Annotated in this window: 51 protein-coding genes, 2 tRNA genes and 3 rRNA genes (2 of these 56 cut by a window edge); 34 read left to right on the top strand and 22 right to left on the bottom strand. The window is 47.4% G+C overall.

Annotation, left to right across the window (positions count from 1 at the left end; translation table 11 throughout):
- The 4 genes from EKN56_RS21405 to glmS all read left to right on the top strand — a co-directional run.
- On the top strand, positions 1–395 hold the 3' portion of the coding sequence (locus EKN56_RS21405) for a hypothetical protein (RefSeq protein ID WP_246019904.1). It extends 271 nt beyond the left edge of the window; only the last 395 of its 666 coding nucleotides appear in the window; the start codon falls outside the window, past its left edge; the stop codon is at positions 393–395.
- Between the two features lies 1 nt (position 396).
- A complete protein-coding gene (locus EKN56_RS20320; RefSeq protein WP_130593458.1) occupies positions 397–1,662 on the top strand; it encodes a lipase/acyltransferase domain-containing protein in 1,266 nt (421 codons plus the stop codon).
- Positions 1,663–2,276: 614 nt separating this feature from the next.
- Positions 2,277–3,647, top strand: coding sequence for a bifunctional UDP-N-acetylglucosamine diphosphorylase/glucosamine-1-phosphate N-acetyltransferase GlmU (gene glmU, locus EKN56_RS20315; RefSeq protein ID WP_130593457.1), 1,371 nt, complete (start codon positions 2,277–2,279; stop codon positions 3,645–3,647).
- A gap of 210 nt (positions 3,648–3,857) precedes the next feature.
- Positions 3,858–5,693 (top strand): glutamine--fructose-6-phosphate transaminase (isomerizing), encoded by a 1,836-nt coding sequence (gene glmS / locus EKN56_RS20310; RefSeq protein WP_130593456.1) that lies wholly within the window; start codon positions 3,858–3,860, stop codon positions 5,691–5,693.
- A gap of 165 nt (positions 5,694–5,858) precedes the next feature.
- On the opposite strand, the gene EKN56_RS20305 is transcribed toward glmS, so the two are convergent.
- Positions 5,859–7,877 carry an alpha-amylase gene (locus EKN56_RS20305; RefSeq protein WP_130593455.1) on the bottom strand — a complete coding sequence of 673 codons (2,019 nt, stop codon included), beginning with the start codon at positions 7,875–7,877 and terminating at the stop codon, positions 5,859–5,861.
- A gap of 332 nt (positions 7,878–8,209) precedes the next feature.
- On the opposite strand from EKN56_RS20305, the gene pstS reads away from it, so the two are divergent.
- From pstS to phoU, 5 genes are all read left to right on the top strand, one after another.
- On the top strand, positions 8,210–9,250 hold the full coding sequence (pstS, locus tag EKN56_RS20300) for a phosphate ABC transporter substrate-binding protein PstS (RefSeq protein WP_130593794.1): 1,041 nt from the start codon (positions 8,210–8,212) through the stop codon (positions 9,248–9,250).
- 62 nt (positions 9,251–9,312) lie between these two features.
- Entirely contained in the window at positions 9,313–10,269 is a 957-nt protein-coding gene (gene pstC / locus EKN56_RS20295) for a phosphate ABC transporter permease PstC (protein WP_130593454.1), read from the top strand.
- A 1-nt stretch (position 10,270) separates the two neighbouring features.
- Complete coding sequence (pstA, locus tag EKN56_RS20290) at positions 10,271–11,158, top strand: phosphate ABC transporter permease PstA (protein WP_130593453.1); 888 nt, start codon at positions 10,271–10,273, stop codon at positions 11,156–11,158.
- A 12-nt stretch (positions 11,159–11,170) separates the two neighbouring features.
- The gene (gene pstB, locus EKN56_RS20285) at positions 11,171–11,953 is read left to right on the top strand and encodes a phosphate ABC transporter ATP-binding protein PstB (RefSeq protein WP_130593452.1); all 783 of its coding nucleotides are present in this window, start codon (positions 11,171–11,173) and stop codon (positions 11,951–11,953) included.
- Between the two features lie 15 nt (positions 11,954–11,968).
- Positions 11,969–12,682 (top strand): phosphate signaling complex protein PhoU, encoded by a 714-nt coding sequence (gene phoU, locus EKN56_RS20280; RefSeq protein ID WP_130593451.1) that lies wholly within the window; start codon positions 11,969–11,971, stop codon positions 12,680–12,682.
- Positions 12,683–12,734: 52 nt separating this feature from the next.
- Here the strand turns inward: phoU and EKN56_RS20275 are convergent, their stop codons facing one another.
- The 6 genes from EKN56_RS20275 to hemP form a co-directional block, all read right to left on the bottom strand.
- A complete protein-coding gene (locus tag EKN56_RS20275; RefSeq protein WP_407656502.1) occupies positions 12,735–13,559 on the bottom strand; it encodes a heme ABC transporter ATP-binding protein in 825 nt (274 codons plus the stop codon).
- Complete coding sequence (locus EKN56_RS20270) at positions 13,504–14,508, bottom strand: FecCD family ABC transporter permease (RefSeq protein ID WP_130593449.1); 1,005 nt, start codon at positions 14,506–14,508, stop codon at positions 13,504–13,506. Before EKN56_RS20270 ends, EKN56_RS20275 begins: the two co-directional genes overlap by 56 nt.
- On the bottom strand, positions 14,505–15,335 hold the full coding sequence (locus EKN56_RS20265) for a heme/hemin ABC transporter substrate-binding protein (protein WP_130593448.1): 831 nt from the start codon (positions 15,333–15,335) through the stop codon (positions 14,505–14,507). Before EKN56_RS20265 ends, EKN56_RS20270 begins: the two co-directional genes overlap by 4 nt.
- Entirely contained in the window at positions 15,332–16,369 is a 1,038-nt protein-coding gene (locus EKN56_RS20260; protein ID WP_130593447.1) for a hemin-degrading factor, read from the bottom strand. Before EKN56_RS20260 ends, EKN56_RS20265 begins: the two co-directional genes overlap by 4 nt.
- Positions 16,370–16,417: 48 nt before the next feature.
- A complete protein-coding gene (locus EKN56_RS20255; RefSeq protein ID WP_130593446.1) occupies positions 16,418–18,430 on the bottom strand; it encodes a TonB-dependent hemoglobin/transferrin/lactoferrin family receptor in 2,013 nt (670 codons plus the stop codon).
- Positions 18,431–18,525: 95 nt separating this feature from the next.
- Complete coding sequence (gene hemP, locus EKN56_RS20250; protein ID WP_130593445.1) at positions 18,526–18,708, bottom strand: hemin uptake protein HemP; 183 nt, start codon at positions 18,706–18,708, stop codon at positions 18,526–18,528.
- Between the two features lie 532 nt (positions 18,709–19,240).
- Here hemP and EKN56_RS20245 point away from each other — a divergent pair.
- The 8 genes from EKN56_RS20245 (at position 19,241) to rrf (ending at position 27,390) form a co-directional block, all read left to right on the top strand.
- Complete coding sequence (locus EKN56_RS20245; RefSeq protein ID WP_130593444.1) at positions 19,241–20,092, top strand: ABC transporter substrate-binding protein; 852 nt, start codon at positions 19,241–19,243, stop codon at positions 20,090–20,092.
- A 181-nt stretch (positions 20,093–20,273) separates the two neighbouring features.
- Positions 20,274–21,014 (top strand): amino acid ABC transporter permease, encoded by a 741-nt coding sequence (locus tag EKN56_RS20240; RefSeq protein WP_130593443.1) that lies wholly within the window; start codon positions 20,274–20,276, stop codon positions 21,012–21,014.
- A gap of 1 nt (position 21,015) precedes the next feature.
- Positions 21,016–21,762: an amino acid ABC transporter permease gene (locus tag EKN56_RS20235; RefSeq protein ID WP_130593442.1), complete on the top strand. Its 747-nt coding sequence runs from the start codon at positions 21,016–21,018 to the stop codon at positions 21,760–21,762.
- Positions 21,763–22,136: 374 nt separating this feature from the next.
- Positions 22,137–23,679: ribosomal RNA gene (locus EKN56_RS20230) — 16S ribosomal RNA — on the top strand.
- A gap of 75 nt (positions 23,680–23,754) precedes the next feature.
- A tRNA-Ile gene (locus EKN56_RS20225) sits at positions 23,755–23,831 on the top strand.
- A gap of 130 nt (positions 23,832–23,961) precedes the next feature.
- Positions 23,962–24,037 (top strand) — tRNA-Ala (locus EKN56_RS20220).
- A 201-nt stretch (positions 24,038–24,238) separates the two neighbouring features.
- A 23S ribosomal RNA gene (locus tag EKN56_RS20215) occupies positions 24,239–27,144 on the top strand.
- Between the two features lie 130 nt (positions 27,145–27,274).
- Positions 27,275–27,390 (top strand): 5S ribosomal RNA (gene rrf / locus EKN56_RS20210).
- The 16S, 23S and 5S rRNA genes sit together here with 2 tRNA genes alongside, the layout of an rRNA operon.
- 575 nt (positions 27,391–27,965) lie before the next feature.
- Here the strand turns inward: rrf and mobB are convergent.
- Both mobB and mobA read right to left on the bottom strand, forming a co-directional pair.
- Positions 27,966–28,490 carry a molybdopterin-guanine dinucleotide biosynthesis protein MobB gene (gene mobB / locus EKN56_RS20205; RefSeq protein WP_130593441.1) on the bottom strand — a complete coding sequence of 175 codons (525 nt, stop codon included), beginning with the start codon at positions 28,488–28,490 and terminating at the stop codon, positions 27,966–27,968.
- Between the two features lie 3 nt (positions 28,491–28,493).
- Positions 28,494–29,069 carry a molybdenum cofactor guanylyltransferase MobA gene (gene mobA, locus EKN56_RS20200; protein WP_130593440.1) on the bottom strand — a complete coding sequence of 192 codons (576 nt, stop codon included), beginning with the start codon at positions 29,067–29,069 and terminating at the stop codon, positions 28,494–28,496.
- A 486-nt stretch (positions 29,070–29,555) separates the two neighbouring features.
- Here mobA and nrfA point away from each other — a divergent pair, with 486 nt between their 5' ends.
- From nrfA to EKN56_RS20135, 13 genes are all read left to right on the top strand, one after another.
- Positions 29,556–30,992 carry an ammonia-forming nitrite reductase cytochrome c552 subunit gene (gene nrfA, locus EKN56_RS20195; protein ID WP_130593439.1) on the top strand — a complete coding sequence of 479 codons (1,437 nt, stop codon included), beginning with the start codon at positions 29,556–29,558 and terminating at the stop codon, positions 30,990–30,992.
- A gap of 46 nt (positions 30,993–31,038) precedes the next feature.
- Positions 31,039–31,599: a cytochrome c nitrite reductase pentaheme subunit gene (gene nrfB, locus EKN56_RS20190; RefSeq protein WP_130593438.1), complete on the top strand. Its 561-nt coding sequence runs from the start codon at positions 31,039–31,041 to the stop codon at positions 31,597–31,599.
- The gene (nrfC, locus tag EKN56_RS20185; RefSeq protein ID WP_130593437.1) at positions 31,596–32,267 is read left to right on the top strand and encodes a cytochrome c nitrite reductase Fe-S protein; all 672 of its coding nucleotides are present in this window, start codon (positions 31,596–31,598) and stop codon (positions 32,265–32,267) included. Before nrfB ends, nrfC begins: the two co-directional genes overlap by 4 nt.
- Positions 32,264–33,220: a cytochrome c nitrite reductase subunit NrfD gene (gene nrfD / locus EKN56_RS20180; RefSeq protein WP_130593436.1), complete on the top strand. Its 957-nt coding sequence runs from the start codon at positions 32,264–32,266 to the stop codon at positions 33,218–33,220. Before nrfC ends, nrfD begins: the two co-directional genes overlap by 4 nt.
- A gap of 23 nt (positions 33,221–33,243) precedes the next feature.
- On the top strand, positions 33,244–35,163 hold the full coding sequence (locus EKN56_RS20175) for a heme lyase CcmF/NrfE family subunit (protein WP_130593435.1): 1,920 nt from the start codon (positions 33,244–33,246) through the stop codon (positions 35,161–35,163).
- A complete protein-coding gene (locus tag EKN56_RS20170) occupies positions 35,160–35,711 on the top strand; it encodes a DsbE family thiol:disulfide interchange protein (RefSeq protein WP_130593434.1) in 552 nt (183 codons plus the stop codon). Before EKN56_RS20175 ends, EKN56_RS20170 begins: the two co-directional genes overlap by 4 nt.
- A complete protein-coding gene (gene nrfF, locus EKN56_RS20165) occupies positions 35,711–36,169 on the top strand; it encodes a heme lyase NrfEFG subunit NrfF (protein WP_130593793.1) in 459 nt (152 codons plus the stop codon). Before EKN56_RS20170 ends, nrfF begins: the two co-directional genes overlap by 1 nt.
- Entirely contained in the window at positions 36,166–37,020 is an 855-nt protein-coding gene (gene ccmI, locus EKN56_RS20160; protein WP_168189691.1) for a c-type cytochrome biogenesis protein CcmI, read from the top strand. Before nrfF ends, ccmI begins: the two co-directional genes overlap by 4 nt.
- A 65-nt stretch (positions 37,021–37,085) precedes the next feature.
- Positions 37,086–37,355: a YihD family protein gene (locus EKN56_RS20155; protein ID WP_130593432.1), complete on the top strand. Its 270-nt coding sequence runs from the start codon at positions 37,086–37,088 to the stop codon at positions 37,353–37,355.
- Positions 37,356–37,414: 59 nt separating this feature from the next.
- The gene (locus EKN56_RS20150) at positions 37,415–38,401 is read left to right on the top strand and encodes a serine/threonine protein kinase (protein ID WP_130593431.1); all 987 of its coding nucleotides are present in this window, start codon (positions 37,415–37,417) and stop codon (positions 38,399–38,401) included.
- Positions 38,402–38,424: 23 nt separating this feature from the next.
- Complete coding sequence (dsbA, locus tag EKN56_RS20145) at positions 38,425–39,123, top strand: thiol:disulfide interchange protein DsbA (protein WP_246019902.1); 699 nt, start codon at positions 38,425–38,427, stop codon at positions 39,121–39,123.
- A 406-nt stretch (positions 39,124–39,529) separates the two neighbouring features.
- On the top strand, positions 39,530–40,246 hold the full coding sequence (locus tag EKN56_RS20140; protein WP_130593430.1) for a DUF3053 family protein: 717 nt from the start codon (positions 39,530–39,532) through the stop codon (positions 40,244–40,246).
- Positions 40,247–40,442: 196 nt separating this feature from the next.
- The gene (locus EKN56_RS20135; protein WP_130593429.1) at positions 40,443–40,802 is read left to right on the top strand and encodes a YibL family ribosome-associated protein; all 360 of its coding nucleotides are present in this window, start codon (positions 40,443–40,445) and stop codon (positions 40,800–40,802) included.
- 528 nt (positions 40,803–41,330) lie between these two features.
- Here the strand turns inward: EKN56_RS20135 and EKN56_RS20130 are convergent.
- From EKN56_RS20130 to EKN56_RS20075, 12 genes are all read right to left on the bottom strand, one after another.
- A complete protein-coding gene (locus tag EKN56_RS20130; protein ID WP_130593428.1) occupies positions 41,331–42,233 on the bottom strand; it encodes a dihydrodipicolinate synthase family protein in 903 nt (300 codons plus the stop codon).
- Positions 42,233–43,942 carry a dihydroxy-acid dehydratase gene (ilvD, locus tag EKN56_RS20125; protein ID WP_130593427.1) on the bottom strand — a complete coding sequence of 570 codons (1,710 nt, stop codon included), beginning with the start codon at positions 43,940–43,942 and terminating at the stop codon, positions 42,233–42,235. The genes EKN56_RS20130 and ilvD overlap by 1 nt, the downstream gene beginning before the upstream one ends.
- A gap of 68 nt (positions 43,943–44,010) precedes the next feature.
- The gene (locus EKN56_RS20120; protein ID WP_130593426.1) at positions 44,011–45,354 is read right to left on the bottom strand and encodes an MFS transporter; all 1,344 of its coding nucleotides are present in this window, start codon (positions 45,352–45,354) and stop codon (positions 44,011–44,013) included.
- A gap of 205 nt (positions 45,355–45,559) precedes the next feature.
- Positions 45,560–46,222, bottom strand: coding sequence for a 2-dehydro-3-deoxy-6-phosphogalactonate aldolase (locus EKN56_RS20115; protein ID WP_130593425.1), 663 nt, complete (start codon positions 46,220–46,222; stop codon positions 45,560–45,562).
- Positions 46,219–47,115 carry a 2-dehydro-3-deoxygalactonokinase gene (locus tag EKN56_RS20110; RefSeq protein WP_130593424.1) on the bottom strand — a complete coding sequence of 299 codons (897 nt, stop codon included), beginning with the start codon at positions 47,113–47,115 and terminating at the stop codon, positions 46,219–46,221. The genes EKN56_RS20115 and EKN56_RS20110 overlap by 4 nt, the downstream gene beginning before the upstream one ends.
- Positions 47,116–47,212: 97 nt before the next feature.
- Positions 47,213–47,947, bottom strand: a complete 735-nt coding sequence (locus EKN56_RS20105; RefSeq protein WP_130593423.1) for a FadR/GntR family transcriptional regulator — start codon at positions 47,945–47,947, stop codon at positions 47,213–47,215.
- 96 nt (positions 47,948–48,043) lie between these two features.
- Complete coding sequence (gene yiiM / locus EKN56_RS20100; protein WP_130593422.1) at positions 48,044–48,724, bottom strand: 6-hydroxyaminopurine reductase; 681 nt, start codon at positions 48,722–48,724, stop codon at positions 48,044–48,046.
- Between the two features lie 160 nt (positions 48,725–48,884).
- On the bottom strand, positions 48,885–49,223 hold the full coding sequence (locus tag EKN56_RS20095; RefSeq protein ID WP_130593421.1) for a zinc ribbon domain-containing protein YjdM: 339 nt from the start codon (positions 49,221–49,223) through the stop codon (positions 48,885–48,887).
- Positions 49,224–49,527: 304 nt separating this feature from the next.
- Positions 49,528–50,151, bottom strand: coding sequence for a superoxide dismutase [Mn] (sodA, locus tag EKN56_RS20090; RefSeq protein WP_130593420.1), 624 nt, complete (start codon positions 50,149–50,151; stop codon positions 49,528–49,530).
- A 471-nt stretch (positions 50,152–50,622) separates the two neighbouring features.
- On the bottom strand, positions 50,623–51,018 hold the full coding sequence (gene cdd / locus EKN56_RS20085) for a cytidine deaminase (RefSeq protein ID WP_130593419.1): 396 nt from the start codon (positions 51,016–51,018) through the stop codon (positions 50,623–50,625).
- Between the two features lie 42 nt (positions 51,019–51,060).
- Positions 51,061–52,362, bottom strand: coding sequence for a pyrimidine-nucleoside phosphorylase (locus EKN56_RS20080; protein WP_130593418.1), 1,302 nt, complete (start codon positions 52,360–52,362; stop codon positions 51,061–51,063).
- Between the two features lie 92 nt (positions 52,363–52,454).
- Positions 52,455–53,744, bottom strand: a complete 1,290-nt coding sequence (locus tag EKN56_RS20075; RefSeq protein WP_130593417.1) for a NupC/NupG family nucleoside CNT transporter — start codon at positions 53,742–53,744, stop codon at positions 52,455–52,457.
- A gap of 277 nt (positions 53,745–54,021) precedes the next feature.
- Between EKN56_RS20075 and deoC the strand changes: the two genes are divergently transcribed.
- From deoC to deoD, 4 genes are all read left to right on the top strand, one after another.
- On the top strand, positions 54,022–54,699 hold the full coding sequence (gene deoC / locus EKN56_RS20070) for a deoxyribose-phosphate aldolase (protein WP_130593415.1): 678 nt from the start codon (positions 54,022–54,024) through the stop codon (positions 54,697–54,699).
- 11 nt (positions 54,700–54,710) lie between these two features.
- A complete protein-coding gene (gene deoR / locus EKN56_RS20065; RefSeq protein WP_130593413.1) occupies positions 54,711–55,475 on the top strand; it encodes a DNA-binding transcriptional repressor DeoR in 765 nt (254 codons plus the stop codon).
- Positions 55,476–55,544: 69 nt separating this feature from the next.
- Complete coding sequence (gene deoB, locus EKN56_RS20060) at positions 55,545–56,768, top strand: phosphopentomutase (protein WP_130593412.1); 1,224 nt, start codon at positions 55,545–55,547, stop codon at positions 56,766–56,768.
- A gap of 40 nt (positions 56,769–56,808) precedes the next feature.
- Positions 56,809–57,522 (top strand): purine-nucleoside phosphorylase, encoded by a 714-nt coding sequence (deoD, locus tag EKN56_RS20055; RefSeq protein WP_130593411.1) that lies wholly within the window; start codon positions 56,809–56,811, stop codon positions 57,520–57,522.
- 66 nt (positions 57,523–57,588) lie between these two features.
- Here the strand turns inward: deoD and EKN56_RS20050 are convergent, their stop codons facing one another.
- Positions 57,589–57,671, bottom strand: partial view of an MFS transporter gene (locus EKN56_RS20050; protein ID WP_130593410.1) — the final stretch only. Its footprint extends 1,363 nt past the window's final position; only the last 83 of its 1,446 coding nucleotides appear in the window; the start codon falls outside the window, past its right edge; its stop codon occupies positions 57,589–57,591.

Here is a 57,671-nt window from a genome sequence, read left to right as displayed (position 1 = left end):
GAAAAACTTCACCGATCCAGCTTCCATGGAAAGATTCAGTGTCTGAATCGGTTACTCATCAAATTCCGGAAAACTTTGTTAGCACTACTCATATGTTCCGTGGGCCAATACAGGCTTGTCATGTAGAACAGCAGCAAGAGTCGACACTGTTTTATCAGTTTATTTCAGCATCGGGCCAACCGGTGGGAGAAATTGGTACTAACGGCTGTATTCGCTTTATGTTGTCTAAAAGCGATGAAAGGGCGGAAGGCATTCGTCTTTATCATCCGACAGAAAACAAATTACAGGTATTTGAAGTGTACGATAGAGCGCACTTCCCGGTTACCGGCGCTGAACAAACTCACCTTGCCAGCGAAGATGTCCCATTAAACTTTTTGCCAATTCGGGGGCGCTGATATGCCGCTCAATTGGGGATACTCTTATGCCCGGTCGCAGTCTATTGCTTATCAGCTACGTAAGGCCGGGCTTGGTGGCGAAGGAAAAAACCTACCGGTGATTTATCTGTCCGGCATTTTAGGTTCAAAGCTGTATGATCGTCAGGAACAGGCACAGATTTGGGGTGATTATCGTGGAGTCTTTTTCCATAAACCACATTATGCCGGTTATGAATATGAGGACAGTGAAGCCCATCGCACCAGAGTATTTGCTAATGAACATCTGCATGAGTTCACCATTGTTCCAGGGTTGGTGCATACTCTGGTTACCGCAGAGCTAAAGCAGGTGTTGCAGGCAGGATTGGGCTATAAAGAGGGGCAGGATCTGTTCTTTATGGCTCATGACTGGCGAGCTGACCTTTGTTCACTGGCCGGGCGGCTGGATGCGGAGTTTGCACGGTTAAGAGCCCGATTTGGTGACGATCAGAAAATTATCCTGATGGGACAATCGATAGCCAATCTGGCTATTCGTTACTGGCTGCGAACAACCACCAGTGAAAATCGCGAGATGATAGCTAAATGGTATGCTTTTGGTCCACCATGGCAGGGGACTTTTCATGCGCTATCAATGATGGAGACCGGTTATTATCCGGGAACCCGCCTGTTCCACGGCTTTTCTGCCGATGATGTGACCAGTTACCCCAGTGCCTATCAGTTGTTGCCTTCCCGGCCAACGGTTGTGGATATTCAGGGTAAGCCTTTAACCGATTTTGATATTTATAGCACCGAATGCTGGCAGGAATACCGCATGGGGCCTTATCGGGCATCAGGGGTTGATATATCCCCGGTTTGTCAGCGTGCCAGAGAACATCTTGGCCTAAACTTGAAAAAAGCCCGCGAACTGGCGGTCAGCATTGAAGGCGTTTCAACGCTGGAGCAAGCGATTCCTCAGGTGTGGTTTTTAAGCGATAACAATACGGCAGTAAAAGCCGCCGTCTATGATGGACATCGTTGGTACTTTGAAACCAAAACTATTCAGCGTGACGTCCCACAGCTGGCTTCACAAGTGCTGGAACAGGGGGACGATCACCTGCCACTAAGCGGTTTATTGTCTCAACGCTGCGGACCTGTTATTCGTGATGCTTATCATCAACCCTGGGGTGAGAGTTTTGTCTATATCAGCAAAGCCAGAACCCATCGGGCATTAATCAACCATACGCCAAACTTACGGTCTTTGGCTTTTGATTTAGCGGTAGAAAGAGAAAAGTATCAAAAAGGCGGATATTGATGATAAGACCAAATAATTCAGTTCGATACCTTAAAATATGCTAATCGTTGGGAGGGACGGGTGTTGGGGTCGACTTGGCGTAAGCCAACGACAAACAGGCAAAGCCTGTTTGAACAGCGCTCGCGCTGGCCCGCAGGGTGAAACACCGCAAGGTGTTTCATAACTGCCCTTAACCTGGCCTGGCTCAATGTGCTCCATAGCTGGGAACAGATGGTTTATCGACCGTTCTCAGTGCAGATACAAGCACCATATTTTTACGGCCGGAATATTCACAAGGGCTGACTTATTGGATTTACCTGATACCTCCACCACTCATACACCCCTGTTACTTTACCTATAATCGACTAATTCATCTTTTTTTTACTTTTTAACTATCTTGATACGCGTTGAAAAAAAAGTGGTTTATCGCGGGGAGTAACGCGTTATTATTCACCCATAGCAGCCGAAAATCTGTCTCCGAATGCCGACAGTTTTTCAGCTATTTTCTGGTAAAGCTGTATTTTTCATCAACCCTTGTGCCACAAGGTTTGTTGGCATTTTTTGATGAAAAATAAGTAGCATTTTTGTTACTAAACAGGTTTACTTTCGCCAATCAATTTTTTAGCAGGTTGTTTATGTCAATGTCTCAACTTAGCGTAGCGATTCTTGCCGCTGGCAAGGGTACGCGTATGTATTCAGATCTTCCAAAGGTACTGCATCTTTTAGCCGGTAAGCCAATGGTACAGCATGTCATTGATACCGCATCTAAACTGGGTGCCCAACAGGTTCATTTGGTTTACGGACACGGTGGAGACCTGCTAAAGAAAACGCTTTCCGATCAGCCAATTAACTGGGTATTACAGGCAGAGCAGTTGGGTACAGGTCATGCTATGCAGCAGGCTGCGCCTTATTTTGCTGATGATGAAAATATCCTGATGCTGTATGGCGATGTGCCACTCATTTCAGAAGATACTCTGCGTCGTTTAGTGGCTGCCAAGCCGGTTGGCGGCATTGGTCTGCTGACCGTTAAGCTGGATGACCCTACCGGATATGGTCGTATAGTCCGTAAAGATGGTCAGGTCGTGAGTATTGTTGAACACAAAGATGCCAGCGAAGAGCAGCATAAAATCAATGAGATAAACACCGGTATTCTGGTTGCTAGCGGTAAAGATTTAAAGCGCTGGTTAGGCAAACTGAATAATAACAATGCACAGGGTGAATATTACATCACCGATGTAATTGCACTGGCATATGAAGAAGGCAACCGTATTGAAGCGGTACATCCATCCCGCCTGAGTGAAGTTGAAGGGGTAAACAACCGCCTGCAACTGTCTCGTCTGGAGCGCGTCTATCAGGCAGAACAGGCAGACCGCTTACTACTGGCGGGTGTGATGCTAAACGACCCTTCCCGTTTTGATTTACGCGGTGAACTGATTCATGGTCGTGATGTGGTGATTGATACTAACGTCATTATTGAAGGCCGCGTAGTGCTTGGGGATCGTGTTCGCATTGAAAGCGGCTGTGTGCTGAAAAACTGCGTTATTGGTAATGACAGCGTGATAAGCCCTTATAGTGTTATTGAAGATTCCGAGATGGGCGTTGGCTGTACTGTGGGTCCATTCTCTCGCTTACGCCCCGGAGCGCAGCTTGAAGATGAAGCCCACGTGGGTAACTTCGTAGAGATGAAGAAAGCGCGTTTGGGTAAAGGTTCTAAAGCTGGTCATCTCTCTTATCTTGGGGATGCGGATATTGGCGATCGAGTTAATATCGGTGCCGGTACTATTACCTGTAACTACGATGGTGCGAATAAGTTTAAAACCATCATTGGTGATGATGTGTTTGTTGGCTCTGATACCCAACTGGTTGCACCGGTTACCGTTGCTAAAGGTGCCACCATTGGTGCTGGTACCACGGTCACTCAGGACGTAGGTGAAAATGAGCTGGTGATTAGCCGGGTCAGACAGCGTCAGATTTCAGGTTGGAAAAGACCAGAGAAAAAGAAATAACTCAATAAGTCATGGAGCGGTGTTTAACACCGCTCCATAGCCATTAACTGTTTTGCTATGGTTTTTTGATGCAGCAACCAGAGAGACGATAGCAAAACATAATAATCCCCAACTCTACAGGCTCGGGGAGGCCGGAAAAACCGGCAAAAAAAAGTCAAGGGCATCGCAGAACCCGGATATCCTCCGGTTCTTAAATCAGGAATATAAACGATGTGTGGAATTGTTGGTGCAGTAGCACAACGAGATGTAGCAGAAATATTGTTAGAAGGTTTACGTCGTCTGGAATACCGCGGGTATGATTCTGCGGGCCTGGCGGTTATTGATGAAGCCCACAACTTACAGCGCGTTCGCCGTTTGGGTAAAGTGAAAATGCTGAGTGACGCCGTGGATGAATATCCACTGTCTGGCGGTACTGGTATTGCACATACCCGTTGGGCTACTCATGGTGAGCCTTCAGAAACTAACGCCCACCCTCACGAATCCGGTTTTATTGCCGTAGTACATAACGGCATTATTGAAAACTATGAGCCTCTGCGCGATGAGCTGAGAGCTAAAGGTTATGTCTTTACGTCTGAGACAGATACCGAAGTTATTGCCCATTTGGTGCATGAAGAGCTGAAAAACAACAGTGAACTCAGCCTGCTGGAAGCAGTACAGCGCGTACTAAAAGTACTGCGTGGTGCTTATGGCACGGTGATTATCGATCGTCGTAATCCGGATGTTCTGGTTGCCGCCCGTTCAGGCAGCCCAATGGTGATTGGCTTAGGTTTGGGGGAAAACTTCATTGCCTCTGACCAGTTAGCGCTGCTGCCGGTTACCCGTCGCTTTATCTATATGGAAGAGGGCGATGTTGCAGAAGTTACCCGTCGTTCCGTAACCATCTTTGATAAAGCGGGAACGCTGGTGGAGCGTCCATCCATTGAATCAACCAGTCAATATGATGCCGGTGATAAAGGTATTTACCGTCATTACATGCAAAAAGAGATTTATGAACAGCCGCTGGCCATAAAAAACACCCTTGAAGGGCGTATCAGCCACGGTCTGGTCAATCTGGAAGAGCTTGGCCCATCAGCGACTGCGCTGTTAGAGAAGGTTGAGCATATTCAAATCGTCGCCTGTGGTACTTCTTACCATTCAGGAATGGTTGCCCGCTACTGGTTTGAAGCCATTGCCGGCGTACCTTGTGATATCGAAATCGCTTCAGAATTCCGCTATCGCAAACCGGCTGTGCGTAAAGGCAGCCTGCTACTGACGTTGTCCCAGTCCGGTGAAACCGCCGATTCTCTGGCTGCGTTACGCTTGTCAAAAGAGCTGGGCTATCTGGGTTCTCTGGCTATCTGTAACGTTAGCGGTTCATCACTGGTTCGTGAATCAGATATTGCACTGATGACCCGTGCTGGTGCTGAAATTGGCGTAGCTTCAACCAAGGCCTTCACCACTCAGTTAACCGTATTATTGATGCTGGTTGCCCGTTTAGGTCGTTTACACGGTATGTCAGAAACAGCGGAGCGCGATATCGTTCATGCTCTTCAGGCGCTGCCTAACCGTATCGATCAGCTTCTGTCTCTGGATAAAGCCATTGAAACGCTGGCAGAAGGTTTCTCAGAGAAGCATCATGCCCTGTTCCTTGGTCGTGGCGATCAGTACCCAATTGCAATGGAAGGCGCACTGAAGCTGAAAGAGATCTCTTATATCCATGCGGAAGCTTATGCAGCGGGTGAGTTAAAACACGGTCCTCTGGCGCTGATTGATGCGGATATGCCGGTAATTGTGGTTGCACCGAATAACGAACTGCTGGAAAAACTGAAGTCGAATATTGAAGAGGTTCGTGCTCGTGGTGGTCAGCTGTATGTGTTTGCGGCAGAAGATGCCGGATTCAGTGATACAGAAGGCATGACCATTATTCCACTGCCTTACGTCGAAGAGCTGGTGGCGCCAATTTTTTATACTATTCCGCTACAGTTACTCTCTTATCACGTTGCGTTGATTAAAGGGACTGACGTTGACCAGCCACGAAATCTGGCGAAGTCGGTGACCGTAGAGTAATTAATAGTAAGCCCTGTGGACCAACAACAACGATCTCTATAGGGCAATAGCGTTATAAACGAAGTCAATCCGGTATGCTGTTCAAAAAGCATACCGGATTTTTTTATGGTTAAATCAACGCAGCCGTCAGACAAGTTACAGGTGTTGTATGCCATCCATTCTAAATTACTGGTTCCCCGCCCAGACAACCATCACTTTGTCCTCTGCGTATTCACGACTAAAGCCGTAACCTTGTTTCATGTTCAAGGTGTTTTGTTTACCTGCTCCGATTGCCGGATGACGAGCACGGAATTGGCTGATTTTCTGCCAGTGAGTGAGCGTGGCGATATTTTGCCCCCAGTTCATGTCTGAACGTGTCCCCTGAAGCGGGTCGGAACCGGTCGGGCCAAACGGGCGCTCCGTTTCATCACCGTAGAAAATTTGTACTGTACCCGGAGTCAGCAACAGTAATTCTGCCGCACGCTGGCCTCCTTCGCGAAACAGGCGAGTATCATGGGAAGAAAGGTAGCTAAGAACGTTAAAATCCTGCAGTTTAGTCGCCATTTGCTGCCAGGTGAGGTCTATGTTCGCGAGGCAATCCACTGATTTTGCCGCCTGCTCCTGATAATCAAAATTGATCATTGCGTCAAAGCCGCTGTGGTAATAGTCGCTTTTCATCACGCCGTGGCCCCAGGCTTCCCCGGTCATCCAGAACGGTGCATCATCCAATTTTTTGTCTGGATTGGCTTTTTTCCATTCGGCCAGCGCAGCAACAGATTGTGTTTTCAACTGTTGCCAGCTTATTTTTTCAACGTGTTTGGCAGTATCTACCCGGAAGCCGTCGATACCGTAATCACGCACCCATTGGCTGAGCCAGTGAGTCAGATAATTTCGCACGGTGTAACCGGCTATTTCTTTGGCATGGGTATCGGGTTTATGACGGTAAAAAACGGGTAAGCCTGCAGGTTGGGGGTTTTCTGTTTTTAAATCTGGCAGGAAAGCCAATGACATGGTTAAGTCATCAAAACCTGGCGTATCGTAATTGCCAATATCGGTACGAATCCAGTTTTTACCCCACCAGTTTTGCCAGGCTGTATTGTCATTGAAGTTGATGTAATCATTAAAGGAGTGCCAACTTTGGCCCGGGCCTGGCTTCCAGTCACTCCAGTGCTTACCGAGTGTTTTAGTCAGCTCGTCGCCTTGAAGATAAAGTGCACCAAACTGATATTCTTGCATATCGGCAAGCGTTGCGTAACCAGTATGGTTCATTACGATGTCGAACAAAATACGGATACCGCGTTTGTGGGCTTCATCCACCAATGTGCGCAACTCATCCTCAGTACCCATATTGGCGTCGAGTGTTGTCCAGTCCATGGTGTAGTAGCCGTGGTAGGCATAATGCGGGAAATCCCCTTTTGTACCGCCGCCAACCCAGCCGTGAATTTGTTCCAGTGGAGAGCTAATCCATAACACGTTCACACCCAATTGCTGTAGATAATCGAGTTTTTGCGTTAAACCAGCCAGGTCACCACCGTGGAATGTGCCGATTTCTTGCATGCCATCTTTATGGCGGCCATAGCTGTTATCGTTTTTCGGATCGCCATTGACAAAACGGTCGGTCAGAACAAAGTAGACCGTTGCGTTATGCCAGTTAAACATTGAAACCTGTTGAGTGGTGGCGGGTTCCAAAAGTAACAGGCCATTGCTGCTCGCCGCAGGCATCAGGGTGATTTGGCCTTGTTTGACCGTTGCGGTTGAACCGCTGTAGAAATCACGGACTTCACTGCCTTCGGCGAAAGTTTTGCTGACGTCTATCGTTAGCGGTTTACCGTCCCATTTCGGGCACTGGCGGGCAATCTCAGCTGGTGCTGTTTGCGCCTCGTTATTGACGCTCAGCATCAGTGTCGGGGTACCGCTGCGAGTGTCTATCTGTACGTGATACTCGCCTTCACGAAATATGCGCCAGACAGGGGGCTCTCCTTCACATGGTTTCAGTGAAAGCGCCTGATTAAGTTTAATTGATTCTGCAGGCTGCCAGCACGCTTGTTCTGATTTGAGATTTAATGGTAGCGAGCCTTTTGCAAGCTTGGTTTCACTGATAAACAAGCCTGGACTTTGCTCTTTAAACGCAGGTATTCCGGATGCCGTCCAGGCAGCGTGCACCAGCCCGGGAAACAGCAAAAACAGCAGAGGTAGTTTTTTCATAAGGTTAATCCCATGATTATCTTTTATTCAGTTTGGCATTGTTTTAATTAATTGAATTCCCCCCAAAAGAAATAATAGAGGAGGAGATAATAGGGTGAGTGACGACGATACCTCTTGCTTTCGATTATAATTAAACCCCTCACTTATTCAGGTCAAAGTAATAATTATATTTATTAAAAATATCATTAAGTTAAATCAAAAATCCTCACTGTCATAAAACTGTAACCTGATTGACATTATACTGTCACTAAACGGTCTTATCTTTGCGCTTGTACTCATCACCAGTCTGATTATTAACGATACAGAGCCAATAAATTCCTTTAGGAGGAATGATGAAACTGATACGTACAACGATTGCTTATAGTATTGCAACAGCCGTTTCTCTGACGACTCTGTCAGCATTTGCGGCAGAGAATATTACCGGTGCCGGCGCTACATTCCCTGCACCTGTCTATGCCAAATGGGCGGATAGCTATCAAAAAGAGAGCGGTAATAACATCAACTATCAAGGGATTGGTTCATCCGGTGGCGTTAAGCAAATTAATGCTAATACGGTAGATTTTGGTGCGTCAGATGCTCCTCTGGATGATGAGAAGCTGGCTAAAGACGATTTGTTTCAGTTCCCAACCGTGATTGGTGGCGTGGTGCTGGCGGTGAATGTTCAGGGAATTAAATCAGGGGAATTAACCCTGGATGGAAAAACCCTGGGCGATATCTACCTGGGCACGGTGAAAAAGTGGAACGATCCGGCGATTGCTAAACTGAATCCGGGCGTCAAATTGCCAGAGCAGGATATTGCGGTAGTACGTCGTGCCGATGGTTCTGGTACTTCCTTCGTGTTCACCAGCTATCTGGCAAAAGTGAATGCGAACTGGAAAGATCAGGTTGGTGTTGGTTCTACCGTTAAATGGCCGGTAGGTTTAGGCGGTAAAGGCAATGATGGTATCGCAGCCTTTGTTCAGCGTTTACCGGGCTCTATTGGTTATGTTGAATATGCTTATGCCAAGCAAAATAATCTGGCCTACACCAAATTGATATCAGCAGATGGTGAGGCGGTAAGCCCGACTCAGCAATCGTTCAGTGCGGCGGCTAAAGGTATCGACTGGTCGAAATCTTTTGCTCAGGACCTGACTTTCCAGAAAGGTAAGGACGTCTGGCCGATTACTTCAACCACTTTTATTCTGGTACATAAAACTCAGAAAGATGCCAAACGTGGTGCTGAAGTACTGAAGTTCTTTGACTGGGGCTACAAGAAAGGCGGCTCTCTGGCAACAGAACTGGATTATGCCGTTTTGCCTGAGTCAGTGGTTGAACAAGTTCGTGCAGCCTGGAAAACGCAGGTTAAAGATAGCAGCGGTAAAGCGCTCTATTAATCATTCCTACCCGCCCTCTTCCAATATATGGAAGGGGGCCGTAAATATGAAAGAGAGACTCAATGGCGGTACATAAGCCGGTAATGAAAGCTCCAGGAAAGCAGGGTGATATTATTTTCGGCGCGCTGGTTAAACTGGCAGCGCTGATTACCCTTTTATTATTGGGCGGCATAATCATCTCTCTGATTATTGCTTCATGGCCCAGTATTCAAAAATTCGGTATTAGTTTCCTCTGGCATAAAGAGTGGGATGCACCAGCCGATGAGTTTGGTGCGCTGGTGCCTATTTATGGCACTATCGTAACCTCGATTATTGCGCTACTGATTGCCGTACCGGTAAGTTTTGGTATAGCGCTGTTCCTGACTGAACTCTCACCTAAATGGTTAAAACGTCCGTTGGGTATTGCCATTGAACTGTTGGCTGCCATTCCCAGCATTGTTTACGGTATGTGGGGGCTGTTTATTTTCGCTCCGCTGTTTGCCGAATATTTTCAACAGCCGGTGGGGGATGTGGTCGCTAATATCCCTATCATTGGCACGCTGTTTTCTGGCCCGGCATTTGGTATCGGTATTTTGGCCGCCGGTATTATTCTGGCCATCATGATTATTCCTTATATCGCTGCGGTAATGCGTGATGTGTTTGAGCAAACGCCAACACTGTTAAAAGAGTCCGCTTACGGCATCGGTTGTACCACTTGGGAAGTGATTCGCAATATCGTGCTGCCTTATACCAAAAACGGTGTAATTGGCGGCATTATGCTGGGGTTAGGCCGTGCCTTAGGAGAAACCATGGCGGTGACCTTCATTATTGGTAACACCTACCAGCTGGATAGCTTCTCCCTGTATATGCCGGGCAACAGTATTACTTCTGCACTGGCTAATGAATTTGCTGAAGCAGAATCTGGCCTGCACACCGCGGCGTTAATGGAGCTGGGATTAATCCTGTTTGTTATCACCTTTATTGTGCTGTCTTTGTCTAAATTAATGATTCTCAGATTAAATAAGAATGAGGGGCGCTAAGATGACCACGATGGATAAATCTGAAATCGCCTCTTTTGATGCTGGCCGCAAACGTATGCAGGCGTGGCGACGTCAAAAAAACCGTATCGCGTTATTAATTTCGATGATGGCCATGGCCTTTGGCCTGTTTTGGTTAATCTGGATTCTGTTTTCAACCATAACTAAAGGCATCGACGGTATGTCGATGGCATTGTTCACCGAAATGACACCACCACCGAATACCGCCGGTGGTGGATTAGCTAACGCCCTTGCCGGTAGCGGCCTGTTGATTTTATGGGCAACGGTGATTGGCACGCCGTTGGGGATTTTGGCGGGTATCTATCTGGCGGAATACGGTCGTAAATCAATCTTTGCTTCCATTGTGCGCTTTATTAACGACATTTTGCTGTCGGCACCCTCCATCGTGGTTGGACTGTTCGTTTACACCATTGTGGTAACGCAGATGGAGCGTTTTTCCGGTTGGGCTGGTGTTATTGCGTTGGCGTTATTACAGGTGCCAATCGTTATTCGTACCACTGAGAATATGTTACGGCTGGTGCCTGACAGTCTGAGAGAGGCGGCTTATGCACTGGGAACACCAAAGTGGAAGATTATCCTGTCTCTGACGCTGAAAGCCTCCTTGTCAGGTATTGTGACCGGTGTACTGTTAGCCATCGCTCGTATTGCCGGAGAAACCGCCCCTTTGCTGTTTACCGCCTTGTCCAATCAGTTCTGGAGCCTCGATCTGAGCCATCCGATTGCCAACTTGCCGGTAACCATATTCAAATTTGCCATGAGCCCGTTTGCTGAGTGGCAGCAGTTAGCCTGGGCTGGCGTATTGCTGATTACCCTGTGCGTATTGTTATTAAATATTCTGGCGCGTGTAGTTTTTGCCAGTAAAAAACACTAGAGAGACGACTTAATGAATCTGACGAGTGACAACAACTCAACCGAAAGCAAGATTCAGGTACGGGATCTGAATTTTTATTACGGCAAATTCCATGCGTTAAAGAATATCTCATTGGATATCGCCAAAAATCAGGTCACGGCATTTATTGGGCCATCCGGCTGTGGTAAATCAACCCTGCTGCGTACCTTCAATAAAATGTACCAGCTTTATCCGGAACAGAATGCCACCGGGCAAATTCTGTTAGATGGTCAAAACATCCTTGAAGATAATCAGGATGTGGCGTTGCTAAGAGCGAAAGTTGGTATGGTGTTCCAAAAGCCAACGCCATTCCCTATGTCGATTTATGACAATATCGCCTTTGGCGTGCGCCTGTTTGAACGCCTGCCTCGCGCAGAGATGGATGAGCGAGTGCAGTGGGCATTAACTAAAGCAGCGCTGTGGGATGAAACCAAAAATAAATTGAATCAGAGTGGCTATAGCCTGTCTGGTGGTCAGCAACAGCGTCTGTGTATTGCCCGTGGTATTGCTATTCGTCCGGAAGTATTGTTGCTGGATGAACCCTGTTCGGCGCTCGATCCTATTTCCACGGGCCGTATTGAAGAGCTGATTAGCGAGTTAAAATCGGAATATACCGTAGTGATCGTAACCCACAATATGCAACAGGCGGCTCGCTGTTCTGACCATACCGCATTTATGTATTTGGGTGAGCTGATTGAATATTCGAATACCGATATGCTGTTTACCGCACCGCAGAAGAAACAGACTGAAGACTACATTACTGGCCGCTATGGTTGATAACGGGGAACCCACATGGAAAACCTTAATTTAGGCAAACACATTTCCGGCCAGTTTAATGCGGAACTGGAACATATTCGTACTCAGGTTATGGTTATGGGAGGGCTGGTGGAACAACAGCTAACTGATGCCATAAACGCTATGCATCAGGCTGATGAAGAGCTGGCCCGTCGGGTGATTGAAGACGATCGTAAAGTTAACAATATGGAAGTGTCGATTGATGAAGCCTGCGTGCGAATCATTGCCAAACGTCAGCCAACCGCCAGCGATTTGCGTTTAGTGATGGCCATCACCAAAACTATTTCAGAACTGGAACGTATTGGCGATGTGGCGGACAAAATTTGTCGTATGGCACTGGAAAAGTTCTCTCAGCAACATAAGCCGCTGCTGGTAAACCTGGAATCTTTAGGTCGCCATACGGTTCAAATGCTGCATGACGTACTTGATGCCTTTGCGCGTATGGATATTGATGAAGCCGTTCGTATCTACCGGGAAGATAAGAAAGTCGATCAGGAGTATGAAGGTATTATCCGTCAGTTGATGACCTATATGATGGAAGATCCGCGCTCTATTCCCAGTGTGTTAACCGCACTGGCCTGTGCCCGTTCCATTGAACGTATTGGCGATCGCTGCCAGAACATTTGTGAGTTTATTTTCTATTTTGTAAAAGGGCAGGATTTCCGTCACCGCAGCGGTGATGAAGTTGAAAATCTGCTGGCGAAAAAGTAAAACGACCGTTATTTCACGCCCGGTTCTGATGCTTTCTGAATCGGGCGTGAGCTTATCTTCTTAAGCAAATTTGGGGCACTTCAGTATTTTCAGGATGCCCGTAAACACAGAGATCTGCCTGATACCAGCGCGTTAGCAATTCATCTTTTAACACTTCCCCCGGCGTTCCGCTGGCAACAATACTTCCCTGATGCAACAGCAGAATCCTGTCCGCATACAGTGCCGCAAGATTCAGGTCATGCAGTACGGTACAAACGGAGAACGGGGCCTGACGTGTCATCTGTTTTAGCAAACGCAATGTTTGCTGCTGATGGTAAAGGTCTAATGCTGAAGTGGGCTCATCAAGAAACAGCAATCGTTCTACCGGCGTTGGATGCCATAGCTGAGCTAACAATCGGGCTAACTGTATCCGCTGCTTTTCACCACCAGAGAGCTGGTTGTACTGGCGTTTAAGCAGTGGCGCGCATTCCGTTATGTTTATTGCATGATCGATAGCCTGTTGATTCTGATGATGATTACCATAAGGTGTGCGTCCCATAGCGATCACTTCCTGTACGCTAAAGGGGAATGTCAGTGCGCTGTGCTGGTTCATGACGGCACGAACCGCAGCCAGATCTCTATGTTGCCACTGAGGCAAAGGGCGATTTTGCAACTGGCAGTGACCGCTGTCCGGTTGGATATATCCGGTCAGAATACGTAACAGGGTGGATTTTCCTGCCCCGTTGGGGCCAATAATCGCGACCAGTTCACCGGCGTTTAGCGTCAGTGAAACCTGTTTGATAATATCGCGGTTATACCGGCTATAGTTCAGATGTTCAGCCTTAAGCACGGGGTCTCTCTCTTTGGCGCAGAATAAGCCATAAAAAATAGGGGCCACCCAACAGGCTGGTAATCAAACCAACCGGAATTTCCGCCGGTGATGCCAACGTTCTGGCCAGGGTATCGGCCAGCAGCAGAAGGCAAGCCCCTCCCAGTACCGAGCCGGGTAACAGCCAACGATGGTCAGAGCCCAGTTGTAAACGGATCAGATGAGGGATCACCAGCCCGATAAAGCCAATGATCCCGCTCATCGCAACGGCGGTGCCGATCAGTAACGCGCTTAGCATCAATAAACCTAACTTTACCGATTCGACGTTAACCCCAAGATAGTGAGCTTCTTCATCTCCCAACTGTAATATGTTTAACAACCGCGACAGACGCAGGCCGATGGCAATCGCCGGTAGAATTAATGAAGCGGCAATGATCAGCGTAGACCATTGAGCCTGGCCTAAACTGCCCATACTCCAAAGAGAGAACTGTCGGAGCTGTTGGTCATCACTGATATAGCTAATAACGCCAATGGCCGCCCCGGCCAGTGCGTTAAGTGCAATACCTGTTAGCAATAAACGAGTGAGATTTCCATGACCGGTTTTACTCAAGGCATAAAGTAGACAGCAAACGGCAATGCTGCCGCCAAAGGCGGCCAGCGTATGCCCATACAGTTTCAGAACGCCGGTTAGTGGAAGGGGGAGTAAAATCGCCAGTGCCACGCACAGGGCTGCACCAGTACTAATACCCAATAACCCGGGATCGGCCAGTGGGTTACGAAATAGCCCCTGCATGATCGCGCCAGATACTGCTAAAGCGGCACCGATAAGGGTTGCCAGCAACACTCGGGGAAGACGAATATTCAACCAGATGTGCCAGCTCCCCTCTTCTCCCGATCGGGTAAGCAGGGTATAAAACGAAAGTTTGACCGGCCCCAGATTAGCGGCGAACAGCGTCAGGATGACCAAAGCCATCAACATTGCCACCAGCCAGTAGCGTGGTGAAATGCGGCTATTCATCCGGCGTGTTCCATTGCTTTACGCAGTTCAGCAATCACTTCCGGCGTTTTCAGACTAAAACCAAGCAGGGAAAGATCGTCTACCACCAGTAAACGTTTATTCTTTCCTGCTGGGGTTTGGCTGATACCAGCTAATTGCCAAATATTGTCTTCACTGCCAAACGTTGCATATCCCGCCGAGGTGATTAACAGAATGTCCGGGGCTGCTGCGATGATGCCTTCCTGAGAAAGTGGACGATATTTGTTAAATCCCTGCATGGCATTAGTACCACCGGCAATGGTAATAATAGCGTCAGCGGCAGTGTTTTGTCCGGCAGCCATCGGCGTTGAGCCGGTGTAGTTCATGACAAATAACACTTTGGATGGCAATGGATTCTTCGGCAGGGCTGCTAACTGATTCCGGTAATCTGCAATCAGCGTTTCTCCCTGCTTCTCTTTGCCCAGCGCCTGAGCGACTGCGTGGATTTTATCCGTTACAGTTTCCAGCGATGGTTTACCAGGAATGCTGACAACCTTTACCCCACTCTGACTAACCTGTTCCAACGCCAGTGCCGGTAGCGACTGGTCGCTGGCAAGTACTAATGAGGGTTTGAGTGAAAGAATCCCTTCAGCGTTTAACTGGCGCATATAGCCAATATCGGGCAGTGCCTTTGCCGCTTCCGGATAGGTACTGGTTGAATCACGCCCTACCAGCTGTGACTGCGCCTGTAGCGCATACACGATTTCTGTTACATCACCGCCAATGCTGACAATGCGTTCACTGGCTAGCGCATTGAGTGATAGCACAGAAAGGAGGGCTATCAGCCCTCGGTTGATTAGCCCTTTCATGCAGATACCGTCTGTTGTAACAAGGTGTCTATTTGAGTTCGCCAGATTTGCTGTTCCGGTTGCCCTTCGGTGCGTTGACCATAAAGTTGGGCAATTTGTGTACCGTCAGCGGCAAACAGTTCCAGGCTGGTAACAAAACCATCTTTAGTTGGTTTACGGGTGACCCAGCTTTCAACAATATCGTTTTCAATCAGGTGCAGTACAAACTCTTTATTGAAAATATTAATCCAGCCATCAATCGGTGCTACGCGATCAATTTTTCCGGTGAAAATCTGCACACAGCCTCGGTTACCGACGAATACCATAATGTCGTTAGCTTCGTTTTTCGCCATTTGCAGAATTTGTCGCAGGGACTGGTTATCTACCCGCTGTGCCAGATCGTCTTCAACTGCATTAAAAGCCTGCTGACGAGTAATGCTATGTTTATTCAGCAGTTTAAAAAACTGGTGAACATCTGTCATCGCACGCCATTCACTGTCGATAGTTTGGTTATCGATGACCGCCTGCCCGGCAGATGACGCTTGCACTGCATCCAGCTTCAGTGATGGATTATCCTGTTGGATAAACGTATCAATCACCTTTTGCCAGGCATCCATATCAGTATTTTCCGTGGTATAGACTTTATGCAGCGCATCGCCATACTCATCAAAGAACTGGATGCTGTGGCGAGTGCCGCGTTTACCCTCTTCCTTTAAAGCAAAGACAAATAGCCAGTGCTCAAGAAACAGACGTAAGTCCAGCGCATAAGGATTCAGAATCAACCCGGCGTGATCGCCTAAATGCTGATTGGTATATTTGCCGACTTGCTCATGTACGGCATGTTGGTTACGGGTGATTGATTTCGTTTCACCAACACTTTCCAGTGCGGCCAGTAAGGCCTTGATATCACTTTTCAGGCGAACGGCATCGTGGCCGACACGGGAATGAGTTAGCTCCGCTTCACTAATGTTGAGCAGCTGTGCCAGATCTCTGGCGTACTTTTCTGGGTGTTGCTGTTTTGCCTGTAAGTAGCTCTGATATAAAGAAGTGGTCATTTTTTATTCCTGAATAATGATATTCCCCCTGTAGACAGGGGGTAGTGGTTAAAACTGATAGCTTGCGAATAACTTCACATTGCGGCCATCTTGAAGGGCACCATTAGGCGCGTAGTACTCTTTATCGAAGGCATTAGCGATAACCACGCTGGTGGTTAATTTGTCGGAAAGGATTTCCGGTTTGTAGCTAAGATAGAAATCGTGAGTGGCATAACCGCGCTGTGGTGTTGGCGTATCATTAATACGATTGGCAAACACACCCATCCAGCCAACAGAAGCATTGCTATGACCAACAGGAACATTCAGGCGGGTAGAAACCGTGTCCGGGTTGACGGTTGATAACCATTCGCCGGTGTCTTCGTTTTTACCGCTGGTACGGTTATAAGCCACGCTTAAATCAAAATAGCGGCTCTGATAATCCATCATCACATCCCAACCCCAAATTTTGGCGTTAGGGATATTGACCGATGTGGTTTCACACGGAGAACAAATCACGCCAACGCCTGGGCGATACCCCATCTGCATATTGACGGCGGTTGAGATGTAATCATCAGCCTTAGTGCCGAAGTAGCTGGCTTTAAATTTCAGGTCATCATCAGCAAGCAAAACGTTGTCAAATCTCAGCCCAAAACCGACTTCCTGAGTGGCATTGGTTTCTGGTTTCAGATTCGGGTTAGGCTTCCAGTAGTTATTCATGGTTGGGCCCATGCTGAAGTGCAGGGAGTCGTTATACATTTCGCCCATGGTTGGTGCCCGGAAGGCTTCTGCATAAGAAGCAAACAGGCTTAACCATTCGGTAGGGAAGATGGACAAAGCAATTTTTGGTGACCACTGGTCGGCATCAATATCACTATAGCCGCTGCTTTCAGCTTTGTAGTTGTCATAGCGGATAGCACCAATCAGAGAGACAGGCAGGTCGCGCAGGGTAATTTCATCCTGTAACCAGCCTGAAGCAAAACGAATTTCGGCATCGGGGAAGCTGGTAGTTGCGCCACTTGGGGTCTGTTTTTGTTTATAAGTTTCAGCGCCGTAAGTCAGCTGGCTCGGCATAAAACTTTCCTGGAACAGACGTGAACGGTTATCCAGCTTGATACCCTCGGTTTTCTGCTTACGGTTTTCAGCTTTCTGGCCGGTAGGAGAGGAGTCGATATTGGTTTCAGAGTAGTAAACGCGAGTAGTGGCGTTTAACCAATCCATATCAGCAGGATTCAGGTTGTATACCAGTTGGGCATCTTTATTTTCTGTGGTGCGGTTAGTCATTACATCAGTAGTGGTGCTACCGGCACTCAGATTTTGTGGATTCTTCGGCTCTTTGGCATCGTTGTTGTAGTAACGCAGATTAGCCATCAGGGATTGAGCATCGGTGATAGCCCATTTCCCTTTAGCCAGGAAGGAGCCGATTTGCTCATCGTTTGGTGCTGTTTCACCGTTACTTAAACGCAGGTTGCCTTTATCACGGAAGTTGGCGGAAAACACACCATCAAGAGAGTCAGTTCTGCCGAATGTTGTCAAACCCATGGCCTGGCTGTGATCCAGCGTAGCGCCGGATGTAAACAGTCGAACGCCACCGGCTTCGCCACTGCGCAGTAAATCTTTTGCATCAACGGTTTCAAAAGAGATAACCCCGCCTAATGCACCGCTGCCATAAAGTTGAGCGCCAGGACCACGCACCACTTCAACACGTTTAATCAGTGCGGGATCAAGAAAAATACCGTTCAGGTGTCCGGTATCGGTACCCTGACGAATGCCATCTACCAGTGTTAACACGCCGCGTTTATCATAGCCGCGCATGTTGATATCTTGCCCGTTACTACGGGATGTACCTGTGATAGTAATGCCGGGAATAGAACGCACCAGATCGGCGGCGCTGTTTGCTGCCAGATTTTCCGGGGCGTTAGCATCAACCACGGTTATCATCATTGGGGCTTCAAACGCATTGCGGTCGTTGCCCGTTGCGGTAACGGTCATGACTTCATTGGTAGTTTTGGCCGGAGTTTCCGCATTGGCCAATAGCGGCAACGCACAGGTAACGGCAATCGTTAAAGATGACAGACGAAGCATAACTGCAACTCTCCATGAATGTTTTAAATGAAAGTTGCTGGCTGCCTGGACTTAACTGGATGGTCTGGGTGGCTGGCTGTTTTATGTATTAAGAATTATTTGGTTAAAATGAGTTTTCCGGTTTTGGTAATGCGCAACTGGTATTGTTGGCCTTGATGCTGAATCAGCAAAATACCTGATTCCCCTAACAGCTGTTGGCTGCTTACCTGAGGTAACGGAGAGGCGGGATCCGCCGGTCGTTTTATTTCCGGGCGTTCCTGGGAAGATAGAGTTTTCATGAAAGCCACTTGGTAATGATAATTAATAGCAAATTGATAATAATTATCATTTAAAAAATTAACTTCAACAAGTCTTAATTTTGTGATGTGTGTTATGTTAATGATATGTTGTTATTTTTTGTTTTTAGAATCAGATAGTTATCTGGTGATTAGGCATGAATTATAGTAAGTTTCTCTTTGGTTTTATATGGTTTAATTATTGTTATTTATTTGAATTTTATGTGATTGGTTGGTGATTTTATCCGTTGTTAATGAATGAGTGTTGCGGTGTTTTTATTGAATGAATCAGATTAACTCAAAATCTTATTTAAACATTTAATTCACATCTGAATGGATGGTTTGTTGATGTTTTAAGCTAATCAAATTGCCATGAAAAATAGCAATGGAACGGTAACCGACTATTTTTACAAAAGAAATGCTTATAACTAAATGACATATCAAATCCGTTTATATTATTTCACACCGTCTCTGATTTGCATTTAACTGGCTGACACAAACACGATTCTTTCTTTACATACATCGGGATTCAGCCATGAAATTGACATTAAAACAAAGCGTACTTTCATTAACCATACTGGCTGCTCTCTCCGGCACTGCAGCGGTAGCCCATGCGGACCAACTGGATGATATTAAAAAAGCCGGTGTGGTGAATATTGCCGTATTCGACAGTAACCCTCCGTTTGGTTATGTCGATCCACAAACTAAAAAGATTGTGGGTTATGACGTAGATATCGCGAATGCGATTGGTAAAGCATTAGGGGTTAAAGTTGAGCTGAAAGCGACTAATCCAGCCAACCGTATTCCTCTGCTGACATCTAAGAAAGTTGATCTGATAGCAGCTAACTTCACCATTACGCCTCAGCGTGCTAAAGAAGTTGATTTTAGCGTGCCTTATTTTGCCACGGGCCAAAAATTTATTTCTCATAAAGGCGTGTTAAAACAGCCAGATGATATTGCTAAGTTACGTATCGGGGCCGATAAAGGCACCGTTCAGGAAATCACTCTGCGGGATAAGTACCCAACAGCCAAAGTTATCTCTTATGACGATACCCCGGTTGCCTTCACGGCACTGCGTAATGGTAACGTTCAGGCTATTACTCAGGATGATGCCAAGTTAGTCGGTCTGCTGGCGAATCTGCCTGATGCAGTAAAAGCAGACTTTGAAATTACACCATTCAGTATCACTAAAGAGTATCAGGGTGTTGGTATCACTAAAGGTGAGACGCGCCTGACGGAAGAAGTTAACAAAGTGCTGCTGGAGCTGGAGAAAGATGGCGAAGCAACCAAAATTTATAACCGCTGGTTTGGGCCTGAAACTAAATCTTCCATGCCGCGCGGAGAATTTAAGTTTGGTGCGGTAACGCCTGATCCTTCTAAAGCTTAATCAGTTAACAGACCCACTTTATTGCGGGTTGTCAGATCGGGGCATGCTTTGGCGTGCCCTGTTTTGGTTTGTAGAGAATGAAGCTTTCTGTTTCAACAGAGATTCAAAGGTTGCCGGTTATACCGACGTTAATTGGAATAGAGTATGGTTAGTGGATAACCGTAATAAATAGCTGGTGCTTATGTTCGATGAAAAATTAACAAAATTATTATTAGCGCCTGAATACCTGGGATGGTTGTGGGATGGTTTTTTATTGACGTTAGGGCTGTCTGCAGTCTCTATTATTGCCGCTACGGCGTTAGGTATGGTGGTTGCCGGAGCCAGAGACAGCAAACAGGCCGTTTTGCGTTTACCGGTGATTGCCTATTGCTCCCTGTTTCGTAATACTCCGCTGCTGGTACAGCTATTCTTTTGGTACTTCGGTGTGGGTAAATTGCTGCCTGCCGGAGTCATTCCCTGGTTAAACACACCTCATGAAATCACGCTGTTTGGGCTCACGCTGGCCTGGCCTTCTTTTGAGTTTATCGCCGCCCTGTTCGGATTAACGGTTTACTTTTCGGCATTTATTGCTGAAGAGATTCGTTCGGGAATTCGAGGCGTTAAGGCCGGACAGAAATATGCAGCACTGGCTCTTGGGCTTAATGGCTGGCAATCAATGCGCTATGTGATTTTGCCGCAGGCACTGAAAATTGCGTTCCCCCCGTTACTCGGTCAGTACATGAATATTGTTAAAAGTACTTCTCTGGCCATGGCGATTGGTGTGGCGGAACTTTCCTATGCTTCACGTCAGGTAGAGACCGAAACCCTAAGAGCGTTTCAGGCTTTTGGCGTTGCTACCATGCTGTATATCGTCGCCATTGCGGTGATGGAAGCCTGGGGCATGTGGTATGAGCATCGTTTGTTAGCAAAGGAGCGCCGCTGATATGGATTTCACCGTAATTTATGACAATCTGGATTATCTGTTGTGGGGTGCTTATCCGGATGGGCCTATTGGTGGTGCGGCATTAACGCTGATTATCAGTTTGATTGCTGGTGTGATATCCGCGATTTTAGGCGTTATTCTTGGTGTGGCGCTGGCTATGTTTCGCGGTTGGGTTGGTGGCGTTATTGCTGCTGTCCTTGGTTTCTTCCGCGCTATTCCAGTGATTATGCTGATCTTCTGGGCCTATTTTATGTTGCCGATGCTGTTTGGTATTGATATCCCGGCGCTTACTTCGGTTGTTTGCGCGCTGGCTTTGATCTCATCAGCTTATTTAGCCCACGGTGTAAAAGCAGGCATTATCGCTATTGGCGCAGGTCAATGGCAGGCTGGAATGTCATTGGGGTTCAATCGTTGGCAGGTATTATGGTACATCGTATTACCTCAGGCTTTGAGAATGATGGTGTCTTCATTTATTAATCAATGGATCTCTTTGATTAAAGACACCTCGTTAGCATATATAGTTGGCGTTGGTGAACTGACATTTCTGGCAACTCAGGTTAATAACCGCAGTATGGTGTATCCAACTGAAGTGTTCCTGTTTATTGCGCTGGTCTATTTCATTTTCTGCCTGTCATTGGATTTAGTGGCTAATTGGGTAAGTAAGCGCTACTCAGTAAAAGAACCTGCGGAAAAGCGCAAATGGTTTGCCTGGATGGAAAAGTCACCGATTGAGGTCAAACAAAGTTAAGTTTTGGCTAAACAATCAGCAGTCAGAATTATTTTATCAATTAGCACTTGCCAGATGATTCTGAGTCCCTATAATGCGCCTCCACTGACACGGCAACAGCCGCTTCAGTTCAGACGTTATCGTGCATAAATCTGTGATTTAACACTTGACTCTGACGCGGGAAAGCGTAGTATACGCAGCCCGTGTTGCGGGAAGTTTTTCGCCGCAACATCGCTCTTTAACAATTTATCAGACAATCTGTGTGGGCACTCACAAGACGGTATCTCACGTCATTACACTTCGGTGTAACGACACAAAAAAATACCAAGTCTTAAAGAGTGACCAGACAGTAATTCATTTGAATTATTGAAAGTAATCTTTGAGCATCAAGCTTTTAATTGAAGAGTTTGATCATGGCTCAGATTGAACGCTGGCGGCAGGCCTAACACATGCAAGTCGGGCGGTAGCACAGAGGAGCTTGCTCCTTGGGTGACGAGCGGCGGACGGGTGAGTAATGTCTGGGGATCTGCCTGATGGAGGGGGATAACTACTGGAAACGGTAGCTAATACCGCGTAACGTCGCAAGACCAAAGCGGGGGACCTTCGGGCCTCGCGCCATCAGATGAACCCAGATGGGATTAGCTAGTAGGTGGGGTAATGGCTCACCTAGGCGACGATCCCTAGCTGGTCTGAGAGGATGACCAGCCACACTGGGACTGAGACACGGCCCAGACTCCTACGGGAGGCAGCAGTGGGGAATATTGCACAATGGGGGAAACCCTGATGCAGCCATGCCGCGTGTGTGAAGAAGGCCTTAGGGTTGTAAAGCACTTTCAGTGGGGAGGAAGGATGTGGTGTTAATAGCACCATGTATTGACGTTACCCACAGAAGAAGCACCGGCTAACTCCGTGCCAGCAGCCGCGGTAATACGGAGGGTGCAAGCGTTAATCGGAATTACTGGGCGTAAAGCGCACGCAGGCGGTTTGTCAAGTCGGATGTGAAATCCCCGGGCTTAACCTGGGAACTGCATCCGAAACTGGCAAGCTAGAGTCTTGTAGAGGGGGGTAGAATTCCATGTGTAGCGGTGAAATGCGTAGAGATGTGGAGGAATACCGGTGGCGAAGGCGGCCCCCTGGACAAAGACTGACGCTCAGGTGCGAAAGCGTGGGGAGCAAACAGGATTAGATACCCTGGTAGTCCACGCTGTAAACGATGTCGACTTGGAGGTTGTTCCCTTGAGGAGTGGCTTCCGGAGCTAACGCGTTAAGTCGACCGCCTGGGGAGTACGGCCGCAAGGTTAAAACTCAAATGAATTGACGGGGGCCCGCACAAGCGGTGGAGCATGTGGTTTAATTCGATGCAACGCGAAGAACCTTACCTACTCTTGACATCCAGAGAATTTAGCAGAGATGCTTTAGTGCCTTCGGGAGCTCTGAGACAGGTGCTGCATGGCTGTCGTCAGCTCGTGTTGTGAAATGTTGGGTTAAGTCCCGCAACGAGCGCAACCCCTATCCTTTGTTGCCAGCACGTAATGGTGGGAACTCAAAGGAGACTGCCGGTGATAAACCGGAGGAAGGTGGGGATGACGTCAAGTCATCATGGCCCTTACGAGTAGGGCTACACACGTGCTACAATGGCGTATACAAAGAGAAGCTACCTCGCGAGAGCATGCGGACCTCATAAAGTACGTCGTAGTCCGGATTGGAGTCTGCAACTCGACTCCATGAAGTCGGAATCGCTAGTAATCGTAGATCAGAATGCTACGGTGAATACGTTCCCGGGCCTTGTACACACCGCCCGTCACACCATGGGAGTGGGTTGCAAAAGAAGTAGGTAGCTTAACCTTCGGGAGGGCGCTTACCACTTTGTGATTCATGACTGGGGTGAAGTCGTAACAAGGTAACCGTAGGGGAACCTGCGGTTGGATCACCTCCTTACCTGAAAGATATGCAGTTGCGTGCAGTGTCCACACAGATTGTCTGATGAAGAATAACGAGCAGAAATACCTTTATAGGCTTGTAGCTCAGGTGGTTAGAGCGCACCCCTGATAAGGGTGAGGTCGGTGGTTCAAGTCCACTCAGGCCTACCAAATTCTTCCTCATGCTGCGTTATGCTCGCGGTCGTTTACTGATGTAAACTTCCCGGTCGCATGCCTTGCCTGAGAAAGAATTAACTCTTTTACGAGTGGTAACTGAAAAGGTATCTGTACGTGACTACATGGGGCTATAGCTCAGCTGGGAGAGCGCCTGCCTTGCACGCAGGAGGTCAGCGGTTCGATCCCGCTTAGCTCCACCATTTAGTCCTGTAAATCAATACTTCAGAGTATATTGGCAACAGTATGCTGTGAAGTATTATGCTCTTTAACAATCCGGAACAAGCTGAAATTTGAATCCTCAGCCATACATGAGTAATACACTGACATGTAGTGGACTGAGCGAGTCTCTCAATTGTTTGCAACTTTAGAATGTTGTCTTTCGAGACACCTTCGGGTTGTGAGGTTAAGTGACTAAGCGTACACGGTGGATGCCTAGGCAGTCAGAGGCGATGAAGGGCGTGCTAATCTGCGATAAGCGTCGGTAAGGTGATATGAACCGTTATAACCGGCGATACCCGAATGGGGAAACCCAGTGCAATTCGTTGCACTATCATACGATGAATACATAGTCGTATGAGGCGAACCGGGGGAACTGAAACATCTAAGTACCCCGAGGAAAAGAAATCAACCGAGATTCCCCCAGTAGCGGCGAGCGAACGGGGAGGAGCCCAGAACCTGAATCAGTTTGTGTGTTAGTGGAAGCGTCTGGAAAGTCGCACGGTACAGGGTGATAGTCCCGTACACCAAAATGCACAGATTGTGAGTTCGATGAGTAAGGCGGGACACGTGACATCCTGTCTGAATATGGGGGGACCATCCTCCAAGGCTAAATACTCCTGACTGACCGATAGTGAACCAGTACCGTGAGGGAAAGGCGAAAAGAACCCCGGCGAGGGGAGTGAAACAGAACCTGAAACCGTGTACGTACAAGCAGTGGGAGCACCCTTTGGGGTGTGACTGCGTACCTTTTGTATAATGGGTCAGCGACTTATATTTTGTAGCAAGGTTAACCGAATAGGGGAGCCGTAGGGAAACCGAGTCTTAACTGGGCGTCAAGTTGCAAGGTATAGACCCGAAACCCGGTGATCTAGCCATGGGCAGGTTGAAGGTTGGGTAACACTAACTGGAGGACCGAACCGACTAATGTTGAAAAATTAGCGGATGACCTGTGGCTGGGGGTGAAAGGCCAATCAAACCGGGAGATAGCTGGTTCTCCCCGAAAGCTATTTAGGTAGCGCCTCGTGAACTCATCTTCGGGGGTAGAGCACTGTTTCGACTAGGGGGCCATCCCGGCTTACCAACTCGATGCAAACTCCGAATACCGAAGAATGTTATCACGGGAGACACACGGCGGGTGCTAACGTCCGTCGTGAAGAGGGAAACAACCCAGACCGCCAGCTAAGGTCCCAAAGTCATGGTTAAGTGGGAAACGATGTGGGAAGGCACAGACAGCCAGGATGTTGGCTTAGAAGCAGCCATCATTTAAAGAAAGCGTAATAGCTCACTGGTCGAGTCGGCCTGCGCGGAAGATGTAACGGGGCTAAACCATGCACCGAAGCTGCGGCAGCGATATGAAAATATTGTTGGGTAGGGGAGCGTTCTGTAAGCCTGCGAAGGTGGACTGTGAGGTCTGCTGGAGGTATCAGAAGTGCGAATGCTGACATAAGTAACGATAAAGCGGGTGAAAAGCCCGCTCGCCGGAAGACCAAGGGTTCCTGTCCAACGTTAATCGGGGCAGGGTGAGTCGACCCCTAAGGCGAGGCCGAAAGGCGTAGTCGATGGGAAACAGGTTAATATTCCTGTACTTGGTGTTACTGCGAAGGGGGGACGAAGAAGGCTAGGCTATCCGGGCGACGGTTGTCCCGGTTTAAGCGTGTAGGTGGAGTGATTAGGTAAATCCGATTGCTTATTAACACTGAGGCGTGATGACGAGCCACTACGGTGGTGAAGTAGTTGATGCCCTGCTTCCAGGAAAAGCCTCTAAGCTCCAGGTAACATTAAATCGTACCCCAAACCGACACAGGTGGTCAGGTAGAGAATACTCAGGCGCTTGAGAGAACTCGGGTGAAGGAACTAGGCAAAATGGTGCCGTAACTTCGGGAGAAGGCACGCTGGCATTAGGTGAAGTGGTTTACCCATGGAGCTGAAGCCAGTCGAAGATACCAGCTGGCTGCAACTGTTTATTAAAAACACAGCACTGTGCAAACACGAAAGTGGACGTATACGGTGTGACGCCTGCCCGGTGCTGGAAGGTTAATTGATGGGGTTAGCGTAAGCGAAGCTCTTGATCGAAGCCCCAGTAAACGGCGGCCGTAACTATAACGGTCCTAAGGTAGCGAAATTCCTTGTCGGGTAAGTTCCGACCTGCACGAATGGCGTAATGATGGCCAGGCTGTCTCCACCCGAGACTCAGTGAAATTGAACTCGCAGTGAAGATGCTGTGTACCCGCGGCAAGACGGAAAGACCCCGTGAACCTTTACTATAGCTTGACACTGAACATTGAGCCTTGATGTGTAGGATAGGTGGGAGGCTTTGAAGCGGTGACGCCAGTCATCGTGGAGCCAACCTTGAAATACCACCCTTTAATGTTTGATGTTCTAACTTTGGCCCGTGATCCGGGTTGAGGACAGTGTCTGGTGGGTAGTTTGACTGGGGCGGTCTCCTCCCAAAGAGTAACGGAGGAGCACGAAGGTTAGCTAATCACGGTCGGACATCGTGAGGTTAGTGCAAAGGCATAAGCTAGCTTGACTGCGAGAGTGACGGCTCGAGCAGGTACGAAAGTAGGTCTTAGTGATCCGGTGGTTCTGAATGGAAGGGCCATCGCTCAACGGATAAAAGGTACTCCGGGGATAACAGGCTGATACCGCCCAAGAGTTCATATCGACGGCGGTGTTTGGCACCTCGATGTCGGCTCATCACATCCTGGGGCTGAAGTAGGTCCCAAGGGTACGGCTGTTCGCCGTTTAAAGTGGTACGCGAGCTGGGTTTAGAACGTCGTGAGACAGTTCGGTCCCTATCTGCCGTGGGCGCTGGAAGATTGAGAGGGGTTGCTCCTAGTACGAGAGGACCGGAGTGAACGCACCACTGGTGTTCGGGTTGTCATGCCAATGGCATTGCCCGGTAGCTACGTGCGGAAAAGATAACCGCTGAAAGCATCTAAGCGGGAAACTTGCCTCGAGATGAGTCTTCCCTTGGACCCAGAGTCCACTGAAGGAACGTTAAAGACTATGACGTTGATAGGTCGGGTGTGTAAGCGTAGCGATACGTTGAGCTAACCGATACTAATGAACCGTGAGACTTAACCTTACAACACCGAAGGTGTTTTGGTGAGATGAGATTGAGAGAGAGAAGTCGAATTTCAGCGAATGTTCAGGATTGAAATGGATGGTTGTGTGGATAGTGATATTGACATACAACGGTTCATGTACAGAATATGCCTGGCGGCGACAGCGCGGTGGTCCCACCTGACCCCATGCCGAACTCAGAAGTGAAACGCCGTAGCGCCGATGGTAGTGTGGGGCTTCCCCATGCGAGAGTAGGGAACTGCCAGGCTTTAATTAAGAGAAACCCTCAGCGTAAGCTGGGGGTTTTTTGCTTTATGCAGATTGCGAAATAATCAGAGATTAGCCCTGTCGGCCGGGCACCTTAGTGATATCAGCACATACCGGTTACGGCCGGAATATTCGCTCCAGTCAATTTATCAGGTTCTGATAAGGAAGAGTCACTTCGGCTGAAAGGCTAGGTTTTTTTTGCTTTATACAGATTGTGAAATAATCAGAGATTAGCCCTGCCGGCCGGGCACTTTAGCGATATCAGCACATACCGGTTACGGCCGGAATATCCGCTTAAGCCTATTTGCCAGCAACTTGAAACCGTAAGTTCAGATAGCCTTTTACATCATGTGTTCAGACGAACACAAAAGAGTGTGTATTTCTGTCAGTAGGTAAAATTAATATCGAAGAGACTAAAAAATAAATAATTCAGCATTATTATTTAGTATTAATAATGAGTAAGGATAATCTCTTTTCATTTAATTAAATTTGATGAAACGCTTTAGCAATAAAGTATCAACTCACTATATAGATAACTTTTCCCTGATATAACCAATACTATCTATTAATTAGCGATTATGTTTTTTTATTTAACCAACACTGAATAAAGTCGGCTATTTGCTCAAGGCTATTTATATCCAATAGTGGAACATTAACCGACATAGTTTCGTCTGTTGCCAGTGCAATAACATGATTATCGATTAATCCATCCAGAGGTTTACCCACTGAACGGCGAAATAGCGCTATTTTATCAATGGGCTCATGTTTAAAGCCTTCGACTAATACTAAATCAATCTGGTTAGCATCAAATTTATCCGCCAGCTCTGTCAGACTTATGGCTCTGTCTGGTGTTTCTGTCATTAAAGCCCAGCGTTGGTCACAGGCCACAATAGTTTGTGATGCACCGGCTTTACGTAATTCATAGCTGTCCTTTCCTGGTATATCAATATCCATATTGTGGTGAGAATGTTTAATCAGCGCACAGCGAATACCCATGTTGGATAAAGCAGGTATTAACTGTTTAAGTAACGTAGTTTTTCCTGTGCCGCTGTACGCGGTTATGCCTAATAGAGGAATGCGTTGTTTCGTGATTATTGTCATGTTCTATTTATTCCAGTTCTGGCATTCATCCAGCGTATTAATATTTTTAAATGCCTGAGGCATGTCACTAAAATCAACCGCAGTGGCCTGTTGTTGAGATAAGAAGATCATAAGCTTACGATCTCCTCCCTGAAGATAGTTGCGTAGTGGTGCTATCAGGTGAGTATTCATTAATGCCAGAGTAGGATGCGCCCGCTCCCCGTCATCGGCATAAGCGACGAGCTGATTATTTCGGTTATTCCACAATCTTTCAGCCAGAGTATCAGGGATTAGCGGTGTATCGCAGGGAGCAAACAGAACCCATTCCGTCGGGCTATTTTCCAGTATGGTTAATATGCCTGCCAGAGGGCCCTTGAAGCCTTCAATGGAATCCTGAAATACCTGATAGCCGCTTTTCTTATACTCTTCTGTATTGCGGTTAGCGCTGATAATAATGTCTCTGACCTGAGGCTTCAGACGAGTAAGAACATGCAGGTATAGCGGAGTACCATCAATGGTGACTAAACCTTTGTCTGTACCACCCATTCTGGTTGCCTGCCCACCGGCCAGAATGGCTCCGGTAATTGAAGGTATCGACATTGCACTTTCTCTTTAACCGACTCAACAAGATGAGCTATTTTAACGCGTTCACCGATAAATAGTCCTGTTTATTCGCTCTATTGATAATAGTTTTCATTCAAATATCAATTTGAATTTCGTTATATACATTATTTTTATATTTTCTTTATTATTAATAACGATGTAACTCTTATTAGGTATATTTATTTAATTGCATGGTAAATATATACCTATAAATGGTTAATTCCATATATAACTATTTATGATTATATTCAAATCGTTGTTGAAAATAATATTTGAACCCTATCAAGAAAATGATTTTTACCGACGTTATTCATTGATCTAAAACAACCAATATTAAGACAAATATTTATTTGCTCTCTGAATAGATATATTTAGGGGGATAATAAAATACTACCTGAGTAGTAGTTTAGTGCACTGGAAGCAGCACATAAAAAGATATCTATATCTTAGTAATCGGCTCAATGAACGCCGAACTTATAATAAATGGGAGTACTTACCGTGGGCAAGATTAAGGCAAAGTTATCAGCTAGCTTACTGATATTGTTTGCATCACTTCTGGTGGGCAACACAGCATTAGCTAATAAACCAAATGTAGAGGCCCGTAATGAGGTCTTTGCAAAAGATCATGCGGATCAATACGATTCATGGCGCGCAACCAGCGAGTCAAATAAGTTAGGCGGCGGTCTGGATGAATATCCTGATATGGTTATTCTTTGGGCCGGTTATCCATTTGCAAAAGATTATAAAAAAGCACGTGGTCACTTCTATGCCATTACTGATGTGCGTGAAACACTGCGTACCGCAGCACCAATGAAAGATACCGATGGCCCGTTACCGATGGCCTGCTGGAGCTGTAAAAGCCCGGATGTAGCTCGTCTGATCGATGAAGGTGGTGAAGACAAATACTTTGAAGGCATGTGGTCGAGAGGCGGCGCGCAGATTGTTAACCCAATCGGTTGTGCAGACTGTCACGACACAGCATCTAAAGATTTTGCTGAAGGCAAACCAGCGCTTTATATGTCTCGTCCTTATACCGCTCGTGCATTAGAAGTTATTGGTAAACCATTTGATAAAGCCAGCCATCTGGATCAGCAATCGATGGTTTGTAGTAACTGCCACGTTGAATACCACTTCGATGGTAAAAATAAAGCGGTTAAATTCCCTTGGGATAAAGGGATGACCGTAGAGAAGATGGAAGAGTACTACGACAACATCGCTTTTTCTGACTGGACTCACCTGTTATCTAAAACGCCAATGCTGAAGGCTCAACACCCAGAGTATGAAACCTGGAGCCAGGGTATTCACGGTAAAAATAATGTGACCTGTATTGACTGTCATATGCCGAAGGTACAAAACGCAGAAGGCAAACTGTATACCGACCATAAAATTGGTAATCCTTTCAATCGATTCAATGACACCTGTGCCAGCTGTCACACCCAAACTAAAGAGCAATTACAAGATATCGTCGCGACCAGAAAAGAAGCGGTCAGAGAGCTGAAGAAGAAAACAGAAGCTCAGTTAGTTCATGCTCACTTCGAAGCGAAAGCGGCATGGGATGCCGGTGCAACAGAAGAAGAGATGAAACCAATCCTGATGGATATCCGTCATGCGCAATGGCGTTGGGACTATGCGATTGCTTCGCATGGTATTCATATGCACGCACCTGAAGTCGGTCTGAAAATTCTGGGTACTGCGTTAGATAAAGCGGCTGATGCCCGTACCAAACTGGCCCGGTTGTTAGCAACTAAAGGTATTACACACGAAATCGCATTACCTGATCTTTCCACTAAAGCTAATGCGCAAAAAGCATTAGGCATGGATATGCAAAAACTTGAGAGCGACAAGCAAGAGTTCCTGAAAACCCGCGTAGCGGAATGGGACGCAAACGCCAAGAAAGAAGAGCGCTTGTTAAGCAAATAAAGTTATCGGCCCCGGTATTCCGGGGCCCAAATAAGGTGGAATTATCATGGGCAGTTTACGTTCATTATTTAAGGGCGGACTGTTAATGCTGGTATCAATGTTTGCGCTGACGACCATGTCGTCATCCGCAGAACCGGTACCGGAGCAGAAAACAGAAGCGTCGTCCGAATATAAAGTAGAGTTGCAGCGCAATCGCGACTATGCTTGTACTCAGTGTCATAAAGACACTAAAGATGGCATGCACGGCGCGCACTCAAAAGCGATTAATCCAAATAACCAACTGCCGGTGACCTGTACCAACTGTCATGGCAAAATCACTCCGGAACACCGCAATGGCGTTGCGGATGCGATGCGTTTTAACGAAGACGTATTCCCGGTTGATAAGCAAAATCAGGTTTGTATGACCTGTCACCAGCTGGAAAAACTACGCACGGCGTTATGGGCTCATGATGTCCATATCCTGAAAACTTCGTGTGCCAGCTGTCACCAGTTGCATCCGACGAAAGATCCGGTACAAGGATTGGATCAAAAAGGTCAGATCAAGCTATGTGTTGACTGCCACAGTAAACAACAGCAGCAATACCAAAAAGAGAAGGAAACACCATGAGTTGCTCACGCCGTCATTTTATTGCCGGTATGGGAGCAGTAATCTTTATGACCGGCCCGGTTAACCGTACGCTGGCGCAGACCATGTCAATTAACGGGATTCGTTATGGCATGGTGTATGACGAAACTCGTTGTATTGGCTGCACCGCGTGTATGGATGCTTGCCGGGAGGTGAATAAAGTTCCTGAAGGGGTATCGCGGCTGAATATCATCCGCTCTGGTCCGACAGGAGAGTTTCCTGAGGCAAAATATCAGTTTTATCGTCACTCTTGTCAGCATTGTGATAACCCGCCTTGTGTGGATGTCTGTCCGACAGGGGCTTCTTACAAAGATGCTGCCACGGGTATTGTTGAAGTGAATCCGGAGCGCTGCGTTGGCTGTCAGTACTGTATTGCTGCCTGCCCGTATCGCGTACGCTTTATTCATCCGGTCAGAAAAACCGCCGACAAATGTAACTTCTGTCGCGACACCAATTTGGCTCAGGGCAAGCTACCAGCCTGTGTGGAATCCTGTCCTACCAAGGCATTAACCTTTGGCAATCTGGACGATCCAAATAGCGAAATTGTGAAACTGATAGAGAATAAAACCACTTACCGTGCGAAAGTACATTTAGGCACCGAGCCGAAAATGTATCGTATTCCAAGCAAACATGGGGAGATTAAAGGATGAGCAGCGCTTTCCATTTTGAATCCCTGGTTTGGGACTGGCCAATCGCCATTTATCTGTTCCTGATTGGCGTTTCTGCCGGCATGGCGACTATTGCCGTGTTTCTTAAACGCCGGGTGTTAGCTGATGGCGCAAGCCGCGATGGCATCATTAAAGCGACAGCAATTATTGCTCCGCTGACGGTGATAGTGGGTCTGGTGATTCTGATTTTCCACCTGACACGCCCGTGGACTTTCTGGTACCTGATGATTTTCTATAGCCCAACATCGGTCATGTCGATGGGGGTTATGCTGTTTCAGGTATATATGTTAGTTCTGATCGTCTGGCTGGCAGTACTGTTTCGTCAGGAGATAGCTAACTTTCTGGAGCAACGCTTCAAAGGACTTCGCTGGATTAACGGTATTATTTCGGCACTGGCCCGTTTCGAACGGGTGCTGGAGCCGTTAATGATTTTCCTGGCGGTGGCGCTGGGGGCTTATACCGGCTTCCTGCTGTCGGCACTGAAAACCTATCCAATGCTGAATAACCCAGTACTTCCTGTACTGTTCCTGTTTTCCGGTATTTCATCCGGAGCGGCGGCGGCGGTGCTGTTTGGTATTACCTGGTTTAAACAGCCGGTAGATAGCCCGTCAGTTCACTTCGTTCATCAGATTGAAAAACCGGTTGTCCTGTTTGAGTTGTTCCTGCTGCTGGCACTGTTTGTTGGCCTGTTCTTTGGCGGTGGTCAGAGAGAAGCGGCGGCAGTTGCCGCGATTGGCGGTGGGTTCTGGTCAAACGTTTTCTGGTTTGGCGTGATCGGACTGGGAATTTTATTGCCGTTGATCATGAGTATGGTGTGTAGCAAGCGCGTTCAGCACAGTAAAAGTTATATAATAGCGGTCGCATGTATGGGACTCTCCGGCATACTGCTATTACGTTTCTTTATCCTGTATGCCGGTCAAATGACGGTAGCCTGAATGTTTGATAAAAAGGATATAGCATGATCCCTGATTTGGGGCTGCTATCCCTGTCAGGTGCTTTGGCACTTGCGATATTACTGAGTATTGTTCCGCTGGCAGGTATTTATTGCCGGCGGGCATTACTCATTCGCTATGCAGCTCCCCTGAGTTACGGGGTTTGTCTGCTTATTACCCTGTCTATTTCGTTCCTCGGTTACAGCTTCGCAACCGATGATTTCTCCGTAATGTATGTTGCCCAGCATTCTAACTCCCAACTACCGCTGTTTTTTAAAGTGGCGGCCGTGTGGGGTGGACATGAAGGCTCCATGTTGTTTTGGCTATTTTCTCTCTCAATATGGACAGCACTGGTTGCCGCATTGCGCAGCCGGATGGATAGACAGATCAATAGCACCGTGCTGGCGATTCTTGGCCTGATTATGGTGGGGTTCTGTCTGTTTATTCTGCTGTATTCCAACCCTTTCGAGCGGGTATTTCCTGCGCCGATGGAAGGGAGGGACCTCAATCCGATGTTGCAGGATATCGGTCTGATTTTTCATCCTCCGTTGTTGTATCTCGGTTACGTAGGATTTGCGGTCAATTTCGCATTTGCCATTGCGGCGTTGTTAAGTGGACGTATGGATGCCGCTGTTGCTTACTGGAGCCGTCCATGGGCGCTAGCCGCATGGATCTGTTTAACCGCCGGTATTATTTTAGGCTCATGGTGGGCCTATTATGAGCTGGGTTGGGGCGGATGGTGGTTCTGGGACCCGGTTGAAAACGCCTCTTTAATGCCCTGGCTGTCAGGAACGGCGTTACTGCATGCCCTGATTGTGACGGAGCAACGCGGCACTTTCAGTTACTGGAGTTTATTGCTGTCGATTTTTACCTTTGCCCTGAGCCTGCTGGGTACCTTTATTGTTCGTTCCGGTGTATTAACGTCGGTTCATGCTTTTGCTGTCGATCCCGATCGCGGCATTATGTTGCTACTGCTGTTGGGTGTAGCGATTGTTGGTGCGTTAACGCTGTTTGCTCTCAGAGCGAATACCCAGTCGGCGGTCGCCCGTTTTAGCCTGTTTTCTCGCGAAGCGTTATTGCTGATGGCAAATGTACTGTTGAGCGTTGCCACTTTGATTGTCTTGATTGGAACCTTCTATCCGATGCTGTTTACCGCGCTGGGATTAGGTTCTATCTCGGTTGGTGCACCTTACTTTAACAGCACCTTTGTACCGCCAGTATTGTTGATACTTATGGTCATGGGGCTATCACCTCTGAGCCGCTGGAAAAGTATGGCATCAGGCCAGATAAAGTGGCTTGCTGCTTTAGCGTTATTAGCGCTGATTGCAGGTGGTACTGCGGCTCTGATGTTTGAGCGTTTCTATCCGATGGTGGCGGTTGCTTTAGTGCTATCGGTATGGGTTATTGTCAGCAATCTTACCTTTGTCAGGCATTTGTCATTACGACGTTTGGGTGTGCTGTTAGCCCACTGTGGTGTGGCGGTTACCGCGATTGGTATTACCTTATCCAGCTACTATTCCACTGAAACTGGCGTAAAAATGGGGCCGGGAAGTGAAAGTACGCTGAGTGGTTATCAGTTCCATTATGATGAAACCAGACTGTTGATTGGCCCTAACTATACGGCGGAGCAGGCGGTTATTCGCGTTACGCGTGAGGGCAAAGAGGTCACGTTATTGATGCCGGAACGCCGTCACTATACGGTTCGAACCATGCTGATGAGCGAACCGGGAATTTCCTGGAACCTGCTTGCGGATCTGTATGTGGTGATGGGCGAAAAAGTTGATAAGCAGAACTACGCCCTGCGTTTTCACTATAAGCCATTTATTCGCTGGGTATGGGGTGGTGGGTTATTGATGGTGCTGGGGGGTGGATGTAGCCTGTGGAGTAAACGCAGCAGCAAGAAAAATAATGCGGGAATGTGTCAGCACAATGAGGTGACATCATGAATCGGTTAAAACTATTTTTACCTCTGATTCTGGTGCTATTCATGGGCATTGCCCTCTATTTTGGCTTAAAGCAAGACCCCCATCAGTTAGGGTTGACTCAGCAGGACAAGCCGATGCCTGTGTTTGTGGCGGAAGATTTGCTGTTGCGCAATAAAACCTTCAGCCAGCAAGATTTTATCGGACATATTACGGTATTAAACGTATGGGCCAGTTGGTGTCCGTCCTGCAAACTGGAGTTTCCATTCTTAAAAACTCTGCGCGAACGCCCTGAATTTAAACTTTATGGTTTGAATTATCGTGATAATCGCCCGGCAGCGCAGGAAGTCCTTAATAAGCTGGGGAATCCGTATCTTCGTTCGGTTTACGATCCAAACGGCAAGCTGGCGCTGGAGTTAGGTGTATATGGCACCCCGGAAACCTATTTGATCGACAGTCAGGGCGTTATTCGCTACCGCTATTCTGGTGAGTTAAATCAGGAAGTCTGGCAAAAAGAGTTTCAGCCTAAAATTGAAGTGCTGCAAAGCATGGCATCGGGAGGTTCATCGTGATGCGTCTGGTTTGTCGCCTGATCTTGTTGATGTTAGTGGCATTGCCGTTGCGGGCCGACATTGTCGATACCTGGCAGTTTAAAAATCCGGAGAACCAGCAGCGGGCTATTAGTCTGGCAAAGCAGCTACGTTGCCCGCAGTGTCAGAACCAGAATCTGGTGGAATCTACCTCTCCTATTGCCCATGATTTGCGTCTGGAAGTTTACCGTATGGTGGATGAGGGTAAATCGGATGAACAAATTGTCAGTTTTATGACCCAGCGCTTTGGCGACTTCGTGTTATATAAACCTCGCTTTAATAGCCAGACCGCGCTGCTGTGGTGCAGTCCGTTGGTACTGATGTTGTTTGGCTTGTTGATTATCTGGCGTTATGTGAAGAAACGCCGCCAGTTACCCACTCCGGCATTAACCGAAGAGCAAAAGCGCCAGCTGGATAAATGGCTGGAGAAGAAGTCATGATGCTTTTCTGGTGTGGCGCCGGGCTGATGCTTTGCCTGATTTTGTTGATTATTTGGTTACCGGTGATTCGTTCAAACAGGGAATCTGCCAGCGGTCGGGATTTACGCAACGACACCAATGTGGCCCTTTATCAACAGCAAATAGCATTAGCCGGAAAGCTGTTTTCCGAACAGGAAAAAGCCAATGGTCTGTCAAATGAGTTTCAACAAGAGCTCTCTCTGAGCCTGTTGCAAAATATGACCACCGCGGAAAAAACGGCCCCCGTTATATCCCAGCGAACCTCGAAAATCATTCCGGTCGTGATGACAGTGGTTGCGGTACTGATTACCGTTGTGGGCTATGGATATATTGGTCAATATCAGGCGTCGGTACAGTACAGTCGGGAAAATCACACCGATCCTTTTTCCGGTATGGATATCAGCCAAATTCAGGATAAGGTAGTAGCAGAACTTCAGCAGCGTATCCGCCAGTCACCCGGCGATCCGGAAGCCTGGTTCTTGCTTGGCCAGCGCTATCTCAACAGTAACGAATTTGAAAACGCACTAATTGCCTTCGATCGGGTAACACAGCTGCGCGGTAATGATGCCGAAGTGCTCACAGCGAAAGCCACTACCCTCTATTATCAGGCTGGCCAGCGTATGACACCTCAGGCACAGACCTTAATCAATCAGGCTTTGGCTCAGGAACCTAATCAGGTGACGGCCTTGATGCTTCTGGCATCAGATCACTTCTTAAACGCACAATATCAGCAGGCGATTGATATCTGGCAGCAACTGCTGGACAGCAACAATCCGCAAATTAATCGGGCTAAGTTAATCGAAGCGATTAATATGGCTCGCATGATGAAATAACAAGCTGTTAAAATTTGATTAACCCTGATACCGTGTGACTCTTTTAAATAAAAGGGAGAGGCGTTATGAAATGCCATCGCGTCAATGAACTGATTGAGCTTATCCACCCGGCCTGGCAGAAAGATCCGGATCTGAATCTGGTTCAGTTTCTGCAAAAATTGGCTACCGAGGCAGGTTTTACCGGCCCGCTGAGTGAATTAACTGATGATGTGCTGATTTACCATCTTAAGATGCGTGACAGCGCTCGTACTGAAGTGATTCCCGGTTTAAAGAAAGATTATGAAGAAGACTTTAAAACCGCCTTATTACGCGCACGTGGTATTTTAAAAGATTAAACCCTGTGTATGATAACCGGCTGGTAGTCCGAATAACCTTGTGGTGATATAAATTCCTTATGAATTCAGCAGCTTTTGCTTTCCATACTTTAATGCCCGATATGATTCTGGATGCACTGGAAAGTGTAGGGCTGCGTGTGGATTCCGGCCTCACCGCGCTGAACAGTTATGAGAATCGTGTCTATCAGTTTATGGATGAAGACCGTAAACGTTATGTGGCGAAATTTTATCGTCCGGAGCGTTGGTTACCGGAACAGATACAAGAAGAGCACGATTTCTCTTTAACGTTGTCTGAAACAGAGATCCCGGTTGTCGCTCCGCTGGTGATAAACAATCAGACGTTACATTACCATCAGGGATATATGTTTGCTGTTTTCCCCAGCATGGGTGGACGCCAGTATGAAGTGGACAACCTTGACCATCTGGAATGGGTTGCACGTTTTCTGGGGAGAATTCATCTGGTTGGCAGACAACGGCCGTTTGTTGCCCGTCCAACCATGGGGTTAGATGAGTATCTTTATCAGCCTCGACGGGTACTGGAGGAGAGTTCTCTGGTGCCTGCAAGCGTTAAACCGCTACTATTGCCGGTATTGGATGAGTTAATCCAGGCCGTGGAACAGCACTGGCATACGGATTGGGCATTATCCCGTCTGCATGGTGATTGTCATCCGGGAAATATTCTGTGGCGCGATGGTCCAATGTTTGTTGATTTGGACGATGCCCGTAACGGACCGGTGGTACAGGATATTTGGATGCTATTGCAGGGCGATCGTTCAGAACAGCTAATGCAGCTGGATCTGTTTGTGGAATCCTACAGTGAGTTTGCAGATTTCGATCAGAGGGAGCTGGCACTGATCGAGCCATTACGCTGTATGCGGATGGTTTATTACCTTGCTTGGGTGGTTCGCCGTTGGGAGGATCCCGCGTTTCCAAAAAGCTTTCCCTGGATTGCAGATAATGATTTTTGGCAGGCGCAGCCATCGTTGTTTACTGAACAGGCTAAGTTGCTACAGCTTCCGCCGTTGCAACTGATGCCAATGTACTGATTATTGTTTTACGGAGTATAGTTATGAAAAAGATGTGGTTGGTGCTGGTATGTGCAGTTGTTGCTGTCGGTGCTTTTTTTATTTGGTCAAATTCTTCTACCCCGGCAAATGCAGATTCCAAGCCTACCGGTAGCAGCTCAGTTGTGGTGGCATCCAATTTCCAAAACGGTAAGCAGTTTGAAACATTGGACAGAGGCGCAACAGAAGAGCCACAAGTACTGGAGTTTTTCTCCTTTTTCTGCCCACACTGCTATGACTTCGAAAACGTCTATCACATGAGTGACGAGTTTAAGAAGCAACTGCCAGAAGGCGGTAAAATGGTTAAATACCACGTTGACTTCATGGGCGGTGAATTAGGTTCTCAACTGACTCAGGCATGGGCAGTTGCTATTACTTTAGGCGTTCAGGATAAAGTGGCTCCGCTGATTTTTAACGGCATCCAAAAAACTCAAACTATCCGTAATCTGGATGGTATTCGTCAGGTATTTATTGAAGCTGGCGTAAGTGGAGAAGAGTTTGACAGCGCGTGGAACAGCTTCATTGTTAAATCTCTGACTGCTCAACAGCGTAAACTGGCCGAGGATGTTAACTTAAGAAGCGTGCCTTCTGTTATCGTTAACGGAAAATACATGGTGAAGAATGATGGTCTGGAAGCCAAGAGCGTTGAAGGCTTCATTCAGGAATACAGCCAGGTTGTTAAATATTTACTGGGCCAGAAGTAATTAATCCGTTTTTTTAGTAATAAAAGAGCCTCATCAAAAAAGTTTGGTGAGGCTTTTTTTTATCCATAAAACACCAATTTATTCTTTATATTGCGTTCTGTGGGAGGCAATATTCCAGCAAGTTATATTCCTGAACACGTTTAAGTAGAAAACGCATAAATATTCCCCCGCTTTTTGTTTTAGTTATTGTTCTTTGTTCCAAACCATGTCGATTGCGTTGTTAAATAATCGTATAATTTTCAATTAACTATGTAATTATATTTAGCATTTTAGTTTAATCGCTTTATTCCATTAACACCGAATGCTAACGTATCTCGGTTTCTGCGGTATATCGATGAGTGAACGAAGGACTCGTTTTCTGCAGAGTAATTAATGGATTATTAGTGAATAAATTTCAGGAGCATGTATGTCTTTAGTTAAACAAAAAACATGGGTTCGCTTTTTAGCTCCTCTGTTTGCTTTGGGTCTGGTATTTCAATTAGCGGGTTGTGGTGATAATGAGCCAGAGCAGCGTAAAGCGTTCAGTGAGTTTCTACAGACGCAGGTGATTGATGGCACTAAAATTCGTTTACCGGAATTAAGTAAAGACCAAGAGAAAGCTTTTGGTAATTACACCAAGGATTATGCGCTGTTAACCAACTTTACCAGCCAACTGGACGGTGCTTTTTCTGGCGCTATGCAGTCTTCAATGACTGAGTTAAGAACGCTGAACAGCATGAAAGCAATGGTTGAGAACCGCGAGAAAGTTGAAAAAGCTCAGGCCGAAACTAAAGCTGTTCAGGCTAAACTGGACGGTATCGTTAAGCAAACCGCAGACAGCTATGCCACGATGAAGCTGCCAGAAGATTTAAAAGTGGTTTATGACAAAGCTTATGCCAAAGTGGTTACTCAGCAAGGTGATTTAAGCAGACAAACCCTAACGCTGCTGGATTCTACTTTTAGCGATATTCTGACCATTTCTGACTTCCTGAAAGCTCAGGGTAATAAAATTGAATATAACGGCCCGGTTGTTCAATTTACTGAACAGGCTGGACTGGATAAATTCAATGAAATGAATGCGTCTTTACAAAAGAATCAGCAAGCGCTGATGGATATTGCACGTAAAATCGCACAAATCATGTAATATTTGCTGAATCTTCAGTGAAAAAGACAGAACGGGTCACTTATTATAGTGGCCCGTTTTTTTATTCGCTTTCCGGATAAGCGATGATTCTACACTCAGGATTAGTACTGAGATTAGGTTACGTTTATACTCCCTGTCAGACCATCCCGTATAGCGGGATACCTCACTATTTAAAGCCAGAAATTAAGGTCGAGTTATGAAACAACAGGCGGCAGAAATTAAGCGGTTGAGCGACCGTCTCGATGCGCTGAATCGTAAAGAAAAAGAGATTATAACCAAAGGGTTGGATACCGATCTCAGCGAAATTGATGCTGAAAAAGTAACGCTACAGGCTGAAATTGAAAGGCTCAGACAAGAAAAAAGTCAGGTTCTGAGTGCCAAAGCGCAAAAGATTCAAAAGATGCCGTTTAGTCGTCCTATTACCAAGGCCGAGCAGGCCGATATGGGCGCATTAAAGAAAAAGGTGAAAGGGCTGGAAGTCGTCCACCCGATGACGGCTCTGGGTCGTGAGATGGGGTTGAAGGAAGTTACGGGGTATGCCAGAGGGAAGTTTTAGGGTTGTTTGTTGATTAATTGGCATCAGCGGATATTCCGACCGTAAAAACAATGTGCCTAAATTGACATAGAGTGCGGTCGGAAGACAATCTGTACTTGAGTTGGGAGTGCGTCGGGCCTGGCCGGGCTACGGGCACTTCGTTGGCTCACGCCAAGTCGACCCCCACGCCCGTCCCTCCCAACGATTGACTATGTTAAAACACAAAACTGAATCAGATGACTTTGTCAGCAGTCTGAGGCCGCTTAAAACGGCCTGTAATTGATAACAAAATCTGATGAGCTAATGGCTATACCAAAAAATAGCCAATCGTTGGGAGGAACCGTCGTTGGGGCCGTAGCAGCTTCAGTTGCCGGACAAACAGGCAAAGCCTGTTTGGACAGCGCTTGCGCTGGCCCGACGCGCTCCACTGCTAAGTACAGGTGGTCTTCCGGCCGAGCACGAAGGTGATATGAGTAACATCGTTTTTACGGCCGGAATATTCATTGAAGCCAATTTATCTGGTATATCAGTTGCCTGTACTATTAGCGACTACAACCGAAACTGCTCAATAAATTGTTCGATGCGCTGGTGGTCTTCCTGAGTGAGTGACCAGCCGGGGTGGCGGCAGTAGTCGTTACTGATGATTCCCCGACGCATCAGGATGTTTTTCTCTACCTGAATAATATATTCGCAGTGGGTCATCCATTGTTGAATGTAGGGAAGTAATGCAGCGTGCAGCGCTTCGGCTTGTGCTGTCTCTCCCTGTTTCCAGTGCTGATAAATACGCACATAGATCTCAGTAAATGAACAGCCGGGCATGACGCCTTTACCACCTGCTGCCAGCATTTTCAGCATATATAAACCGGCATAGCCGTTTAGTACTGACGCCTGTGGAGCCAGCCGTAAGAACTCACGGGTGTAGTCTACCGGAGGGTTGCATTCGATCTTAAAGACCGCATGAGGGTAGCGTTTTGATACATCGGCAAGCTGTTGTGGCGTGATCGGTAGCCCTGTTTCACCCGGCGCATATTGCACCAGCACCGGGATATCTACCGCTTCAAGCACGCTGAAAATATGCTGTTGTATTGCTAACGGACTGGGTTGCAAAAAGAAGGGCGGCAGTAGCATTAATGCATCTGCACCCATTGCCTGATAACGTTTGGCCCATTTTACCGCGACTTCCGTACTGTGCGCGGTAACGGATATGGTCCGATACAGCGAACTACCTTTCAGTGTATTGGTAAAAACGTCAGCCAGACGCTGGCGTTCATCGTCTTCCAGTTTGGGGAATTCGCTGGCAATACCAAACAGCGTTACGCCATGAGCGCCACTGTGAGCAAGATGCTCCAGCATGTGGATAAAGCTGCCTTCATCGATTTCGCCGGTGGCCGTGAATGGCATGGCGGCAATCGGGTTTACACCATATATGTCGTTTGAATTATAGCGAGCCATTATTCAATATCCTCTCTGTCTGCCAGTACTGCACCTTGTGCTGCCGGTAGTGCCCAACGGCGATAAAGGCGAAGGAAACCGCGGGGTACCTGTTTCTCTATCGGTTTCCACTGTGCCCGGCGCGCCGTGAGTGTGGCTTCGTCCACATGCAGGTCCAGTAAACGCTTCAGTATATCGATAGTGATTAAATCACCTTGTTCAATCAGCGCTAATACACCACCATCGCTGGCTTCCGGGGAGATATGACCCACAAACAGACCACGATTAGAGCCAGAGAAGCGACCATCGGTAATCAGAGCACAACTGTCTGACAGCCCCATACCTTCGAGGCTTTTCATCGGCTTATACATTTCTGGCATTCCCGGGCCGCCTTTCGGGCCCTCATAGCGCAGAATTAATACACTACCGGGTTTAATGTCGCCTGACATAATGGCATCGACCGACTCCTGCTCACTGTTAAATATCACCGCTGGGCCAGTAAATTTCATCAGGTGATCCGGTACCGCGGCGGGTTTTACTACACAGCCTAACGGCGAGATATTGCCGTGCAAGACTGCCACGCCGGACTCATTGCGCACCGGAATAGCCAGAGTATGAATGACCTCAGGGCGAGGTGTGCGTTGAGCAAGGCTCAATACTTCCGCTTTGGTTTGTCCGCTGACAGTCAGGGCATTGGTATCCATTAATCGGCTGATTTCATACTCGACTGCCTGTACGCCACCGGCCTCCCAAAAATCAATCATGTCATATTCAGAAGCAGGGTACAGAGAGGCAACCAGCGGTACCTGATGGCTTAGTTCGTCGAATGTAGAGAGTGGCAGATGCCCTAATTCAGCTTCGTAGTAGATCGCCTGTAAGTGAAGAATGGCGTTAGTTGAGCCGCCGGTGGCCAACAGATAGATAATAGCGTTGCGAATTGCGGCCGGAGTTAAGATTTGACGGGCATTCACGCCGCGTTTCACCAGATCAACCGCAGTCTTTCCACTCTCAACAGCAACGTCGCGGCGTGCTTGTGAAATGGCCGGGTGAGTACTGCTGCCCGGCAGGCTCATGCCTAAAACTTCTGCAATGCAGCACATGGTATTCGCCGTGCCATACATCGTGCAGGAACCCACTCCCGGCTCGGCGATATTTTCAATATGTGCAAACTCTTCTTCGCTGATTTCTCCCCGTTTTTTCCAGCCGATGGCTTCGGTAACGATATTACCGTCCCAATGTTTACCTTTGTATTCTGCGGGATACATTGGCCCACCATTCACTAAAATGGCGGGTACATCCAGCCGGGCGGCAGCCATCAGCATGGCCGGTACGATTTTGTCACAGGAACCAAGCAGTACCATGCCGTCAAAGCGATGTGCTCGCATCATCACTTCAATCGACGCGCAGATAACTTCACGAGCAGCCAGAATATAGCGCATGCCCAAATGGCCTTCGGCAATACCATCACAAGGGGCAATAGTACCGAATACCATCCCCACTCCACCGGCTTCCTCAATGCCTTCCAGCACTTTTGCCGTCAGGTCATTCAGATTGGCATGGCCAGCGGTGGCATTGGTGTAGCTGTTGACCACGGCAATCACCGGTTTACGCAATTGTTCATCGGTGTGCCCCATTGATTTATATAATGCTCGCTTTAACGCGCCATCATCGCCTTCCAGTACCGGGTTAAAATGAGAACCACAGCTGGAACAGCCTCCACATTGACTCATAGCAAACTCTCTGTATTTATTGTTTTGGTTATCAGGCACGTCCTGCTGGTCGTGCCTGAGGAAAATGATTACGGTTTAATCTTTTTTTGTGGATTGGCCAGACGGGCTGGAAGTGTGAAGATCAGTGGAGCACACAGCAGCAGGAATCCTGCCAGAATGTATAGCCCCATATCGGTGCGACCGGTTTGGTCTTTCAGCCAGCCAAGGACGGTTGGGCCGAAGAATCCTGCCAGATTGCCAATGGAGTTAACCACGGCAATCCCTGCGGCGGCAGCGGTTCCTGACAAAATAGAACCCGGCAGGCTGATATAGGTTGGGATAAGCGCCAGGGTTCCGCTCATGGCCACGCAAATCCAGGCCATCATCCAGAATGTAGAACCGTTATAGTAAGTACTGAGCACTAAACCAACACACCCAATGATGGCCGGTATGGCAATATGCCAGCGCCGTTCATTTTTCAGATCAGAATGGCGGCTGTTCCATACCATGACACAGGCACCAAACAGATAAGGCAGTGCGGTCAACAGACCAATGTGGAAGTCATCGGTAACGCCGGACGTTTTAATGATCGACGGTAGCCAGAAATTAATGCCGTAATAGCCGATGTTAAAGCTAAAGAAAATCAGTGACAGCAGCCAGATATAGGGGTTACTCAACATACTTTTCAGGCTGGTGTCGATTTTTCCATGGTTGGCAATGCGTTTGTTTTCCTGATCTTTAGCCAGATCGCGAATAACAATGGCTTTCTCTTCATCGGTTAACCATTTGGCAGATTTCACGTCGTTATCTAAAAAGCGCAGTACCACAAAAGCTAATAAGAAGGAGGGAATGGCTTCTACCAGAAACAACCACTGCCAGTTATGCAGACCACCAACGTCCTCAAACAGTTTCAGGATCAGGCCGGAAAGCGGGCTACCAATAATGGTGGAGAGTGGGGTTACCAGAATGAACAGACCAAGGGTTCTGGCTGAGCGCCATGATGGGAACCACAGCGTGAGATAGAAAACGATGCCAGGAAAAAAGCCGGCTTCTGCGACACCCAACAGGAAACGCAGAATATAGAATGAGGTTGGTGTAGTAACAAACATCATGGCTGCTGAGATAATAGCCCAGCTTGCCATAATTCGGGCAATCCAAAAACGTGGCCCGTATTTCTGCATTAACAGGTTACTGGGTAATTCAAATAAGAAATAACCAAGAAAGAATATACCTGCACCTAAACCATAAACGGTATTACTGAAGCTTAATGCATCCTGCATATGCAATTTAGCAAAGCCAACGTTAACCCGATCCAGATAGGCAAAGAAATAGCACAGGATCAGAAAAGGAATCAGCCTTCGGGTTATTTTTTGGTAGACGCTTTTTTCTGCCAGAGCAGTGGATTGCGTTTGTTCTATTGTGATTTCAGACATAGGTTGTCCTTATTATATTTCTGGTTAGATATTACGATCCCTGCTTAAAAAAGAAATGCGGTTACCCTTCTTTTCTTAAGCATTAAGAAATGAATCGTTTGTTTTTATTACTACGTCATATCAAGAAGATAAATGGCTCACTGTTAAATATCAGAAAGCATTTCATCTGTTATAAAGCGATAACTGCCTTATTCTTTTTAATGCGTTAATGTTCTGATGATATTTTCACACTGTTTATCCAGGCATCACGGTAACGTAAGGCATTGGCCTCCAGCATTTTCATTGTCATTCCGACCTGATAAAGCCCGCCACCCAATCCGAAACCATCGGCACCCGCCTGACAATAGACTTCCATTTGCGCGGAATCGGCCTGAATACCACCAACCGGCAGGCAGGCTATGGTTTTAGGCAGTACCACGCGCATTGCTTTCATCACCGATGGCGGCAGCATCTCTGCAGGGTAGAGTTTCAAACCACAGGCACCGGCCTCGATGGCAGCAAAAGCTTCGGATGGTGTTGCCACTCCGGGCAGGCTGGTTAACTTTAGCTCTGCGCTGGTTTTAACCACGGCAGGAGAAAAGTTAGGTGAAATAATTAACTGACCACCAACGTCATAAACCTGTTTAACTTGTTCAGCGGTTAACACCGTACCGGCTCCCACCTGTGCTTTTCCGGCTACGGCATCCAGCATAATCTTGACCGTTTTTAACGGCTGTGGGCTGTTAAGTGGCACCTCAAGGAAACGAAAACCACACTCCACCAGTAGCTGAGCTGCGTCGTGGGCTTCATCCGGCGTGATGCCGCGTAAAATGGCAATCAACGGCAATCCGCTCTGGCGTAATTGATGATGAAATTGTTCAGCAGTCATTGCTGTTCTCCTGCGATATGTTGGTACAGATGGCTAATTCCCTGAATAAAGCACTTATCCCCATCAATGCTATGCAGGTTAATCCCCAGATATTGAGCCGCCTGTGAGTAGTTTTCTGTCAGTTTGGTTGAGCCAACGCACCATATCGGCTGAGTTGTGGTACAGGTAGCCAGTTCAGCGCCAATCAACAAGCCGGACAGATAGCTGTGAATATGTTGCTCTGCGATCTGCTTGTTTAACCGATAAGTACGGGCAGAGAACAGCAGATGACTGAGTGGTGTTTTATGCTGGGCGGTTTCGATAGCGGAATGGAACACCGCCAGATTATGCTCTTGTGGGGGGAGTGCTTTGCCAAGAATTGAGTGCTGGCTTAGTAAAGCAAACAGCTCACCCGTCATATAGGTAGAGAAATGGGAGACCGACTGGTTATCCATTAATACATGCTTGCTGTGGGTGCCGGGTAAAATGACCCGATATTCAGCAGGTCCATTAATGGCGGAAAGCCCAGCAAGCTGTACCTCTTCACCACGCATCACGTCCGGCTGTTGATAAGGGCTGTGGCAACAAATGCCGGGAATGATCCAGACCGGGCTCGACCAGCGGGTGGTGAATGCATAAGCCTGCCTGGTCAGAGAAGAGAAACTACAGGGAGCCTCTACGTAAGGCACTTCATGCCAGCCCTGCTGCGAACCGACCATACCGGCCATAACGATCGGATAGGGTGCTTCTGCAAACCAGCGTTGTAACAGACGTAATAGCTCTGCCTCGAAGTTTCCCGGTTCAATTTGCAGCAAGCCTGGTCCCTGAGTACAGCGATCGATACAGTCGTTACCCTGCATTAAAAATGCACGAAAATTGGTGGTACCCCAATCAACAGCAATCCATTTGTTCATTAGTATTACAACCTTTATAATCTTGTAATACAAGAAGCGTAGAGCAAAAAGATATTGCGATCTGTGAAGCAGATCGTATTGTGGAAAAAATCAGCAATTAGTCGATATGGGTAAAGATTTCTGGCTGGTGGCTCTGCAATCGTTTTTGTGCCGCTTTTAGCAGAATATCGCGCATCCGCAGCTTAGCGGTATCCACCTGCTTAAGGCGAATAGCATCCAGTAAAGCGACATGTTGAGTAACAGCCTCTTTGGTCAGGCGAACATCTTCTTCCAGAGTCTGTTTAAAAGAGAGCGACATAGCAGAAGAGAGAGCATTACTGAGGGATAGCAGAAAGGGGTTATGGCTGGCGCGTAGCAACGCAAGGTGGAAGGCTAAATCACCTTGTTCAAATAACTCACGGGAATTCTGCTGCTGCCCTTCAGACATCAAATGGCAGGCATCTTCCATGGCGGCTAAATCTCTGCCGGTGGCGTTAGCCGCCGCCAGTGCAGCAACGTTGGGTTCGAAAATCAGACGGGTGACCATCAACTGTTCAACCATCCCCTGCTTCATTCCACCTTCCGTTAACCAGAGTAAAACTTCAGAATCGAGGAAGTTCCACTGTTCGCGGGGAGTGACAACGCTGCGACGCTTGGGCTGAATAGAGACCATACCCTTGGCCGAAAGAACCTGCAGTGCATTCCGGATGGTGGTACGTGAAACCTGATATTGCAGTGCCAGCTCGTTTTCGCCCGGCAGAGACGGCACTTGTGATAAATCACCGCGCATAATGCGAATAGCAAGGTCGCGCGTCAGGGATTCAGCCATCGAAGGTGCAGTGGTTTTCGTCATCAACATATCCATCATCAGTTATAAAGAGACAGGGAGCTGCCAAAGCCTGTTGGCAGTATGACCATACTCTCTATCCTAACACGGATTAAGCAATCATTAATCAGCAGAAACACCCACCAGTCGACGATCCATATCCTCAATTCGCTTAGTCAGAATTCTCATTTGCATATTCTTGCTCCAACTGGCGGACAGACCACTGGCAGACAGCAAACGACGATACTGCTCTTCATCAAAGGGGGAATTAAACGCAATGGAGATAGCTTCGTCGACGGAGACATCGCTATTACGGCTTACCAGCTCCAGCGGTTGATTGGGATTGACTCTACCCGCTGAAACCACGCGATAGAGCCAGCCACAGAGGCCGCTGTCTTGCATGATGCGGGCGAACCCCTTAATTTTGCAGTGATAATTTAGCTTATAGCAGGGTGAACGGGGCTGTGTAACCTGAATGAGGGTTTGTCCCCAGCGGAAGATATCTCCGATAAAGACCGTTTCTTCAGTCAGATTTTGGGTGGAGAGGTTTTCTCCAAACAGCGGTGCAACAAACTGTTCTGCCTGTTGTGGAAAACGCATTTTCCAATAGTCGTAATGTTCCCGCGGGTAGTGGCATAGAGCGCGATCTGCTCCGCCATGATGGCGATTATCTGCCTGTTGATCGCCTTCAAAACCCAGCGGTGTGAGTATCAACTCACCGTCAACCGCGCGCTTATCGATAGCGCTGGGTGAATGGTCATAATAGGGTTTAATTTTGCCAATATAGACAAGGGGAGAGTGCATGGTAACCGCCGGTTTTACTGAATAACTAATTTATTTCAGCATACTGGCTGTTACAGGCCATATCCAGTTTTTGATATAGGGACAGTGTTTTTCGCGGGCGTAAAAGAGGAAAAAATAAAGCCACGGCTTTTAAAAAAGCGGTGGCTTTTATTGCTGCTTATCAGACCTTCTTAACGAAGCAGGCCTTGAGCATAATGCTGGTGTTATCGATTTTGCAGTCGATTTCATGGTCACCATCAACCAGACGAATAGGTTTAGATTTGCTACCCACTTTCAGTACGGTTGAAGAGCCTTTTAATTTCAGGTCTTTAATCAGGGTTACGCAGTCACCATCGGCTAATACGTTACCGTTACTGTCTTTCACCACTCTCGCATCACCATCTGCTGACTCTGGCTCTGAAGGGTTCCACTCGTGAGCACAATCAGGGCAGATGAACATGGCTCCGTCCGGATAGGTATTTTCTGATGAGCAGACCGGGCAGGCTGGAATAGAATTCATGTCAATTTCCCTAAAAATAGAATGTGAATAAAATCAGGGCGCTATTCTACTACAAATGACCACTTTTATCACATGGATAAACCATCGGCTTATGAAGGTGATAGCGGGTGAAGGGGAGAGGCGAAACGGAAAATTAATTTTTCATCGTGAAAATTCTGCTTTTATTGAAAGAATATTTATCTTTTCAGGACGCAGACACGAAAATCTCATTAAGAGGCGGATAACGTAAGGTTTATTAAGGAGACAATAGCGGAACGCCCGCTATTATCCCCATTATTCATATGAAACTTAAAGGATTAGCTTATTATTTTGCTTCAGCAAAACGCTTGGCAGCTTCGTCCCAGTTCACCACGTTCCAGAATTCTTTAATGTAATCAGGACGACGGTTTTGGAATTTCAGATAGTAAGCATGTTCCCAAACGTCCAGGCTCACAATCGGGAAGCCTGACGCACCAGATACGCTTTCACCCATCAGGGGACTGTCCTGATTAGCGGTAGAAACCACAGCCAGTTTGCCATCTTTTAATACCAGCCAGGCCCAGCCTGAACCAAAACGGGTAGCGGCAGCCTGTTCAAACTTCTCTTTAAAGCTCTCAACGCTACCAAAATCACGCTCGATTGCCGCTTTCAGATCGCCCTGCAAGGTAGTGCCTTTTTTCAGGCCTTTCCAGAACAGGCTGTGGTTAGCGTGACCGCCAGCGTTATTTCTTAATACGGTGCGTTTCTCCGCAGGTACTTTATCTAACTGAGCGATCAGCTCTTCAGCAGAAAGTTTTTTCAGATCGTCAGACAGCGTTTCCAGCGCAGCGTTAGCATTGTTTACATAAGCCTGATGGTGCTTACTGTGGTGGATTTCCATGGTTTGTTTATCAAAGTGAGGTTCCAGCGCATCGTAGGCATAAGGCAGGGTTGGAAGGGTATAACTCATCGTATCACTCCTCAAAGGTGGTTTACGCTGTTTATAAGACAGCTCATTTCAATTTCATGGTGGGTTATCAGTATAGCACTGAATATGAATTGATAATCATTATCGTTTGTGGGGTTATTGTCTATCAATTTGATAGGCGTTGTTTGAAGGGGATTGGACTCTGAGTTAGTTTCGTCCACTAATCGTGCTGAGTCTGAATTGGCTACTGTGCGAGTGGCCGAGCAAGGGGCGTTAAAAGGCGAACGCCCCCTGCACCCCCGCGCCTTCGCACCCGAATCCAGGTCGCCTGATGGCGACTTCCCTCCGCCTTCGTTCGGGTTTACGCACCGGCGCTGATTCGCTCCCGGCGAAGCAGCGTCTCGACTGGCCTCCATGCCAGTCGTGCTACCATCTCTCAGTTGTCGGCTGAATTCCAGTGCTCTATAGAAGGGCAAAAAATAAGGTCAACGGCTAACTGCCAAGGGCACTGCGTTAACTTAGGTCTTCTGGCCCAAACGAGTAAGGTAGTAGCTCGGCTATCGATGTATGCTTTACTTCACCCTTCATATTGACCATCAAAACCGGCATATCCGGGGCGCAGAATTCGTTAATCACCTGACGGCAAGCGCCGCAAGGGGAGATTGGGCCTTCGGTATCGCCGATAATCACCAGTTTTTTGAACTGGCGTTGACCTTCTGATACGGCTTTAAAGATAGCGGTTCGTTCCGCGCAGTTGGTTAAACCGTAGGAGGCATTTTCAACGTTACAGCCGAGAAAAACCTGATTGTTATCTGCAAGCAGGGCTGCGCCAACGGCGAAATTAGAGTAGGGGCTGTAGGAGGATTGACGGGCTTTTTTGGCCTGTTCAATCAGTTCATTATCAGTCATGGCAATTTCCTTGTGATAAAAAGTGGCAGATAACGCATTGGATTACTGAGTAATGACCGTATGAATCAGTTTAGGAGCCTGTCCGCGTTCGGCAATTTCTATGCTGCTATAGATCTTCTCCATCACGCTGGAGACCTCTTCCCGATTCGCGTAAATGGTGACCAGTGCATCACCGAGCTGAACGCTATCGCCCACTTTCTTATGCAGCATCAGCCCAACGGCTAAATCGATATCGTCTTCTTTGGTGGCTCGGCCTGCGCCCAACAGCATGGCAGCAACGCCAATTTCATCGGCGATAATGTTTGCCACGACGCCAGAGGTTTTGGCGGGTACTTCAATTTTGAATTTTGCCTGAGGTAATCTTTCCGGATGGTCGACAACGGAAGCATCGCCGCCCTGATTGGCCAGAAACTCTCTAAATTTGTCCAGCGCCTTACCGTTGTTAATCACTTCAAGCAGCATCTGACGTGCTTCTTCCAGGTTTTTGGCCTTTTTGGCTAATACCACCATTTGGCTGCCTAATACCAGAGTCAGTTCCGTCAGGTCCGCCGGGCCTTTGCCTTTTAGGGTATCAATGGCTTCCTGTACTTCCAGCGCGTTACCAATGGCAAAGCCAAGCGGCTGTGACATATCGGAAATCACCGCCATGGTATGTCGCCCCACATTGTTACCAATGCGCACCATCGATTTGGCTAACTCAATGGCATCTTCATCGGTTTTCATAAACGCGCCAGCGCCGGTTTTAACATCTAATACGATGGCGTCAGAACCTGCGGCAATTTTCTTGCTCATAATTGAGCTGGCGATAAGGGGGATAGAGTTGACGGTGCCGGTCACGTCGCGCAGGGCGTACATCTTTTTATCCGCGGGTGTTAAATTACCCGACTGACCGATAACCGCTACCTTGTGGCGATTCACCAAATCGATAAATTCATCTTTATTGATTTCAATATGGAAACCTTTGACCGACTCCAGCTTGTCCAGCGTTCCGCCGGTGTGCCCCAGACCACGGCCTGACATCTTGGCTACCGGAATATCAAGAGCAGCCACTAACGGTGCCAGCACTAACGTGGTGGTATCACCCACGCCGCCGGTAGAGTGCTTATCCACTTTGATACCGTCAATGGCCGATAGATCAATGGTATCGCCGGAATTCACCATCGCCATGGTCAGGTCCGCGCATTCGCGGTCGGTCATGTCCTGAAAGTAAATGGCCATCATCATGGCGCTGGCCTGATAGTCAGGGATAGCGCCATCGGTATAGCCTTTAACGAAGAATTCGATTTCTTGTGCAGAGAGTTCTTTGCCATCACGCTTTTTGGCAATTAGGTCAACGATTCTCATAGTATTTACCTTCTTATTGAGTAAAACGGCTAATGACGCCGGTTTTAAATGATCCCATTGCCGATCGTCAGACCGGCAAAAAATACCGTATGTTAATGATGAATCAGCCCGACAACGGCAGCGCTCAGAAAGCTAACTAATGTTGCACCATACAGCAATTTCAAACCAAAGCGTGATGCGACATTGCCCTGTTGAGGGTTTAGCGCTTTAATGGCGCCGCTGATAATGCCAATAGAGGAGAAATTAGCAAAAGAGACCAGAAACACTGAAATAATGGCTTTGGTATGTTCTGAAAACAGGAAGGTACCGTTATCTAATCCCTGTTTTAGCTGGTCCATCGCAACAAACTCGTTACTCACCAATTTGGTGCCCATCAGGCTACCGGCGCTAATCGCTTCATCCCACGGAATACCCACTAAAAAGGCCAAAGGTGAGAACACATAGCCCAGGAAATCCTGGAAAGAGATACCAAACAAATAGCTGAAGATAGCGTTGATCATGGCGATGATAGCGATAAAACCAATCAGCATTGCGCCCACGATAATGGCAACTTTGAATCCATCGAGGATATATTCCCCCAGCATCTCAAAGAAGCTCTGTTTTTCTTCAGCTACCACCTCCAGAACATCTTCCTCAGGATCGACCCGATAAGGGTTAATCATGGAAGCAATAATAAATCCACCAAACAGGTTTAAGACAATAGCGGTAACCACATACACCGGATCTAACAGCGTCATATAAGCACCCACGATGGACATGGAAATCGTCGACATGGCCGAAGTACAAAGGGTGTAAAGACGATGCTGAGGAAGAAAGCCCAGTGATTTTTTCACGGAAATAAAAACTTCAGACTGACCAAGAATGGCAGACGCGACAGCATTATAAGATTCCAGCTTGCCCATGCCGTTCACTTTACTTAATAAAATACCGATACCTTTAATAATCATGGTCAAAAATGACTGACCTAAAAAAGAGGCCGACTCATTGTTGTTAATTAATCCAATCTTTCTTAATAACGTACTGAGAATAATAATGAACCGGCTCGGCAGATGGATATATTGCATTATTCCAATCAGTGCTGAAATAAAAACTATAGGCATTAATACCATGATAAAAAAAGAAAACTTATTTTCGTTTAGCAAACCGCCAAAAACGAAATTCGCCCCTTCTGCCGCGTATTTTAATAACTTATCAAAAACGCTGGCAATTCCCCCAATAAGCGTACTGCCACCGGTCGTATTCAGCAGTAAAAAGGCCAATAAGCATTGCAGGCCAAGCATAATAAAAATATAAGGGTATCTGACTTTCTTTCGATTATTACTGGCTAAGAGTGCCAGCGCTAAAATAACAATAATACCTGCTATTCCAATAAGATATTTCACAGAAAACTCCGTAATTCACGATAGCCAATACAGCGGATAGAATAAGCACTGAGACACATTTTCAAGGCGATTGAAAATTGAGATATCAGTATTAATATGGTCTATTGTTTGCGGAGTAACATTAATTATTCATAAATGTTTTTACTGTGACATTTATCTCAATATGAAAATATCAATATTATTGATTTTAATGATTTTGTGTGATGTTATTTAAATAACATTTTTGTTGTTATATTAGCGGGACTTTCCTGTCGGGCTGAATAAAAAAGGTAAAATAATGAGTCAATCAATACGTTATGAGCAATATATTGATCATACATTGCTGGCAATGAATGCGACGGCGGAACAAATTATTCAGGTTTGTCGCGAAGCGCTGAAATATAACTTTGCGGCGGTGTGTGTTAATTCCGGCTATGTGCCATTAGTGTTCAGTGAATTAGCCGGAAGTCCGGTAAAAGTATGTAGCGTCATTGGTTTCCCATTAGGCACCTGTCTGACCAGCGTGAAAGTCAGTGAAGCTCTGGCGGCGATTGAAGTCGGGGCGCAGGAAATCGATATGGTTATCAATGTGGGCTGGCTTAAAAGTGGCTGGATTGATGACGTCACCACAGATATCGGTGCGGTTAAGCGGGCCTGTGGCGAGGTTACGTTAAAAGTGATTCTGGAAACCTGCCTGCTTACTGATGACGAAATCGTTAAAGTTTGCGAAATTTGTCGTGATTTGCAGGTGGATTTTGTTAAAACATCGACCGGATTCAGCACCGGTGGTGCAACAGTTGAACATGTGTCACTGATGCGTAACACTGTCGGTAAGACGATGGGCGTTAAAGCATCCGGTGGTATACGTTCACGAGAAACGGCCACTCAGATGATCAATGCTGGCGCCACTCGGATCGGTACCAGCTCGGGCGTTAGTATTGTGTCGGGGCAGGCTGGCGAACAGAAAGATTACTAACCGGAGTACACATGAGCAGTCGTCGGACGGAGCGAATATATAAACTTACCCAGATATTAAAAGATACCGATAAGGTGTATGTGCGTGATGCGGCTCAACAGTTGAATGTGTCGGAAATGACCATTCGCCGCGACCTGAATGCAGAACCTTCATCGCTGATATTACTGGGTGGATATATTGTTACCGATCCGAAGGTGAATGGCGCTAATCAATACTTCTTTTGTGAACAACAATTTAAGAATATTGATGAGAAGCGCCATATTGGTCAGTTGGCCGCTCAACTGATTAATGATGATGAAGTGATACTTTTCGATTCGGGCACCACCGTCCCTTTTATCATTGAAAGTATTCCTGATGAACGCCGTTTTACCGGCGTCTGCTACTCACTGAATACCTTTATGGCCCTACAGGAAAAGCCGCATTGTAAGGTTATCTTGTGTGGGGGCGAATTTAAAACCAGCACCCATATATTTACCGCCGTTGGCGGCCATAACGAACTGAATTATTTACGCCCTGATAAGGCCTTTATTTCTGCCGCGGGCGTTTCATTAACTCAGGGAGTGACCACCTTTATTGTTGATGAGATCGCTTTAAAAGCTCAGGCCATGGCGGTGGCTTCGCAAAGTATTCTGGTTGCCGATCACAATAAATTTGAACAGGTAAGAGTGGGGCGTTTTGCCTCTCTGGAGGCGTTTACCTGCGTGGTAACCGACCGTCAGCCTGACAGCAGCTGGCAACACTATTTTAAACAGCAGGGAACCAGACTCCTGTACTAACACGGGGCCCTCTGCCATACGGCTGGTTTTTGCCAAAACGCCAGTGACGACTATCTGAAGGATGTGAGCATGAAACGTGTTTTTATTATGGTTCTCGATTCGTTCGGTATTGGCGCTACGCGAGATGCGGATAAATTTGGTGATGTGGGTTCAAACACCCTGGGCCATATTGCGCAGGCTTGTCAGCAGGGGCGTGCGGATATTGGCCGCAGTGGCCCGTTAACCTTACCGAACTTAAGTCAGTTGGGGTTGGGGAAGGCGAATCAACAGGCTTCCGGTGAGTTTCCTGCCGGTCTTGATCCACAGGCAGAAATTATCGGAGCCTATGGCTACGCGAAAGAGCTCTCTTCCGGTAAAGACACGCCATCCGGCCATTGGGAGATCGCCGGTGTGCCGGTATTGTTTGACTGGGGCTATTTTAGTGATGTGAACAATAGCTTCCCGCCGGCGCTATTACAGCGGTTGGTAGAACGGGCAAAGTTGCCGGGTTATTTGGGCAACTGTCATGCCTCCGGCACCGCCATTTTGGAACAGCTGGGCGTTGAGCACATGAAAACCAGTAAACCGATTTTCTATACTTCTGCGGATTCCGTATTCCAAATCGCCTGCCATGAAGAGACCTATGGTCTGGAAAACCTCTATCAACTGTGTGCTCTGGTGCGTGAAGAGCTTACGCAAGGTGGCTATAACATTGGTCGGGTTATTGCCCGTCCTTTCGCTGGTGATAAACCAGAGAACTTTAAACGTACCGGCAACCGCCATGACTATGCGGTAAAACCACCGTCACCCACCGTACTGAACAAACTGGTAGAAGAGAAGCAAGGGCAGGTTGTATCGATTGGTAAGATTGCTGATATTTATGCTGATGAAGGCATTACCAAAAAGGTCAAAGCCACCGGCATTGATGAGCTGTTTGACGCCTCACTAAGAGAGATCAAACAGGCGGGTGATAACACCATTGTGTTTACTAACTTCGTTGATTTCGACTCTTCTTACGGCCATCGCCGCGACGTTGCCGGTTACGCCGCTGCACTGGAACATTTCGACCGTCGCCTGCCGGAGATGCTGTCGCTGATTGGTGAGGATGACTTACTGATTCTGACAGCCGATCACGGATGTGATCCTACCTGGACCGGCAGCGACCATACCCGGGAGCATATTCCGGTATTGGTCTATGGCCCGAAAGTGAAGCCCGGCCCGCTGGGGTTGCGACATACCTTTGCCGATATCGGGCAAACGGTAGCGAAACACCTGAACCTGTCGGCGATGGATTACGGCAAACCACTATTTTAATCATCTTAACCAGTTAACCACTTTGTGAAAGGAAACGAATATGGCGACGCCACATATTAATGCTGAACCGGGTGATTTTGCTGATGTTGTATTGATGCCCGGCGACCCGCTCAGAGCTAAACATATTGCAGAAACCATGCTGCAGGATGCGCGATTAGTTACCGATGTCAGAAATATGCTCGGTTATACCGGCACCTATAAAGGGCGGCGGGTTTCTGTGATGGGGCATGGCATGGGGATCCCTTCCTGTTCTATCTATACCAAAGAGCTGATTACCGAATATCAGGTAGATAAGATTATTCGTATTGGCTCCTGCGGCGCGCTGCTACCGCAGGTAAAAGTACGGGATATTGTGATCGGAATGGGAGCCTGTACCGATTCCGGCGTTAATCGCACCCGCTTTAAGGGCTACGACTTTGCTGCCATCGCCGATTTTGATTTATTACGCCATGCGGTGGCGGCGGCAGAAGCAAAGAAGATTCCGGTTCACGTTGGCAATATGTTTTCTGCCGATCTGTTCTATAACCCGGACCCGCAGATGTTCGACGTAATGGAAAAATATAACATTCTGGGTATCGAGATGGAGGCCGCAGGTATTTACGGTGTAGCCGCCGAGTATGGCGCTAAAGCGCTGTGTATCTGTACCGTATCCGACCATATCCGTCGTGGTGAAGCGCTGTCATCTGAACTGCGTCAGACATCGTTTAATCAGATGGTGGAAATAGCCATGGATTCGGTGCTGTTAGGGGATTAGTGATTTATCTGCGCATCTGGCTTTATTGAACGTCATAAAGCCAGATGCCGGTTCCCTCGCCTTAACTCAGGCTTTCTTCTCATCGCGATTAATATTACGCATATAGCTGATCGTCATGGCTAACAGGGTAGCCGCCACGGCAACCCACA

Source organism: Limnobaculum zhutongyuii, from assembly GCF_004295645.1.
Lineage (GTDB): Bacteria > Pseudomonadota > Gammaproteobacteria > Enterobacterales > Enterobacteriaceae > Limnobaculum > Limnobaculum zhutongyuii.
Note: the sequence above shows the minus strand (reverse complement) of the source record. Positions and strands in the feature narration are given on the sequence as shown.

Excerpts from the sequence above, each read along its gene's own strand:
- EKN56_RS20245 (WP_130593444.1), top strand. The coding sequence starts at position 19,241 with ATGAAATTGACATTAAAACAAAGCGTACTTTCATTAACCATACTGGCT.
- pstS (WP_130593794.1), top strand. The coding sequence starts at position 8,210 with ATGAAACTGATACGTACAACGATTGCTTATAGTATTGCAACAGCCGTT.
- ilvD (WP_130593427.1), bottom strand. The coding sequence starts at position 43,942 with ATGAGTCAATGTGGAGGCTGTTCCAGCTGTGGTTCTCATTTTAACCCG.
- sodA (WP_130593420.1), bottom strand. The coding sequence starts at position 50,151 with ATGAGTTATACCCTTCCAACCCTGCCTTATGCCTACGATGCGCTGGAA.
- EKN56_RS20140 (WP_130593430.1), top strand. The coding sequence starts at position 39,530 with ATGTCTTTAGTTAAACAAAAAACATGGGTTCGCTTTTTAGCTCCTCTG.
- EKN56_RS20155 (WP_130593432.1), top strand. The coding sequence starts at position 37,086 with ATGAAATGCCATCGCGTCAATGAACTGATTGAGCTTATCCACCCGGCC.
- deoC (WP_130593415.1), top strand. The coding sequence starts at position 54,022 with ATGAGTCAATCAATACGTTATGAGCAATATATTGATCATACATTGCTG.
- EKN56_RS20130 (WP_130593428.1), bottom strand. The coding sequence starts at position 42,233 with ATGGCTCGCTATAATTCAAACGACATATATGGTGTAAACCCGATTGCC.
- dsbA (WP_246019902.1), top strand. The coding sequence starts at position 38,425 with ATGAAAAAGATGTGGTTGGTGCTGGTATGTGCAGTTGTTGCTGTCGGT.
- cdd (WP_130593419.1), bottom strand. The coding sequence starts at position 51,018 with ATGACTGATAATGAACTGATTGAACAGGCCAAAAAAGCCCGTCAATCC.
- EKN56_RS20105 (WP_130593423.1), bottom strand. The coding sequence starts at position 47,947 with ATGACGAAAACCACTGCACCTTCGATGGCTGAATCCCTGACGCGCGAC.
- EKN56_RS20095 (WP_130593421.1), bottom strand. The coding sequence starts at position 49,223 with ATGAATTCTATTCCAGCCTGCCCGGTCTGCTCATCAGAAAATACCTAT.
- hemP (WP_130593445.1), bottom strand. The coding sequence starts at position 18,708 with ATGAAAACTCTATCTTCCCAGGAACGCCCGGAAATAAAACGACCGGCG.
- nrfF (WP_130593793.1), top strand. The coding sequence starts at position 35,711 with ATGCGTCTGGTTTGTCGCCTGATCTTGTTGATGTTAGTGGCATTGCCG.
- EKN56_RS20115 (WP_130593425.1), bottom strand. The coding sequence starts at position 46,222 with ATGACTGCTGAACAATTTCATCATCAATTACGCCAGAGCGGATTGCCG.
- EKN56_RS20320 (WP_130593458.1), top strand. The coding sequence starts at position 397 with ATGCCGCTCAATTGGGGATACTCTTATGCCCGGTCGCAGTCTATTGCT.
- nrfA (WP_130593439.1), top strand. The coding sequence starts at position 29,556 with ATGGGAGTACTTACCGTGGGCAAGATTAAGGCAAAGTTATCAGCTAGC.
- nrfC (WP_130593437.1), top strand. The coding sequence starts at position 31,596 with ATGAGTTGCTCACGCCGTCATTTTATTGCCGGTATGGGAGCAGTAATC.
- EKN56_RS20255 (WP_130593446.1), bottom strand. The coding sequence starts at position 18,430 with ATGCTTCGTCTGTCATCTTTAACGATTGCCGTTACCTGTGCGTTGCCG.
- EKN56_RS20265 (WP_130593448.1), bottom strand. The coding sequence starts at position 15,335 with ATGAAAGGGCTAATCAACCGAGGGCTGATAGCCCTCCTTTCTGTGCTA.
- EKN56_RS20135 (WP_130593429.1), top strand. The coding sequence starts at position 40,443 with ATGAAACAACAGGCGGCAGAAATTAAGCGGTTGAGCGACCGTCTCGAT.
- deoR (WP_130593413.1), top strand. The coding sequence starts at position 54,711 with ATGAGCAGTCGTCGGACGGAGCGAATATATAAACTTACCCAGATATTA.
- deoB (WP_130593412.1), top strand. The coding sequence starts at position 55,545 with ATGAAACGTGTTTTTATTATGGTTCTCGATTCGTTCGGTATTGGCGCT.
- nrfB (WP_130593438.1), top strand. The coding sequence starts at position 31,039 with ATGGGCAGTTTACGTTCATTATTTAAGGGCGGACTGTTAATGCTGGTA.
- nrfD (WP_130593436.1), top strand. The coding sequence starts at position 32,264 with ATGAGCAGCGCTTTCCATTTTGAATCCCTGGTTTGGGACTGGCCAATC.
- mobA (WP_130593440.1), bottom strand. The coding sequence starts at position 29,069 with ATGTCGATACCTTCAATTACCGGAGCCATTCTGGCCGGTGGGCAGGCA.
- mobB (WP_130593441.1), bottom strand. The coding sequence starts at position 28,490 with ATGACAATAATCACGAAACAACGCATTCCTCTATTAGGCATAACCGCG.
- EKN56_RS20175 (WP_130593435.1), top strand. The coding sequence starts at position 33,244 with ATGATCCCTGATTTGGGGCTGCTATCCCTGTCAGGTGCTTTGGCACTT.
- yiiM (WP_130593422.1), bottom strand. The coding sequence starts at position 48,724 with ATGCACTCTCCCCTTGTCTATATTGGCAAAATTAAACCCTATTATGAC.
- EKN56_RS20260 (WP_130593447.1), bottom strand. The coding sequence starts at position 16,369 with ATGACCACTTCTTTATATCAGAGCTACTTACAGGCAAAACAGCAACAC.
- ccmI (WP_168189691.1), top strand. The coding sequence starts at position 36,166 with ATGATGCTTTTCTGGTGTGGCGCCGGGCTGATGCTTTGCCTGATTTTG.
- pstB (WP_130593452.1), top strand. The coding sequence starts at position 11,171 with ATGAATCTGACGAGTGACAACAACTCAACCGAAAGCAAGATTCAGGTA.
- EKN56_RS20080 (WP_130593418.1), bottom strand. The coding sequence starts at position 52,362 with ATGAGAATCGTTGACCTAATTGCCAAAAAGCGTGATGGCAAAGAACTC.
- EKN56_RS20240 (WP_130593443.1), top strand. The coding sequence starts at position 20,274 with ATGTTCGATGAAAAATTAACAAAATTATTATTAGCGCCTGAATACCTG.
- glmU (WP_130593457.1), top strand. The coding sequence starts at position 2,277 with ATGTCAATGTCTCAACTTAGCGTAGCGATTCTTGCCGCTGGCAAGGGT.
- EKN56_RS20110 (WP_130593424.1), bottom strand. The coding sequence starts at position 47,115 with ATGAACAAATGGATTGCTGTTGATTGGGGTACCACCAATTTTCGTGCA.
- EKN56_RS20120 (WP_130593426.1), bottom strand. The coding sequence starts at position 45,354 with ATGTCTGAAATCACAATAGAACAAACGCAATCCACTGCTCTGGCAGAA.
- EKN56_RS20305 (WP_130593455.1), bottom strand. The coding sequence starts at position 7,877 with ATGAAAAAACTACCTCTGCTGTTTTTGCTGTTTCCCGGGCTGGTGCAC.
- pstC (WP_130593454.1), top strand. The coding sequence starts at position 9,313 with ATGGCGGTACATAAGCCGGTAATGAAAGCTCCAGGAAAGCAGGGTGAT.
- EKN56_RS20170 (WP_130593434.1), top strand. The coding sequence starts at position 35,160 with ATGAATCGGTTAAAACTATTTTTACCTCTGATTCTGGTGCTATTCATG.
- EKN56_RS20235 (WP_130593442.1), top strand. The coding sequence starts at position 21,016 with ATGGATTTCACCGTAATTTATGACAATCTGGATTATCTGTTGTGGGGT.
- deoD (WP_130593411.1), top strand. The coding sequence starts at position 56,809 with ATGGCGACGCCACATATTAATGCTGAACCGGGTGATTTTGCTGATGTT.
- glmS (WP_130593456.1), top strand. The coding sequence starts at position 3,858 with ATGTGTGGAATTGTTGGTGCAGTAGCACAACGAGATGTAGCAGAAATA.
- EKN56_RS20150 (WP_130593431.1), top strand. The coding sequence starts at position 37,415 with ATGAATTCAGCAGCTTTTGCTTTCCATACTTTAATGCCCGATATGATT.
- EKN56_RS20270 (WP_130593449.1), bottom strand. The coding sequence starts at position 14,508 with ATGAATAGCCGCATTTCACCACGCTACTGGCTGGTGGCAATGTTGATG.
- phoU (WP_130593451.1), top strand. The coding sequence starts at position 11,969 with ATGGAAAACCTTAATTTAGGCAAACACATTTCCGGCCAGTTTAATGCG.
- pstA (WP_130593453.1), top strand. The coding sequence starts at position 10,271 with ATGACCACGATGGATAAATCTGAAATCGCCTCTTTTGATGCTGGCCGC.